Annotated in this window: 35 protein-coding genes (2 of these 35 running past the window's edge); 20 read left to right on the forward strand and 15 right to left on the reverse strand. The window is 55.5% G+C overall.

Annotated features, from left to right (window positions below; genetic code table 11):
• Window positions 1-7,276 carry the 5' end (the start) of a CARDB domain-containing protein gene (locus tag NHH03_RS15365; RefSeq protein WP_253157609.1) on the reverse strand. Its footprint begins 23,396 nt before the window's first position, so 7,276 of the gene's 30,672 nt are visible here — the first part of the coding sequence; the start codon lies at window positions 7,274-7,276; its stop codon lies beyond the left edge, outside the window.
• A gap of 256 nt (window positions 7,277-7,532) precedes the next feature.
• Between NHH03_RS15365 and NHH03_RS15370 the strand changes: the two genes are divergently transcribed.
• The 4 genes from NHH03_RS15370 to NHH03_RS15385 all read left to right on the forward strand — a co-directional run bounded on the left by NHH03_RS15370 (window position 7,533) and on the right by NHH03_RS15385 (window position 18,237).
• Window positions 7,533-8,213, forward strand: a complete 681-nt coding sequence (locus NHH03_RS15370; protein WP_253157611.1) for a MarC family protein — start codon at window positions 7,533-7,535, stop codon at window positions 8,211-8,213.
• A 551-nt stretch (window positions 8,214-8,764) separates the two neighbouring features.
• The gene (locus NHH03_RS15375) at window positions 8,765-9,715 is read left to right on the forward strand and encodes a fatty acid desaturase family protein (protein ID WP_253157613.1); all 951 of its coding nucleotides are present in this window, start codon (window positions 8,765-8,767) and stop codon (window positions 9,713-9,715) included.
• Between the two features lie 588 nt (window positions 9,716-10,303).
• Window positions 10,304-17,683: a pre-peptidase C-terminal domain-containing protein gene (locus tag NHH03_RS15380; RefSeq protein ID WP_253157615.1), complete on the forward strand. Its 7,380-nt coding sequence runs from the start codon at window positions 10,304-10,306 to the stop codon at window positions 17,681-17,683.
• A gap of 170 nt (window positions 17,684-17,853) precedes the next feature.
• Window positions 17,854-18,237, forward strand: coding sequence for a hypothetical protein (locus NHH03_RS15385; RefSeq protein ID WP_253157619.1), 384 nt, complete (start codon window positions 17,854-17,856; stop codon window positions 18,235-18,237).
• 43 nt (window positions 18,238-18,280) lie between these two features.
• On the opposite strand, the gene NHH03_RS15390 is transcribed toward NHH03_RS15385, so the two are convergent.
• Complete coding sequence (locus NHH03_RS15390; protein ID WP_253157622.1) at window positions 18,281-19,387, reverse strand: cis-3-hydroxy-L-proline dehydratase; 1,107 nt, start codon at window positions 19,385-19,387, stop codon at window positions 18,281-18,283.
• A 255-nt stretch (window positions 19,388-19,642) separates the two neighbouring features.
• On the opposite strand from NHH03_RS15390, the gene NHH03_RS15395 reads away from it, so the two are divergent.
• From NHH03_RS15395 to NHH03_RS15405, 3 genes are all read left to right on the forward strand, one after another.
• Window positions 19,643-20,680 carry a DUF1593 domain-containing protein gene (locus NHH03_RS15395; RefSeq protein ID WP_253157624.1) on the forward strand — a complete coding sequence of 346 codons (1,038 nt, stop codon included), beginning with the start codon at window positions 19,643-19,645 and terminating at the stop codon, window positions 20,678-20,680.
• A 21-nt stretch (window positions 20,681-20,701) separates the two neighbouring features.
• The gene (locus NHH03_RS15400) at window positions 20,702-21,787 is read left to right on the forward strand and encodes a Gfo/Idh/MocA family protein (RefSeq protein ID WP_253157627.1); all 1,086 of its coding nucleotides are present in this window, start codon (window positions 20,702-20,704) and stop codon (window positions 21,785-21,787) included.
• Window positions 21,788-21,896: 109 nt separating this feature from the next.
• Entirely contained in the window at window positions 21,897-23,633 is a 1,737-nt protein-coding gene (locus NHH03_RS15405; protein WP_253157630.1) for an RNA polymerase sigma factor, read from the forward strand.
• Window positions 23,634-23,658: 25 nt separating this feature from the next.
• Here the strand turns inward: NHH03_RS15405 and NHH03_RS15410 are convergent, their stop codons facing one another.
• Window positions 23,659-26,727 carry a hypothetical protein gene (locus NHH03_RS15410; RefSeq protein ID WP_253157632.1) on the reverse strand — a complete coding sequence of 1,023 codons (3,069 nt, stop codon included), beginning with the start codon at window positions 26,725-26,727 and terminating at the stop codon, window positions 23,659-23,661.
• A gap of 916 nt (window positions 26,728-27,643) precedes the next feature.
• Window positions 27,644-28,378, reverse strand: coding sequence for a CDP-alcohol phosphatidyltransferase family protein (locus NHH03_RS15415; RefSeq protein WP_253157634.1), 735 nt, complete (start codon window positions 28,376-28,378; stop codon window positions 27,644-27,646).
• A gap of 196 nt (window positions 28,379-28,574) precedes the next feature.
• Here NHH03_RS15415 and NHH03_RS15420 point away from each other — a divergent pair, with 196 nt between their 5' ends.
• The 4 genes from NHH03_RS15420 to NHH03_RS15435 all read left to right on the forward strand — a co-directional run bounded on the left by NHH03_RS15420 (window position 28,575) and on the right by NHH03_RS15435 (window position 34,263).
• Window positions 28,575-29,714: an endonuclease/exonuclease/phosphatase family protein gene (locus NHH03_RS15420; protein WP_253157636.1), complete on the forward strand. Its 1,140-nt coding sequence runs from the start codon at window positions 28,575-28,577 to the stop codon at window positions 29,712-29,714.
• Window positions 29,715-29,738: 24 nt separating this feature from the next.
• The gene (locus NHH03_RS15425) at window positions 29,739-31,157 is read left to right on the forward strand and encodes an NAD-dependent succinate-semialdehyde dehydrogenase (RefSeq protein WP_253157639.1); all 1,419 of its coding nucleotides are present in this window, start codon (window positions 29,739-29,741) and stop codon (window positions 31,155-31,157) included.
• A gap of 84 nt (window positions 31,158-31,241) precedes the next feature.
• Window positions 31,242-32,264 (forward strand): NADP-dependent oxidoreductase, encoded by a 1,023-nt coding sequence (locus NHH03_RS15430; RefSeq protein WP_253157640.1) that lies wholly within the window; start codon window positions 31,242-31,244, stop codon window positions 32,262-32,264.
• A gap of 181 nt (window positions 32,265-32,445) precedes the next feature.
• On the forward strand, window positions 32,446-34,263 hold the full coding sequence (locus NHH03_RS15435; protein ID WP_253157643.1) for an alpha-amylase family glycosyl hydrolase: 1,818 nt from the start codon (window positions 32,446-32,448) through the stop codon (window positions 34,261-34,263).
• Here NHH03_RS15435 and NHH03_RS15440 read toward each other — a convergent pair whose 3' ends face one another.
• Both NHH03_RS15440 and NHH03_RS15445 read right to left on the reverse strand, forming a co-directional pair.
• Entirely contained in the window at window positions 34,264-35,673 is a 1,410-nt protein-coding gene (locus NHH03_RS15440) for a phospholipase D-like domain-containing protein (RefSeq protein WP_253157646.1), read from the reverse strand.
• A gap of 12 nt (window positions 35,674-35,685) precedes the next feature.
• Complete coding sequence (locus tag NHH03_RS15445; RefSeq protein ID WP_253157649.1) at window positions 35,686-36,822, reverse strand: baeRF3 domain-containing protein; 1,137 nt, start codon at window positions 36,820-36,822, stop codon at window positions 35,686-35,688.
• Between the two features lie 541 nt (window positions 36,823-37,363).
• Here NHH03_RS15445 and NHH03_RS15450 point away from each other — a divergent pair.
• The 9 genes from NHH03_RS15450 to NHH03_RS15490 all read left to right on the forward strand — a co-directional run bounded on the left by NHH03_RS15450 (window position 37,364) and on the right by NHH03_RS15490 (window position 47,384).
• Complete coding sequence (locus NHH03_RS15450; protein ID WP_253157652.1) at window positions 37,364-38,419, forward strand: YheT family hydrolase; 1,056 nt, start codon at window positions 37,364-37,366, stop codon at window positions 38,417-38,419.
• A 138-nt stretch (window positions 38,420-38,557) separates the two neighbouring features.
• Window positions 38,558-38,827 (forward strand): hypothetical protein, encoded by a 270-nt coding sequence (locus NHH03_RS15455; RefSeq protein ID WP_253157654.1) that lies wholly within the window; start codon window positions 38,558-38,560, stop codon window positions 38,825-38,827.
• A gap of 583 nt (window positions 38,828-39,410) precedes the next feature.
• Window positions 39,411-40,325 (forward strand): hypothetical protein, encoded by a 915-nt coding sequence (locus NHH03_RS15460; RefSeq protein WP_253157657.1) that lies wholly within the window; start codon window positions 39,411-39,413, stop codon window positions 40,323-40,325.
• Window positions 40,326-40,602: 277 nt separating this feature from the next.
• Window positions 40,603-41,325, forward strand: coding sequence for an ABC transporter ATP-binding protein (locus NHH03_RS15465; protein WP_253157660.1), 723 nt, complete (start codon window positions 40,603-40,605; stop codon window positions 41,323-41,325).
• A 61-nt stretch (window positions 41,326-41,386) separates the two neighbouring features.
• Window positions 41,387-43,759: an ABC transporter permease gene (locus tag NHH03_RS15470; protein ID WP_253157662.1), complete on the forward strand. Its 2,373-nt coding sequence runs from the start codon at window positions 41,387-41,389 to the stop codon at window positions 43,757-43,759.
• A gap of 33 nt (window positions 43,760-43,792) precedes the next feature.
• Complete coding sequence (locus NHH03_RS15475) at window positions 43,793-44,989, forward strand: efflux RND transporter periplasmic adaptor subunit (protein WP_253157665.1); 1,197 nt, start codon at window positions 43,793-43,795, stop codon at window positions 44,987-44,989.
• Window positions 44,986-45,702, forward strand: a complete 717-nt coding sequence (locus tag NHH03_RS15480; RefSeq protein ID WP_253157668.1) for a YqjF family protein — start codon at window positions 44,986-44,988, stop codon at window positions 45,700-45,702. The genes NHH03_RS15475 and NHH03_RS15480 overlap by 4 nt, the downstream gene beginning before the upstream one ends.
• A 190-nt stretch (window positions 45,703-45,892) precedes the next feature.
• Window positions 45,893-46,063: a hypothetical protein gene (locus NHH03_RS15485; RefSeq protein ID WP_253157671.1), complete on the forward strand. Its 171-nt coding sequence runs from the start codon at window positions 45,893-45,895 to the stop codon at window positions 46,061-46,063.
• Between the two features lie 82 nt (window positions 46,064-46,145).
• Complete coding sequence (locus NHH03_RS15490) at window positions 46,146-47,384, forward strand: DUF1559 domain-containing protein (RefSeq protein ID WP_253157673.1); 1,239 nt, start codon at window positions 46,146-46,148, stop codon at window positions 47,382-47,384.
• A gap of 95 nt (window positions 47,385-47,479) precedes the next feature.
• Here NHH03_RS15490 and NHH03_RS15495 read toward each other — a convergent pair whose 3' ends face one another.
• From NHH03_RS15495 to NHH03_RS15535, 9 genes are all read right to left on the reverse strand, one after another.
• Window positions 47,480-48,919 (reverse strand): multiheme c-type cytochrome, encoded by a 1,440-nt coding sequence (locus tag NHH03_RS15495; RefSeq protein WP_253157675.1) that lies wholly within the window; start codon window positions 48,917-48,919, stop codon window positions 47,480-47,482.
• A 347-nt stretch (window positions 48,920-49,266) separates the two neighbouring features.
• A complete protein-coding gene (locus NHH03_RS15500; protein WP_253157678.1) occupies window positions 49,267-50,964 on the reverse strand; it encodes a prenyltransferase/squalene oxidase repeat-containing protein in 1,698 nt (565 codons plus the stop codon).
• 105 nt (window positions 50,965-51,069) lie between these two features.
• Window positions 51,070-51,438 (reverse strand): cytochrome C oxidase subunit IV family protein, encoded by a 369-nt coding sequence (locus NHH03_RS15505; RefSeq protein ID WP_253157702.1) that lies wholly within the window; start codon window positions 51,436-51,438, stop codon window positions 51,070-51,072.
• Window positions 51,439-51,503: 65 nt separating this feature from the next.
• Window positions 51,504-52,787 carry a cytochrome c oxidase subunit 3 gene (locus NHH03_RS15510; RefSeq protein ID WP_253157705.1) on the reverse strand — a complete coding sequence of 428 codons (1,284 nt, stop codon included), beginning with the start codon at window positions 52,785-52,787 and terminating at the stop codon, window positions 51,504-51,506.
• 166 nt (window positions 52,788-52,953) lie between these two features.
• A complete protein-coding gene (locus tag NHH03_RS15515; RefSeq protein WP_253157708.1) occupies window positions 52,954-54,723 on the reverse strand; it encodes a cytochrome c oxidase subunit I in 1,770 nt (589 codons plus the stop codon).
• Window positions 54,724-54,801: 78 nt separating this feature from the next.
• Complete coding sequence (locus NHH03_RS15520; RefSeq protein ID WP_253157710.1) at window positions 54,802-55,992, reverse strand: c-type cytochrome; 1,191 nt, start codon at window positions 55,990-55,992, stop codon at window positions 54,802-54,804.
• A 73-nt stretch (window positions 55,993-56,065) separates the two neighbouring features.
• Window positions 56,066-57,046 (reverse strand): SCO family protein, encoded by a 981-nt coding sequence (locus tag NHH03_RS15525; protein ID WP_253157712.1) that lies wholly within the window; start codon window positions 57,044-57,046, stop codon window positions 56,066-56,068.
• On the reverse strand, window positions 57,021-57,410 hold the full coding sequence (locus NHH03_RS15530; RefSeq protein ID WP_253157715.1) for a hypothetical protein: 390 nt from the start codon (window positions 57,408-57,410) through the stop codon (window positions 57,021-57,023). Before NHH03_RS15530 ends, NHH03_RS15525 begins: the two co-directional genes overlap by 26 nt.
• A 25-nt stretch (window positions 57,411-57,435) precedes the next feature.
• On the reverse strand, window positions 57,436-57,671 hold the 3' end of the coding sequence (locus tag NHH03_RS15535) for a hypothetical protein (RefSeq protein ID WP_253157717.1). The gene runs 1,042 nt beyond the window's last position; only the last 236 of its 1,278 coding nucleotides appear in the window; its start codon lies off the right edge, out of view — the gene reads right to left on this strand; it ends in the stop codon at window positions 57,436-57,438.

Consider the following 57,671-nt stretch of genomic DNA (forward strand, 5'->3'; position numbering starts at 1 on the left):
TGAGTTCGCCCAGCAAAATATCGTCTGCGGACAATTGAACATCATCTGACAAGTAGACGTGCTCAACCCAGGGAGCCGTCGCGATCGCATCACCGTCGTTCTGTGTCACCCAACTGAGTGACAGCGATTCACCGCTGGTTGGGGAAGCGTCAGGAGCAGTCGCAACGCCAAACGAGATCAAATCGGGAAGCGGCTTCTGCGCCACATTGACTTGAAAATCACTGACGGTCGCGTTGTTGTCTTCGGCGGTCGGTTCATTGACCCGATTGGTGGCATCGGTTTGAACGATGATAAAATAATCGCCGGCAGCAATCCCGACTGGAATCACAGGACTTGCCGTCGTAGTGTAGGACGCGTTGGAATCCAGATTGCCGTTGCGTGTGAAGCTGCCCAGGAAAATGTCACTGCCGCGAACGTTATCCGTGCTCAAATAAACACGATCCGTCCAACTGTCGACCAAAGTTGTCGCCGTTCCATCGTTTCGAACACGCCAGGTGACGTCATAGCTGTCGCCGAGAAATGCGGTGCCTGGGGCGGAGATCGCGTCGACGATCAGGTCGGCCGGTGGGTCCGCCAAATCGATGTTGATCGCACTGGAAAATACGTTGTTCGATTCGTCCTGTTCATACACCTTGTTCGTGTAATCAGTGCGAACCAAGACAAAGTAGTCTCCCGAGATTGAGAACGGGATCGAGGCGGTGATGGACGCCGTGTAGGATTCACTCTGACCGAGCTCCACGTTGTGAGTGACGCTTCCCAGGAATTGATCGTCCGAATTGCCGTACACATTGTCGGTTGATAGCACCACCCGATCAGTCCACGGTTTTGCCGCGGTCGCCCCTCCATTGTTTTGCACCGTCCACTCGATCGTCACCAAATCCCCGTTGCTCGCGTCACTGGGGATGACCGCGGATATAAATTCCAAGTCGGGGGATGCAAATGTGACGGTCCCTTCGAACACGTCATCAACGGGTTCGCCAAACGTTCCATCGGCGTCTTGGTCCATCGGGTTGCCAGACAGATCGGTGATATTTGGACCAATTTGGAACGTGTAGATGCCCAACGCCGTTTGCGTCCCGAACGAGACCCGGACTTTGTCAATGTCCATTGCCACGACTTGACTGATTGGAATGGGTCCGCTCGGACCGGACAACGTGATGTCCTGCGGCGTGAACGTGGACGGATTGACTGCCTCATCAAACACGACGTCAATAAAGGCGTACGGTTTAGTGACGAAATCAGGCGTGTAAGACTGGACTTGCAACCCCGACGCATCGATGTCGAACGAAGCGTTAAACACATCCTGAATGGCTTCGCCGGCGTCACCGTCGCGATCCTGGTCCATCGACAAACCGCCGAAGTCATCAATGTTGGGTCCGACGGCAATCGTGTATTGGCCACCGGAAATTTGAGGTGCGAAATTCAACAAGAACGAACGCTGACCGGACGGTTCAATGGCGGTGATGGCAATCGGACCGTTGGGTCCGATCAGCTTGAGATCGCTGGCAGAGAATGAGTTCAGTCGAATCGGTTCGCTAAATATCAGCTCCGCGGTGTCGATGCCGGGACCGATGGTGCCCGCCGGAGTGAAGAACGTGACAAATGGGCCGCCACCGGCGACTTGGATGCTGCCCACGTAGCGATCTTCGATTTCGCCAACCGTTGCATCACCGTCGCTGTCCATGGCAATACCGGCAGGGTCAGTGATGTCGGGACCGATGAAAATTTGGTAGTTGCCATCTTCAGTCGACCGATCGACTTTCACTCGATAGGTCGTCGCGTCAATCTGCTGAATGTCTGTTACCGCGACTTCACCACCGGGGCCAATGACACGAGCGTCGGTGGTCGCAAAACTGCTCGGATCGATCGGCACGTTGAACGTGACAGTGAATTCTTCCAGCGCACCGTTGATCGCGTTTGACGGTGATTGAGAAACCACCTTCAGTGGATCACGTGCGACAGTGATTCGACTGATGTAGCGGTCGTCGATCGGCTCGCCGCCCACGCCATCGTTGTCTTGATCATGTAGGTTTCCCTGAAGATCAGTGCCGGCCGGCGCGACGAACAAGCCGTATTCCCCATCAAGCGGTTGCGGCGGAAAGCTGATTCGGAACGTCGTGTTCGTTTCGTCGGTCGGTTCAACCGACAGAGTCTGTATCTTGGCCGTAGGCCGCACCGGGTTGGTGGTGACGGTTAAGCCGTCGGGCTGGCCGACCAGTGTGAACACGTTGGTGTCGAAGGTGTCCAAATCGCCTTGTGCTGCCGAGAGTTCAAACCCCAGCCCACCGGTCACGTTGAACATCACCAGACGCAGTGGATATTGGCCCGCGGAGGGAAAATCAAAAACGTGCAGGTCCGTCGCGATCCCGCGTGCGACCGAAAACTCTGCGATTTGTCCTCCGAGATCCAATCGGTATCCGTCGTCACTAGCGACGGCAAACGTCCATTTGCCCGCGGTGGGAATCGTGATCTGGGCCGTCGCATCCAGCACCAGATAATTCGTGTCACTGGCCACTACCGGAATCGTTTGATCGGCGCCAAATGAACCGGCAGACGTTCCATAGTTAATCACCGGTTCATTGACCAATGTTGTCGCCAATCGGCGAGATTCGTCGGCGATCACCAACAATGCCCCATCGAGTGAGTTGAAAGAGCTTGCCGATTTTGAGACCGCGACTGTGAACCCGTCGATGACTGTGGTGGGATCATAACGATCCAGAGCCGCCAAACTGTCAGGATCAAACAATTGAATGTCTTGGACCGTTAATGAATCCGGATCAACCGCTTCGTTGAACGTAATGTCCATCGACGTCAACACGGTGCCTGTCGTATCGCTGGGTGTTTGGCCAACGATGCGTGGGCCCCGCTTGTCAATCAGAAATGAGGTGCTGAAAATATCGTCGGGTGACTCACCGCCAACACCGTCGCCATCTTGGTCCATCAATGAACCGCCCGTTCCCCAGATGTCCGGCCCCACGGAGACAAGGTAGCTTCCGGCATTGGCCAATTGACCGGACAAGGTCACGACGGCGGAGTACGGGGAAACCATGGCTACCGAAACCGCAGACACGGTCGATGGTCCCGAGATCGTGATGTCACTAGGTCCAAGACTGGTCGCATCAATCGGGCGGTCCAGTGTGACCAGAAACCTGTCTTGGGGGTGGAAGGCTAGAGGTGCTCCTGAATCACGAAGCGAAACCACGTCGGCTCCCGTGAGTCCGTGTTCGATGATGGAAACTTCGTCTAGCCGTCCAGCAAGAAAACCAGCGTTGTTATACGTTGCGCTGCCTAAACGAATGCCACCATTGGACGGCGTGTAAGCGGGAACATTCGCAACACTGTTGCGCAACACGCCGTCGACATACAGTTCCAAGGTACCGTCGCGGAGAGTCGCTGCGACATGGGACCAGACACCGACCGACGCAGCGATACCGCTGTCAAGTGTTTGGGCATTTCCATAGATTGCGACATAATTCCCATTGATGATCGAGATCGACCAATCTCGCTGTAACGACTGACTGCCGACAAGTCCAACGGTTCCTGTCGATGGAACGATATCGGGGTTCACCCAAGCTGCGACGGTCCAATCGCCCTCCGGTGCCCAATCCCCCAAATCGACGTAGTCATCAACCCCGTCGAACGAAAACGCAGCTCCTCCAGCTCGCCCTGCCTCGTAGCCAGTGCCACCGATGGGCGTACCGTTGCGTGTCCTTGAATCGTCCCAAGCATTATTTTCCGCTTCATAGCGGTGATGCAGTGGTTCCTGGATCGGTGCCAACCGCTGCACCGAAGTCACTCTGGGCCCGAGAGCATGAGTGGGTGGAACCGTCAAAAAATTGCCGTAATCGACGTAGTCGGCCACACTCTGACCGGCCGGATTGTCGTTGATAAAGCCATCGGCGGCGGACGGGTCGTGTGGTCCTGCCGCGCTTCCCCACCAGTTGTTCTGAAAGAGTGCGGCGGCGCGGTCGGTTCCCAAATGACCGACCGCAGCGGAGTTGCCTATGAAGATTGAGTTCGAGATATTGACGGTTGCAGCGTCGGCAACAAACACTCCGACGTCGCCTGCGCCCGACGTGTTGACGATGTTCAAGTCGGTTGCGATCAACGATCCTTGTTGAACCCAGATCGCTCCGTCAGCGTGATCGGCGGTTGTGGTCGTATCAAGCGTTCCGCCGTTGTAAATGACATCACCACCGTCGGCGTGAAGTCCGCCGCCGTAGGACAACTCCAGATTCACATTCGTCAACGTGACGTCGCTAGTGGATTCAATCGCGTACTTGTACCCACCTGCAACCCCATTGCCATCGGTATCGCCTGCATAGCGAATCGTTACATGAGTGAACTCATTGTCGGGTCCATCCAAATAGACGGATTCCCAGTATCCCGGAAACGGTGCTGTTGAAAGCCCATCACCGTTTGAATCGCCACCGACCGAGTCGTCCGAGTGAGCCGTAATGAAAATCGGTTGACTCTCGGTTCCAACCGCATGGATGCTGCCCTGTCGTGACCAGAGGTATCGGCTCTGGTCCATTTTGACGACAGTTCCAGGCGTGATCGTCAGTGTCACCGGGTTTCCGTCCCCGTCGGCACCGACCACGTAGTCCCCGTTATTGAAGTGAATCGGAAGCTCGCCATAGTCCCAGGTTCGATCCTCAGTCAGTGTGCCCGGCTGTAGATAGATCGCGTCACCGTTCAGATTTCCTTTGCCGGTCAGCTCGCTGGTGATCGGCGCAGCAGCCATGGCAAAGTAAAACGGGACATTGAGAGTTCGTTCGACATGAACGTGATCGAGCGTCGGTGTGCCCCCCAAGACATTGACGCCTGTGGAGTAACCGTGTTTGATCACCACGTCGGACAATCGCACGTGCGCATCGGTCTCGGAACGCCGCACCTCGATCGATCCCGTTTGTCCGCCCGCGATTCCGTTGCCGTCTGTATCACCGGCGTAACGAATTTCGACATGTTCCAAGACGTTATCGGGTCCGTCCAGGTAAAGACTCTCCCAGTAGCCGGGATAAGGCGCTGTGAACGCTCGGTCGCCGTTGGAGTCACCGCCGACCGTGTCGTCGGTTTCCGCAGTGATGATGATCGGATGATTTGCATCACCGACGGCATTGATCGTGCCAGTGTCTGACCACAAATAATAGGACCTTGGCATTTTAATGATCGTGCCCGCTGCGATCGTCAATGTTGCCGGAACTCCATCGGTGTCTCGGACAATCACGTTGCCAGAGTTAAAATGAATTGGCAATTCACCGTAGTCCCAGGTGCGATCCTCTACGAGCGTGCCCGGTTGCAAAACGATTCGATCGCCACCGAGGTTGCCGCGACCGGTCAAACCGCTCGTGATAGGTGCCGAGTCGATCTCGAAATAGTAGGGAACGTTCAACGAGTCTTCGACATGAACGTTCTGCAGGGTCGGAGTGCCGCCGCGAACATTGATCCCCGTCGAGTAGCCGTCGGAGATTCGGACGCTGGTCAGGCGCACCGATTCGTTCGCTTCTTCTCTGCGTATTTCGACCGAACCGACTTGTCCGCCGCCGGTTCCGTTGCCATCGGTGTCACCGGCAAAACGAATTTCGACGTGTTCCAGGACGTTGCCGGGCCCGTCCAGGTAAATCGATTCCCAGTACCCTGGATACGGCGTCGTCGCGTCTAAATCTCCATTGGAATCACCACCCACGGTGTCGTCGGTTTCCGCAGTGATAACGATGGGTTCCGCTGCCGTTCCAACGGCGTTGATGGATCCTGAGTCTGAGAACAAGTAATAGGACCGCGGCATTTTCAACACCGTGCCGGGCGCAATCGTTAATGTCGCAGGAGCTCCATCGGCATCATCGACGACATAGTTCCCCGATGTCATGTGTAGCGGTAGGTCGCCATAATCCCAATCGCGATCGACTCGAAGCGTACCGGATTGCAACACGATTCGGTCACCACCGGCGTTGCCGCGTCCGGTCAAGCCGTTGACGGACGGATCAGCATCGATGTCAAAATAGAACGGGACGTTCAACGAGTCTTCGACATGAACCGTATCCAGGATCGGAGTCCCGGCAATCACATTGATGCCGGTCGAGTACCCGTCCGAGATGCGGACATTCTTCAAGCGTGTCGCTGTGCTCGGATCCATGTTTGCATGATTCAAATGAATCGAAGCGACCTGACCAGAACCGGTTCCATTGCCATCGGTGTCACCGGCGTAACGGACTTCCACGTTTTCCAAGACACTGTTCGGGCCGTCCAGATAAATCGATTCCCAGTATCCTGGATACGATGTTGTCGCATCGGCATCGCCGTTGGAATCACCGCCGATGGAATCATCTGTCGCCGCGGTGAAGACAATGGGCTGGCTGGGAGTCCCCACCGCATGCAACACCCCTTGCGGTACCAACAACGAATGGGCTTTCGGCATTTTGATGACAGTCCCGGCGGCGATCGAGAGTGTCACCGGATTCCCTTCCGAATCCGACTGAACATAGATGCTGCCGTTGGTCCAGTGCAGGGGCAGATCGCCGTAGTCCCAGGTTCGGTTTTCGACCAGGTTGCCGGTCTGCAAAACGATCCGATCTCCACCCGCATTGCCGGACGCGGTCAGATTGCTGGTGATCGGGTCGGAATCAATGTCAAAATAATACCCGTATCCCAGACCGTTGCTGACATCCACCGATTGCAGTGTTGGTGCTCCGCGAAGGACATGCACTCCGTTGGAGTAGGCATCAGTGACATTCACATTGGTCAGCCGTGTTTCGGTCGAAGGATCGGTCGCATTGTGGTCAATGCGAATTGCTTCGACTTGCCCAGAACCGGTCCCGTTGCCGTCGGTGTCTCCGGCAAAACGAACTTCGACATGCTCGAGAACACTCCCGGGGCCGCGCAGGTAGAGGGCTTCCCAGTTGCCAGGGAACGGTGCTCCATCGCTACCAGGCGTCAGGTCTTCACCGACGGTGTCATCCAGCTCACTTGTAAATACGATCGGTTGGCTGGACGTCCCCACTGCATCGATCGATCCCGTCCCAGTGAGCCAACGCCCGGCTTCAAACTTGACGACCGTGCCAGGCTCGATTGTCAGCTTCGAACCAGCGGGAACCGTCACGTCCCCCGTCACATGAACCGTTCCTGCCCAGGTGTCATCGCCGGTGAGGGTGCCCGAGACTTCGCGAGCAAGCAGACGTCTCGCTTCCAGTGACTCGAGGTGGCTGCGGTGGGCTGGCGGTTTCCTCTTCTTCCGGCTTTTGATCGAGGGGACTCCGCCACTTTTTCGCCACTGAAACATGGGGTGCTCGGCAATGGGGTTAAGGGGGCAGTGGTCGCAGCTCCAACGCGTTAGCTAATCGCCAATACCCCGACAGGATTGCGGCCTGATTGTCTCCCAGAGAATCGCGACAATCAACACTTGTCCACCAACAGAAAGGGGTTTATCGGGACAAAACCCCACTGCCCGCCTGATCGTCGCACATGAAGGAAGATGAATTCCTAGACTGCACGACAGCTATCGAGTCGAGAGTGGCGAAACCGGGCGAGAATCCATCATGAAAGAACAGCTCCAGGCCATCGTGACCATCATTTCACTCATGAATCCAGGGATTTGCGCGGCGATGTTTGCTCGGGCGATCGCCGGGCAACCTGTCGCGCAGAAGACTGCTGAAGCCACCCGCGCGGCACTGGCCGTGTTGGTGATCCTGGTGGTTTCCGCGTTGCTGGGGACACGTCTGCTGGACATTTTCGGCGTTTCGCTGAACGCCTTCATGGTGGCCGGCGGCGGGGTGCTGGCGTGGATGGGCTTCGGCATGCTCAGCCGGGATCCGGCGGCGGCGAAGGAGAAATCGGGCTCGTCACTGACACCCCTGATCCTGTTTGCGGCCAGTCCGGGAACCATCACAGGCGTGATCACGATCTCTGCCGCCCACACCCGTTTAGGATTTCCGGTCACCGCGCTGATCGCGGTGGCGGTCGCCACCACCTGTACCTGGCTGGTGATGCTAGGTGTGTCGCGTTTTGGTGGTCAATCGCGGGGCGACGGGTTTCTGCAGGACACGCTGACTCGATTCATGGGCCTAATCGTTTTGGCGATGGGGGTTCAGTTTGCCCTGACCGGTTTCCACTCCTTTACGGTTCGCCCGGTTGAACAGGTTGAGAACTCACACCATTCGCAGCCATCCACGGTGGGTTCCGAAAAACCAACGGAGTCCCTCACTCACCCTTCACGTTAAACCTATGCAACTTGCGGCCGATGGAGACCGACTGCGAATTTCGTCACGCGACATCCAACCGCCGGATTGCATGAAACAAACTTCCCAATTTTTCTGCCCCCTATTTTTCTGTCATTAATGCTTCCGTCCTATCCACTCATGGACGAACGCATCGAGACTTGCCACTGCTTTGATTCATGCGAGACGCCAGCCTGATTTGGTTGGACAGCGGGAGTGGCGTTGGGAGTTTGGAGGGTTTGGGAGGTTAGATGAAGTGAGGAATGACTGGGGACAGAGCCCCTTGGCGAGTTCCTGCGCCCGCGCCCCAGCTCCACAGAACAAAGACTTGTTGCTGCGACGGGCTTCGAATTGGGCGGTACACGGTCATGGCGGGGAATGCACAACCTGTTTCATTGCCAGCGTTTGCCACAGCGCAGCCGAATCTGCGTGAGATTCAATTAGCTGTACGCGGTTTGCCGGCTTTCTGTTACGATCCCTCTCGGATCTAGATGCCGGCGGACCATCCGATCCTGGTCTCGAAGTTGAATTCGTCTTATCTGTAAAAACGCCCGATGCCAGTTCGAAACCCAGCTGACTACCGATCCATGCTGTGGGTCGCGATTGCGATCACACTCGTTGTTGTCCAATATTGTCGTCCGGATTGGATTTGGTTTCTGTGCCCGGTCAGCTGCTATGTGGCAATCGCTTGTGGCACGATCGCTCACAATCACGCCCACCGTGCGACATTCAGCAACCAGCGCTGGAACAATGTCTTTGGGCATCTGCTGACGATCTTTTACGGCTACCCGACATTGATGTGGGTACCAACGCACAACTTAAATCACCACAAATTTGTGAATCGTCCGGGTGACGAAACGGCGACATGGCGGTATACGAACAAACACTCGTTATGGGTTGCTTTGACGTATCCGTTCGTGTCGGGATATTTCCAAAGCATCCCCATTCGCAACTACATCGATCGCGCTAAACTTCGAAAACCAAAACTGTATTCACGGATTCGGTTTCAATATGCGTTCTGGATCGGCTCCTACGCGGGGCTGGGAATATTGGCCGCGTGTTTGTACCACCGACAACAAACCGGTTTGGGATTGTATGTCTGGGGACTGTCAGTGATTCTGCCCGCGATATGCTCGTCGACCATCATCATGTTTTTCAACTTCATCCAGCACGTGCACACCGATGCCTGGTCCGAGCATGATCATTCGCGAAATTTCACCGGAAAGTGGTTTAATTTCCTGTTCTTCAACAATGGCTATCACACCGTTCATCACGACAATCCGGGGATGCATTGGAGCAAACTGCCACAAGTGCATGCGGCGGCCAGCGATTCCATTGACCCGCAACTGAACGAACGAAACCTGATTTGGTTCCTGATGCGTCAGTACGTGTTGTCACTGGTCTTTCCCAGTTTGGGGACCAGTCAAATCGGTTCCGTTCCGAGCAACACGCCTGCAGCCTCCGAAAGCATGCCCGGGTTAGAAGTTGCCGAAGCCGGTCACTAGTCGGCGCCGGATTCCTGATTGGGCTCCGGAAATCCGTGTTATCTCTTGCCTACGCCACATCCGCTGGCGCTGACCGGTCACGCCGACAATGGCGACCGAAGTCCCCTTAGCAAGACTCTTACTGTACAGAATCTTACATTTTCTTGATTTGGCACTCGTCAAATTGTTGAGATCTGTCGGGGAGGTGCGTTACCATCACCCCCACACCAGTGCAGTAACAGATCCCCATCGTAATGATGGCAGATCGGCACCTTCTGCCCTGGTCTTTTCTGGAAAACGCATCTTCAAGGTTCTCTCACCGGGCAGACGACTATGACCAGCCGTTTCAAATTTCGGTCAAAAAAGCCAAGCCGCCGACGAATCAACCAGGCCCCCAGACGTCGCCGGCAGGTCCTAGAAACACTTGAAGACCGGCGGCTGCTCGCCGTGGTCTGGGACCGGGTCGGCCCGAGTGGTGGATTGATGTTCGAAGCATCGGTGGCCGGTGAGGTCGGCGCAGCGACTCCTCTGTTCGCAGATGATTTTGAATCTGGCGGATTGGGTCCGTCCTGGTCAACGTACTCTTCAACCCCCAATGGTCGCGTTGGCGTGAGTGATTTGCTGGGCACACCGGCACAAAGCGGCGACTCTCATTTGGCGATGGACGTCTCGGTCTCTGGGCCCTTCAATTTGAACGAAGCCATTTTAACGCTGGATCTTTCCAATCACACCCAAGCAGATTTGGAGTTCTCGCACAAATCCGTGGGTGACGAAACCAATCCATTGCCAGCGGTCTTCTCAGGCAGTTTCAACGGCGACGGAGTTTCGATCAGCGACGATGGAAACACTTGGCACACTCTTGTCAGTCTCAATAGTGCGAACTCACCCAACGGTGTTTACACAACGTTCCAGTTCGATCTCGATTCGCAAGCTGCCGCCGCTGGGATTGCGCTGGGATCAAATTTTCAAATCAAGTTTCAGCAATACGATAACTTCGGTTTCAATTCAGACGGTCGAGCCTTTGATGACATCCTGGTGACAACGCCGGGACCACTGTCCGATGCCACGGCCGTCTACTTGGAATCAGACCAAACCTTGACTCTCGCTGCCCGTCCGCTTGACGACTCGGCGACGTTGACGGCGACGGTTCGCGATCCTAATAACGCGGTCATTGCCAACGTGACTGCGGCGGGTCCCGGTGAAACGCTAGAGATTCAATCGCTGGGCGTTCCAATCGAAGGTGACTATGGGGTTGAAATCACCGCCGACGTGGCAGCCGACTACGACCTAGCGCTGTATCGAAATGCATCGGTGGAGGTATTCGACAACGCCGACGGCCTGGAACAAGATGCATCGGGATCGTTCATCAATCTGGGATCGGGTCGATTCGGAATCTTGGGACAGTTTGATACCGACGAAGCGACTGGCAGAACGCCTGCTGCCGAACCCGCAACGATCGATCCCGCCGCAACCGTTGGCAGCGAATCGCCTGCATCCACACCGGACCTGTATGGCGATCCAGGTGAACCAGGCCGGTTCCCAGAGGGGACCAATGCCCCGGTCCAACAGTCGCCCAACGAATTGTTGATCAACGGCAGTTTTGAAACGGGCGATTTCACCGGTTGGTCGACTGCAACAACCGCTAGTCCTTTCCGGCCATGGGCAGTTGATACCGCTGCGACCGGCGGTGGATTTGGGATGCTTCAAACTCAACCACAGGACGGTGCCTATGTTGCTTGGAACGGGTTCGATGGCAATGGCCCGATGCAGTTTCATCTGTACCAAGATGTCACGATACCAAGCGACTCGGACGCCACGCTGCATTGGATGGATCGAGTGCAATGGAACTTCACTCTTGGCGGCACCGTCACCACGCCTCGTTTATACGATGTAGAACTCCACGACCCGGTGACGGGAACGGTATTGGAAACCCTGTATTCATTCTCGACCGGCACCCAAGCAACCGATCCGACCGGCAATACAAATTGGCAAACCCACGCCGTCGATGTCTCGGCCTACGCAGGGGACACAGTCCGAATCTTTTTCCGCGAACAGGTCCCACAGTCTGGAACAGGGCCGGCACAGATTGAGATCGACGGCGTCAGCCTGGCTGTGGATCCGGGCGGATCCGCGGAAACCTTGTATGCCGGCGTCGCCCGTGGGTCCACGCTCAATCCAGGTGGGGTCCTAATCGTTGATCAAAACACCGGTGCAGGCACGTTGCTGGCGGACCCGATCACGCCCGGCGGAATCACGGGGCTCGATTTTGACGGATCCGGTCGTTTATGGGCGTCCAAGATAGACGGCCCGCAGGGAAATCGCACCAGCGAGTTGGTGCAGTTGGATCCAGACACCGGCAGCCTGCTGTCAGCGATCCCGATCACTCGCAATGGGGTTCCGATCAGCATTGGCGATTTAGCAATCCAACCCGGCACGGATTTGGTTTTCGGGACCCATTCCAATGCCGACAGCACCTCATTCCCAAATGGCGAACTGTACACGATTGACCGTTCGACAGGCGTTGCCAGTCTGGTCGGCAACACGCAACAGAACCGCAGTGGTGGCATCGGTTTCGCGCCCGATGGAACGCTGTACTTGGCGGAGTTCAACCAGCTGCACACGCTTAGCCTTAGCACCGGTGCGCCACTGACCACCATCAGCACCAGTTTTGACGGTCACGAAGGGCTGGCGGTCCGGCCGAGTGACGGCATGCTGTTTACATCGCAAGCGCGTGCCGCCGACGGCAATCAAGCGATTTGGACCATCGATCCAGTCACCGGCATCTCGACTCTGGTCGGCCAGACGGGTGTGGGCGGCCCCAGTGACTTGGCGTTTCGCGTCCTGGATCCGACCCCCGCCGATGAAGACGAATATCGATTGGACTTGACCGGCAAATCCGGCGATTCCATCGACATCGCTATGTCCTTCGATCCATCGATTGCAGGCGAACTGTCCACAGACGACATTGTGCTGGAATTGCTGGACATTGACGGCAGCACGGTGCTGGCGAGCGGGTCCATGGGTGCAGAGAACTACGACATCGGTATCGCAGGTTTTCTGGTTCCGGCCGATGGTGTGTACACACTGCGAGTCGCGTCGGAGCTGTCCGGCCGATACGGCATCGTGATCACTGATCAATTGGTTTTTGATACCGAATCGAACCAGCCGACCAATTCATCGCTGCGGTCGCTGGATGCCTACCAAGGCGGATTGGGTTTCTTAAGTGAACGGCAACTGGGCGGTGATGTCGACCTGGGGTTGATCAACGCATTTGAATCACTGCAATTCGCCACTGACAGCGGATACATTCCGCCGGACCCGATCATCGCCGCCGGCCCAACGTCAGTGGTCACAATGGTCAATACGGACATCGCCATTCATGACAAAGTGACCGGAGCCTATCTGGCAAAGGCCGATCTGGATGGCGGCGGAGGTTTTTGGCCAACGAACGACGCGGTGTTCGACCCCTGGGTGGCCTTTGATCCCGGCAGCAACCGGTTTTATGCGATCGGAATTGACCGCATCAGGAGCGGCCCCACACGCGGGTCCAGCCGAATGTATTTGGCGGTGTCGACCGACGCGAATCCGACCAACCTGACAACCGACTGGAACAAGTACGTCCTTGACCGGACGGGAACACACCAGAACACCGGCGGACCGACCTTTCCCGACTATCCCAAACTGGGGTTTGATGGCGATGCGATCTACATCACGGGCAACGAATTTGGAATCGACGGTGGCGGACTCTCCCACGTCTCGCTGTTCGCGATTGAAAAGACACCGTTGTTATCGGGTGGACCGATCAACATTCTGTACGACGAGGTGATCAGCGGTTCGTTCGCGATCCATCCGGTCAACAATTATGATCCGGGGTCGCCGATGCGTTTTGCCGAGGCCACTGGAAATAACGCAATCCGGTTGCACACGCTGTCCGGCGTCCTGACCGGCGGCACGCGGACAACCCAATCCGTCTCGGTACCAATCTTCCTGTTTCCCACGGATGTTCCCCAACCGGGCGGCGCACCACTGGATTCGGTCAGTCAGCGGATCATGTCCGGGGTCGTGCGCGATGGATCACTATGGACAGGTCACGCAATTCAGGATCCGGCGGTGGACAACGAAACCGTGATGCGGTGGTACCAATTCGATGTCAGCGGCCCGGTCCCCAGCCTAGTCCAACATGGCAACGTCGACCCTGGTCCGGGGCTGCATACCTGGATGGGACACGTCAACGTCGATGCCGACGGCGACATGGGCATCGCGTTCTCGATGGCCGGCCCCACTCAGTTTGCCAGTATCGGTTACACCGGCCGCTTGGCGACCGACCCGCTGGGAACGACTCGACCGGTCGAAACCGCCCGCAGTGGCGAAGCAGCGTACAACCGATTCGACGGCATCGGCCGCAACCGCTGGGGCGACTACAGCGGTTTAGCCATCGACCCCGATGGCGAAACATTTTGGTTGTACAACGAGTATGCCACCGCAGGCGACAATTGGAATACGTTCGTTGGTTCGTTCCAGGTCGAAGCCGGTGTCGGAACCGACAGGGACGTGGACACCTATCAGATCACGCTTTCCTCGGGCCAACCAATTCAGCTCGCCACACGCACCCCGTATGACAGTCCGGTCGACGGCTTAAATCAATTGGATCCGTCGCTCGAAATTCTTGATCCCCATGGCAACTCGGTTGCGTTCGATTCCAACAGTGCAGCTGACGGAAAAAATGCGCGCATTGACACCTTCACCGCGGTCACCTCAGGCGTCTACCAAGTCATCGTCGCCAGTGAAACCGACGGCAATGGTGAATACGTCTTGGATGTCAACTGGGCGCCGCAGCAAGGTGCAACGTTTCTAAGTGCGAACGAAATTTTCGAGCACGAATCGATTTCACTGGTGGGCTCCTATCAAGATCGTGACCTGGATGATTCACACTCGGTGGTCATTGACTGGGACGACCCCAATGCTGCGAATTCCACGTTTGCTGTGCCAGCGATTCACTCGTTGTCGATCGGGGATACATTTGCATCATCCAGTGACGACGCCCAATTGCAAATCACTGCGTTGGATCATGCAATCGGCAGCGTTCACTACACGGTGACGGAACATCAGTATCTAGATGATGGAACGGCACCCGGCAACGCAACCACCGAAGACACCAGTACGGTCTCCGTGACAGTGACGGACCTGGGTGGACTGGTGGCGGACACGATCGACAGCCAGCTAATCGTCAACGGAGACTTTGAAACCGGTGACTTCAGTGGTTGGACGGTGACCAGCACAGGTGGCGGAAATTGGTTGATCAACGATGGTACATTGGTTCCGCCAGGGCCAGCCACTGAACTCCCACCCATCGAAGGTGCCTTTGATGCCATCTCGACCCAAAATGGGCCTGGCGTCAATATTTTATCGGAACCCATATTGGTACCGAATTCGGTGACATCGGCCACCTTAAGCTGGTCCGACCGAATTCGAAATTATGCGACTGCGGGGTTTGTCGAACCAGGTCAAGAGTGGCGGGCCCTGGTCATGGACACCTCCGGCAATCTGATCCAAGAAGTCTATTCGACTCAACCCGGTGATCCCCTTTCACAGTTGGAACCGAACAACAGATCATTTGACCTGACCTCGCTGTTGCAGACACTGACCGGCCAGACGATTCAAATCAGTTTTCAACAACAGGACAGTCTGGGTTACATGAACGTCAGCTTGGACAATGTTCAACTACACGTTTCATCGTCTCCCAGTGTTCGGATCAAGAACATTGCCCCGATGCTGCGAGTGGATCCGGCCGAGTCCATCAGTGAGAATTCAGCGGCGGTGCTCAGCGGTACGTTGACCGACCTGGGATCGCTGGATGAACATCGCCTATCGATCAACTGGGGTGATCCGAACCAGACGGATGTTGCGACGTTTTTGATTCCAGCGGCGGCCTCCTTGTCTGTTGGCGACACGCTTTCGTCGGTTTCCGAATCGGATGTCCTAAGTGTCACGGGGATCGATCTGACGACTGGCGAACTTCGTTTCGACGTCCGGCACGTTTACGCCGACGATGGCTTGGCGCCGGGAAACGGCACTCCGTGGGATGTCTACACGATCAACGCCAGTGTGACCGACGATGACAGCCCTTCGCTGCCCAGCCACTTGATCAGCTTTCGCGACCCGATCAACCTGGGTCAAGCGATCAATACCAATCTAAATGATGGCGGTCCGACACTCTCAGCGGACGGGCGACAGATGTACTTTCATGCGAATCGACCTGACGGTTCCGGAGCATTGGATTTGTACGTCGCAACGCGTGAGCAACTCACGGATCCGTTTGCTGCGCCGTCGAACCTGGGGCCTGCCATCAACAGCCCCAGTCTTGAAACCGCTCCCAGCCTTTCGCAAGATGGTTTGTCGCTCTACTTTTCGTCCAACCGGCCTGGGGGAGAAGGATTCTATGACCTGTACGTCTCCCATCGTGCTTCCATCGATGATTCATTTGGGGCTCCGATCAATCTCTCCTCAGGTGTCAATTCCGGGTTGTCCGAATTTGCTCCAGCGATCTCGGCCGATGGGTTGACGCTGTTCTTCCAACGCCGAAATGACCCGAGCGGCTTCGGCGGCGATGACCTTTGGATGGCTACTCGACCATCGACCACCGAAATGTTTGGATCAGCCGTTAATCTGGGATCGGCGATCAACACGCAAGCATTTGAAGGTGGTCCCGTTCTCACTGCAGATTCACTCGCCCTCTACTTCAGTTCGAACCGACCGGGAGGATCGGGGCAATTAGATCTGTACGTCTCCACACGCACCACCATCGATGATGCGTTTGGAACGCCCACGGTTTTGACCGTTCCCGTCAATTCGACACTCTTGGAATTCAACGCCGAACCGGGCCCCGATGGGCTGTACTTCCATTCCAATCGCCCCGGCGGCGAAGGTCAGATTGATCTTTGGTTTGCCGGCTATGCGGGACAGACAACGGTCCGAGTCAACAATCTGGCACCCGAAATTGAATCTCTCTCCGTGAGCGCGGTGGAGAGCAACAAAGCCACTGTGGCAGAAAACGTCGTTGTGTCAGCGACCTTCCGCGATGCCGGTCGATTGGATCGCCATCAGGTCGCGATCGGCTGGGATGACACATCCAACCCGTCGGTGTTTGATCTGGACGCGACAGCCGACCTCTCGGCCGGCGATACGTTTGTCGCGATCGACGGTGCCGTGTTGACGATCACCAATGTGGACGCCCTTTCAGGAAGCGTCGGATTTGAAGTCACTCACCAGTTTGCCACCGGAGGGATCTTTGAACTCTCGATGATGATCAGCGATGACGATTCGGGGACAGCCGAGGCCAATGCGCAAGCTTGGGTGACAGGACTGAGGGTCAACAACGGAGTGTTACAGATCATCGGGTCCAACACCCACGACCAGGTCTCGATCGACCAGACGGAAGATGGAATGCTAAAAGTCCATGCGAGCTTCTTGGCGTCTGGCAACTTTGAAACATTTGATGTGTCAACGGTTGAAAAAATCATCGGCTACCTTTGTGAAGGCGATGATCACTTCACGATGGCAGGCAACATTGCGATCCCAACCGTGGTGCACGGTGGCGGCGGCGATGACCACCTAAAGGGCGGTCGCGCATCGGTGCTGTTAGGGGACGACGGTGACGACACGCTAATCGGTGGCTCCGGCCAAGACCTCTTGATTGGTGGAACGGGATCGGACCGGTTGGTCGGTAGCAGCGGTAACGACGTGTTGGTCGGAGGCAGTTCCAACCTGGACGATGACGAAGACGATGCACTCTTCAATTTGCTGGCCGAATGGATATCGGATGCTTCCTATCAAGACCGTGTCCAGACCATCGATGAATTGTTGACGGTCGATGACGACAACCAGTCTGACAAACTGACAGGAAGTTCTGGGGAGGACCTGTTCTTTGATGGCCTGGGCGACCAACTGACGGATGTCAAAACCAAAAAGTCGGTGGAAGTGGTGCTTTAACGCGGCGGCGATTTAGAAAGGGCTGGTGTGGTGTGGCGACCAGAGCCGGTCGCCACAGACGCGCGCCCGCTCGCCGGCTGCCGCTGGACACCGGGTCTGGATTTGGCATAAAAATTGCCCAATCCCAAAATTGGCAATCACAACCTCTCGCCCACGGACCCCTAATGAACATGAACTTCAACGCAACACTGATTGTGGCGCCAGCACTTCTAGCTGTTTCCTTTGTTGCGGGTTGTACCGACAATTCCCAGCCGAAGACGTTGCGGGAAAAAGCCGAACAGGCTCAGCAAGACCTCGCGGAAGCGCGTGAGGACGCCGCCGAGATGATCAGCGACGCCGAAGTCGACGCGGTGGACATCGTCGCCGATGCGCGCGACGAAGCAAAGGAAGGGATTCAACGCGCCACCGAAGACGCCAACGAACTGGTTCGCGATGCCGAGCAGAAACTCGATGAAACACTCGACGCCATCGAGAACAAGAATTTGGTTCCGAAAACGACGGATACCGATCAGCCACAGGACGACCATTCAACAACCATTGAAGTCGATGAATGAGAGCCGGCGTGAGCGGGCGACGCCCGGAAACGGATCGACTGGCCTACGACACATCCAGCACGCGCTGGCCCAACACATCCAACTTGGGTGATACGCCGAGTCCCGGTTCGGTACTTGCCGCCATGAATCCTTGTTCGCGCTGTGGGGCACCGTCGGCCGTGCTGACCGTCACGTAACTATTGAAGTCAGTGCTGGTAAAACGAAACTCTTCGGGAGTGCTATGCGCCAAATGAGCAATCGCAGCCGTGGTGACGTCGCCGCCCCAACTGTCTTCCAACGTCATGGCAATCCCCATCGAAACACACAGGTCTCTGGCCTGTCGGGTCTTTGTTAACCCGCCGAGTTTGCTGATTTTCAGATTCACGACGTCCATCGCCAGATCACGCTTGGCACGCAGCAACATCTCCAAACTATCGATGTTTTCGTCCAGCACAAAGGGATGGTCGGTGTGCCGGCGTACCGCCAAGCATTCTTCATAGCTCAGGCAGGGTTGTTCAATATAGACATCCAGATCTCGCACCGCCCGGACGACGCGCATCGCTTCGTGTTGTGTCCAGCCGGTGTTGGCGTCTGCCACCAGTCGCTCATTGGGCCCCAGCACTTCACGGACCGCGTGAATGCGTTGAATGTCTGTATCGGGATCACCGCCGACCTTCAATTGAAACCGGGTGTAACCCTGGTCGCGGTAGAGTGCAACGTTGCTGGCCATTTCATCCGGAGCGACCTGCGAGATGGCACGATACAGCCGCACACTCTCGCCAAATCGCCCGCCCAACAATTGGCAAACAGGCAACCCACACGACTTACCCAGAATGTCCCAGCAAGCGATATCAATTCCCGACTTCACATACGCGTGGCCTTTGAATGCAGCATCCATCCGGTGATTCAAAACTCCCAGCTCACGTGGATCGATGCCAATCAAGTGCGGAGCAAGTTCGCGGACGCCTGCTCGCACGCCCTCGGCATAGGCCGGAAGATAAAACGGTCCCAACGGACAGACCTCGCCATAGCCGACCAGACCACACGCCGTTTCCACTCCAACGATGGTGCTATCGAACACAGAAACCGATTTCCCGCCCGACCATTTATAACTTCCCTCGTTCAATGGCAGTTCAACACGGTGTGCAAAAACACGAGCAATCTTCATCATGGCAATCTCATATTCCCGTCGTCATTCGTTGGTTTGTGGCTGGGTGGCCGATTCTATCGTGCCGAGCCGGACAGCGCTTTGCTAAAAGTCACGTCGCAATCGCCGCAGGGCGCATAAAAGTTTTCAACGACCGCTCTCCGAACCATTAAACTGGTCTGCCAAAAGCCCCCCCAATCCCCCACCACCTTCCGATAGACCGGTACGCCAACAATGTTGCCTCCACAGCGAGTTGCTTTTCTGGGGCTTGCGATCGTTATGTTCGGCACGCTGAACTCTCAATCGCAAGAATTGACGCAGCAACCACCACGACTGGTTGTCCTGACCGACATCGGAGGGGATCCAGACGATCAGCAAGCGATGGTTCGGCTGATGGTCTATGCCAATGAGTTTCAAATCGAAGGCTTGATCGCATCCGCATCCGGGACTCCCGGTGAATTAAAACAAGCGATCACTCGGCCAGATTTGATTCGTGAAATCATCCAGGCCTACGACAAAGTCCGTCCCAATCTGACGAAACATGCGAACGACTGGCCCACCGCCGAGACGTTGCTGGCCTGTGTCAAATCCGGGAACCCCCATCGAGGCCTAGCCGTCATCGGCAACGACCATGACACCGAGGGTTCAAATTGGTTGATCCGATGCGTGGATTCCGGTTCCGCCGAAAACCCGCTGAACATCACGATTTGGGGCGGCCAAACCGATCTGGCACAAGCATTGTGGCGAGTTCGCAAGCAACGAACGGCACAGCAATTCAACGAATTCGTTCAGAAATTTCGTGTCTATGACATCGCCGATCAAGACGGCATCGCGGATTGGATGCGAGAACAATTCACTGGAATGCATTACATCCTGTCGAAAGCCCCCGCGGGTTCCGACAAACGCATGGCTACCTTCCGCGGTTCCTATCTGACCGGGGACGAAAGTTTGACCAGTCGTGAATGGGTCCAGCAAAACGTTCTCTCGCGCGGACCGCTCGGTGCACTCTACCCCACACAAACCTGGACTGCACCCAACCCGCACCGCTGTATGAAAGAGGGTGACACGCCGGCGTGGCTGTTCTTTCTACCGCGCGGCGGCAATGATCCAAACGATCCGACCCAACCGGGATGGGGTGGCAGATTTGTTCGTCAGAAAGACGGCTGGTACCACGATGTTCCGGCAACCGATACGTTCGATCCTCGCACCACCGTCAGCCGTTGGCGCGGAGCATTCCAAGCGGATTTTGCGCAGCGAATGAAATGGTGTGCAGGCACGACTGTTGATTCGGTCCCAGTCATGAATCCCAATCCCTGAAATCACTCGAAAGAAATCAACATGACGAAACCTTGGCGAATTGCCGGAATCAATTTTTCGCACATGCACATGGGAGACTTGCTGCGTAACGTGCAAGATCATCCCGAGGCGGAGATCGTCGGCATCTGTGATGAACAGCCCGGTGCCATGAACGCCGCGGTCGAAGCGCTCAATCTGTCGACATCTCAGGTCTTCACCGATTATCAGCGATGCATGGAAACCACTCAGCCAGATCTGGTCATTCTCTGCCCTCCGACCGGCGAACACGCGTTGTGGACGGAGCGAATTGCACCCTTTGGTGCCCACCTGCTCGTTGAAAAACCGTTTGCCGCTTCGCTGGCCGATGCAGACCGCATGATTGCCGCGGTTGAACCCACTGGCAAACAACTGGTGATCAATTGGCCCTCTCGCTGGGATCGTAGCCACTACACCGCCTCGCGTTTGATTGCCGACGGTGTGATCGGTGATGTCTTCGAAGTCCATCACTACGGCGGTAACCGAGGCCCACTGTATCACGGCGCGGACAAAGTCGAGTATCAACCGACACTGGAGGACAAGAAACAGAGTTGGTGGTACAAGCTGGAATCCGGTGGCGGTTCGTTGCGTGACTACTTGGGATATGGTGTGACCATGGGAACCTGGTTCAATGGCGGACAAAAACCGATCGAAGTCACTGCCGTGACGACCGCCACGCCCGGTGTGGAAGTCGACGAGCACAGCGTCACGATTGCTCGCTATGCAAATGGGTTGTCAAAATTCGAAACCCGCTGGGGAACCTTTACGGATCCCTGGGTACACCAACCGCAACCCAAATGTGGCTATGTCGTCCGTGGCAGCGGCGGCACGATCTCCAGCTACGATTATGAATCGACTGTGCGTGTCCAGACCCAGGAACACCCGGAAGGGTTTGATCAGCCCGTCGATCAACTGCCGCTGGGCGAGCGAAACGGAATCGAATACACGCTCACCCGACTGCGGGAGGGCCTGCCGATCGAGGGCCCATTATCGCCCGCGATCGCTCGCATCGGCCAGCAAATCATCGAGACGGCAATCCGAAGTGCCGAGCAAAAGCGGACGCTCCCGCTGATCGAGACATCCACCGACTGAGAACCGCCGCGGCCTTGCAACCGATTGCCACAGGAAAATCTTAAAATCGTGTCACCATTTGTGCGTCCGCTGCATCTGTTCTAGAGGGCATCAACGCGGGAAAAAACAAATGGCACTGACCGATACTGGCAAAGCGGACGAATGGATGAACGAATCGACGGACGACCAATTGCTGGACGCGTGCAGCACCGGCGACCGCATCGCTTTTGAACAGCTTGTCAGGCGCTACCAAACGCTCGTCTGTTCGGTCGCCTATAGCATCGTCGGCGACCGGGCGGCCAGCGAGGATATCGGTCAAGAAACATTCCTGATCGCCTGGCATCAACTCCAGACGCTGCGAGATCGGTCGCGTTTGAAAAGCTGGTTGGCCACGATCGCTCGCAACCAGGCCAAGCAATGGCTGCGGCGATTGCCTCCCTCGATGCAAGAATTGACCACTGAAACGACAGTGACGTTTTCAAAAAACAAACTGACGCAGGCGGTCGATCAAACCGGTCGTGACGACGAAGAACTGGATCTGGTGTGGACAACGCTGGAACGATTGCCAGAATCATTTCGCGAACCATTGGTGTTGTTCTATCGCCAGGAACAATCCGTCGCGGAAGTGGCCGAAGCATTGCAATTGTCACCTGCTGCGGTCAAACAGCGTCTTTCGCGAGGCCGCCAAATGCTGCGGCAGGAGGTCAATGCAGCGATCGAGAGAGCCTTGCGTCAATCCGCACCCAAGGGAGCATTCACGGTCGCAGTGATGAGTCTGCTGGCGTCGGGAAAAACGGCAACTGCAACCGGGATCGGAACGAGTGCTTTCGCGACAACAAAGCTGAGCTCCACGGCAACAGCCATCGGCTATGGAACTGCCAGCGCGGCATCGGGGACCGCATTTGGAATCGCCGGCGGCCTGCTGGGAAGCTGGATCGGCTGGGCGACTGCGGAGTACCAAAGTCAACGTCAACTGATCGTCCGCCAGAGTCTGGTGTACGGCCTGGGGCTGTGCCTTTTTTCATTGCCATTTGCTGCCATGCAACTGGGCTGGAAGCCGTACCTAACGCTCGGAAAGAACGGCTATGGACTGGCTCTGGCCGGTTGGATGCTGTTTTTCATGACGTGCAACTGCACCTGGATCTTCTGGGTGATGCGTGCTCACCAGCGACTGCAACTTCAGGAGCGAAACGCTGAAACGCCGACCTTGCCGACTCACCAAAAAATTCAAACCGTCGCATCACGCTGGGAAGGCCGTCGTTGGTCTAGCAAGACGTTGGTGATGGGACTGCCGCTGATTGACATCGCGTTTGCCGATCCGATGCCGTCGACAAAGTCCGCTGGCATCGGCAAGACAACAGCCCATGGATGGATCGCAATCGGAGATCGAGCGCATGGTCGAATCATCGCACTTGGAAATCTTGCCATCGGACCAATTGCCATCGGCACCTTCGCAGCCGGGATTCTCTCGTTTGGTGTCTGCTCTGTCGGCGTCGTCTCGATCGGCGTGATTTCGTTGGCGGTGATCGTGGGCGGAATCATTGCAGTCGGTGGATTCAGCACCGCGGTGGTTGCCTTGGGCGTGGTTGCCGTCGGCGTGATGACCGCAGGTGCCTACGCTGCTAAGGGAGTGGTCGCAGTCGCTGGAAAATACGCCGCCGGTGAAACCGCCATCGCCCCGGAAGCCAACACCGAAGCCGCCATTAGCTTTTTTCAATCGACCGTCTCCATCACGACGGCCGAGTCATTGCTGCGATCCTCTGCCTCCATCGCACCCGGACCGCTCGCCAGCACAGCCCTGCTGCTGGTCTTGTTGCCAGTCATGTTTGCGTTGGCATTTCGGCGAAAACGAGCCGTAGTGCGGTAGCGTATTGATACCTTAGAGCGACCAGTCAGCGTTTTGCAGTCCTTGCTGCTGCAGCGTCGGAATCGTCGCGAAAGTCTTCGTAGGGCATGGGAATGAGATGCCGAATCAGTTCTCCGGCACGGTGACGCGTATTCTGGGACAGTTTGGAATTCAGTGCAATTTCAGCCAAGCACTTTGCCAACAAAGTCGCATCAGTCGATTTAAATTCGCTGCGAAACGCGGCGTATTGTTTCTCACCGATGTCGATTGGTTTCCAACGCCGATTGGACAGCCAAGGGACGATCTTCTCGATCAACACAATCTGGTGCTGTGGCTCGCAGGGATCTGCTTTCAGACATTCGTATTGCTCCAACGCTTCAGCAATTTCAGTGACCGTCATTTCGTTGTCAATCTCTGCTTTAGGCCCGGCAATGGCGCGAGCGATCCGTTTGCCAATGTGTTCTCCCAATCGTCGATAGGCTTCGACTTGGGTGGGGTCGTAGAATTGGTCCGAGGTCGATTGATGCGGAAAATCATTGTTCTTGGCGCGGTAGTGCAGAAGGTCGATGCTTTCGTCGCCGGTCAAGGATGGTTTGACAAAAACAAAGGTTGCGGGAGTTCCATCTTCGTACAGAATCCTCCCGACCTTGAAGTGCGACTGCGCGAGTGCGCCCACGGATTCGTCTTCACCGACACAGGGTCGTAGTTCTGGCAAAGCAAATGCAACCGAGTGGGTGTCGTGTTCCCGTTCGATCTCGACAAATCGAACTCCATTGTGCACTCGGACATCCGCGATCGCTCGGGCCAAGTCTGCGTACTGATGTTTGGGATCACAGCTAGCATCAACACAAATGATTAGACGACATCGACGCTTGAGCAATTGAACCAAACCCAAATTTTCATGGACACCACCGTCGGTGACGAAGTAGTAACGTCGTTTGCGCCAAGGGCGGACCAGATCGATCAAACGCCCCGCCATGTTGGGAAACGTCTTGGGGATGATTTTTGGATTCGGCATCCACTGTCCGAGTCGAAGGTTTAGGATCACCATCAGCGCGGCGATCATCGGATTGGTGACGTTACCGGGACTCACTGCTGCTCCGCTAACCGCAATCGCGTCTGCCAAATCGAACGGGGTCAACGAACCGGGCACTCGATTCTCGTAGGACTCAGTCGCGGTGAATCCGGTCAATTCTGATCCACAGTGGTGTTTCGACATCAGAAAGCTGTCTTGAGTTCGTAAACTGCTGCTCGCTTCGGCATGGGTTTCAGGCAATGCCCAATCTTTGGGTAGAGCATTTTTTTGCATCATGTGATTGCGCCACACTGTGATCGCACCGGTGATCAGATGGTAGGGTCCACCGTATTTACAGGTGTCAACGCGCGACAAGGGGATCGATGCGTCACGACCATCGCTGGTCGCGACAAACGCTTGAGCAATTCGGTTTCGGTAGTAACGATGCAAGGACACCGTATTCAAATTCACTCCGGTTCCCGCAACTAAGAACACCAACGATGCGAAGCCACAAATCGAGAGACGAACCCATTGGTCTTCCGAATGGGTGATCATGCGGCGAACTTCAGATCTTGCTAAAAAAGCATCGGGAACCAGAGTTTCGAAAGCCAACCGCGAGAGTTGCCGCCCGGCATCAATCTGCAGCGGAAGATGTTCCGTGAACTTGGACGCATCGATCACCGCACGAATTTCCGTAGGAAGTTTTACGGGGACCGTCCCGTCCGTTGCCTTGACGTTCACCAATCGCGCACACCGCCCAAGCAACTCACTTCGAAGGACCATATCGTCCAACAGCGCAGAATCGAATGATCTTGCCAAACAGTCGCCGATCCTCGTTTGGATTTGTCTGGCGTTTAGATAGCGAGACGTTTGATTTCCTTGATCCACCCCCAACCAATGCCCAACGTTGTGATACCACTGGCGAAAGGTGTTTGACAGGCCGGTGCGATGATAACGAACATCGTCTTTCAGGATTACCTGGGCTGCGTCGACCGGCGGTTGGATCAGATGCCCCGCGGTCGCGCTACAGAGGAGCGCGTGAACCAATAGCGAGTTGGCTTGCACAAGATCATTCCCCTCGAGTTGGCGATAGGAGAACGCAATCGAGTCGTATTCGTCTCGAACGGCTTGGAGTTGATCCAAATCGAGAGACGCCGCAGCGGCTAACGCGTCGGCCGCTTCCACCCGATCCAGTGGTTCGTCGGTCTGTAAGTCCTCGATCGTCGAATTATCAGCCAACAACACCCGTTGATTGATCAAATCAGCCGATACGATCGCCGGACTCAGCAACTTTCGTAAGATTTGTTGGTAGCCCGACGGATGCGTCCAAGCTGCATATGACTGCTTCGGCTGTGGTGCAACTCCTACGTCGATTGTGTCGTCGTGAGCGACTCGTCGATCCGCATCCGGCGTGGCACCGTGTAGCGTTCGGCGCATGGACTGATAGACTTTTTCACGGAGCGAATCACTCTCGAAATCTGGTAGCCCTGCGACGCCTGTTTGACCTCCGTCGTCCCGGTTGGGCTCCGAGTCGAGGAGGGTGGAACGGACGCCAGGAAAATGTTGCAGTCGATTGTTTGCCTGCTGGAAATGCTCCACCGGTGGCAATACGAGAGACGACACAATACCAATTTCCTTTAGATCACCGCCGACCATCGATCGATACGGATGGTTATTGAATCCACTGATATTCTCGCGTGAAAAGTAACCGACCATCAGCAGCGGCAACCCAACTAGCAACGCCACGCTCGCAAGCAGAAAGACATAGCGTTCCAAAGGGCTTTGCGGATTGATACCGCTTTGCAGAATTCGATGTGGACGCAACCAGGGCAGCAACGAGGCACCGATGATGCCAGTGATTGTCGCCCAAATCGACGATGGGACTTGAAATGTCTGCGCACCCGTTAGATTCTCGACCCCCGCACCGGCATTGTCGCCGTTGCCGATCACCAATGCGAATCCAATTAGCAACGCCGGTATCATCAGGTACATGATCCGCCTGGCGATTGCTCCGGTCGATTGATCATTGCGCCGCCAAATTGAAATGATCCAGGTGGTCAGCCAAAGAGTTGCCAAGATCGCTGCCGGAACAAATGGCATCAGAAGATCGCTATCCAGATTCAACAAGTTCGCGTTGCGTCGAACAAATTCGTAGTCCAGACAGCGCCACAGCCAAGCCAAAAACGATGTGATTGCAATCACGAGTGAAAAGGCCGCTGTGTTGATCAGGACAAGGCCGAACAAATATCGATTGGCAAAAAATCCCGGTCGGAAGAGGTAGTATCCGCTATGAATCAGCTGCCGAACCTGCCGTGATTGCTTCCCAAATCTCCAATCACGCTCCTCCTGTCGGGAAGTCCCTGACCCTGGTTTGTCTGCAGACTCTACTGCGCTGGCTGGCTCAGTCGCGCTCTCTGGATTTTTAGAACCGCTCGCCTCTTGGCTCGAGCTGACTGGATTTTCTGTTTCGGGACAATCCACCCGCTGTGATGCTAAGGGAAAATTCTTGCCGTCGAACGGAACCTCGTTGCGGACCAACTGGTTCGTCAGATAGCCCGCTGTGTATCCGCCCCCAGAGACGGACGAGAGATAATCGATCCGTTTCCAGAATCCCGATTGATACAGAGATTGAACGATACCAATGGAAAAGCACGCCGAACGGAGTCCACCGCCAGAAAGTGACAGTCCCACCAGACCCTGTTGATCGGAAATCTCTGGCAGACCCGCCACCTCGCGCCGAGTTTTTATCTCAGCGGCCTCTTCAGAAACGACTTCTTCGATTGATTTGATCTCGTCAGTCTTCATAGCCGTTCGCAGTCCCTGTGCTTCCATCGATCTCACCGACACCACAGAACTACTATCTAACCACCCGGCAGGTGCTAGTCAAGCATATTCCCTCAAGGGCGACCCAATATGCGACGGGATCTTCATAAGCGTGGGCAGGTGCTGCATCTCACCGGCGGTCTTCCGACCCAATGATGCGTTAAATCTGTGAACGCAGGGACAAGCCGATAGGTCATTGCTGCACGTCGCGATCGTGCCACAGGTAGAACGACAGCAGGGCATAAAACAGCGGGTACAGCAGGGAAATCCCCACCGCCCAAAGGGAGGGTCGGGGGAAATCGTACAACAGATACAACATTGATCCGGCCCAAATCAGGGCGCCGGTCAAAACGATCGGTTTCCATCTTGCGGGTGCCAGATTGGGGTACAGCACTCGAACCGGCGAGACGGTCAGGACCGTCAACACCCACAACAGGGCGGCGGTCAACCAGGGTGACAGCAGGGTTGAAAGAATCCCGGCATACAGTGCAAAGGCATTCCAGTAAGAGGGAAAACCACGAAAGAATCCATGCGTTTCGTCCTTGGCCTCGGAGTGCGCAAAACCGATCAGGCTAGCGCCCATCGCAACGATCACGGTCCACGACCAACCGGGCGGCATCCAATCCATCCGCCAAATCAGCAGCAGCGGGATAAAGGCAAACGTCAAATAGTCCAGCAAGTCGTCAATCGTCCGACCATCGATTGCAGGCGCATGGTGTTTGACATCAAACTTTCGCGCCAAGGGACCGTCAATCGCATCGATCAGCGTGGCCAAGAGCAGCCAAAGAAAAACCAAACGCGGATCACAATCGGGACTTGCGATCTGCATCACCGCCAAGGCAGCCGGCACGATCCCCGACACAGTTAGCAAATGGACCGAATACGCTAACACGCGTTTAATGGAGAATCGCTTCGGTTCGATAGCCATGAAGTCTCGATAATGAGTGGACAACCAGGGACTCAATGACCATGGATGGGGGCAAACTGCATGCCGGGAATCTACCGTGGCCACATCGGCGGGGCGCGGAGAAATGGAATGACGTTTGCCAACCCGTTGATTTCGCATCCCGAATCCCTTCTAACTCTTGCCGCCCAACATCGGTCGAGATCCTGGCGAAATTCCCATGCACGTTATTTTCCTGCTGCTGATCATCGCTCTGTTGTGCGGTTCGCTGCTGAGCCTGAGTTCAAATCCCCATTGGTTTGTCCGTGGTTGGGATTTTCCACGCGTACAGATTGTTGCCATCGCGATTGCCATCTACCTGCTGCATCGCGCCACCGATCAGTGGCTGGCGCCATCAGCAACTCCCGTTTCGTGGGCAATCGGTTTGCTAACCCTTTCATTGGTCGTTTGGCACCTGTGCCGCATCGCACCCTACACACCACTGACACCGACCCAGGCGAAAGCTTTTGATCCAACTGGTTGCCAATCGACCACGCTGGACGATTCTCACCTGCGAGTGCTGCTTTCGAACGTCAAACTGGAAAACGATCACTACGACCGTTGGTGCCAGGTGGTCCGTGCAGCTCAACCGGACATTCTGGTGGCTTTGGAAGTCGATGAAAAATGGATCCAGGCCATCGAACCACTGATTGATGAATTTCCCTACCAAGTGCTGCAACCGCAGGACAACTGGTACGGAATGATGATGCTCTCACGCCTGCCAATCGAGAGTCATCAAGTCTGTCGCGTGGTTCAAGAGGATGTGCCGTCGATTGATGCGTTGATCCGGATGAAAAACGGCCAAAAAGTTCGCTTGGTGGCGGTGCACCCACGCCCCCCCGAACCGATTCGCGACAACGACTCGACCGCCCGGGACGCAGAACTTGTGCTGTGGGGCGAAGAACTGAAACAGGATCTCGGTCCGGTGATCATTGGGGGCGATTTGAACGACGTCGCTTGGTCTCAAACCACGCGATTGTTCTTACGCACCAGTGGGTTGCTCGATCCACGGCGCGGGCGAGGGCTGTTCAGCACCTTTCATGCAGATCACTGGTGGATGCGATTCCCGCTGGACCACATCTTTCATTCTCCGCATTTCACGCTGCGTGGCCTGGAACGCTTGCCACACGTCGGATCGGACCATTTCCCAATCCTGATCGACCTGCAGTTCCAACCGGAACGCCACTACGAACACGAAGTGCTGGAGGAAAAAGAGAGTGACGCCGAGGAGGCTGAGGAGCGTCTGGAGCGGGCAGAAGAAGATGATCAAATGAAAGCGGAGCCGATCGATCACCCCCAACAACAGGCCGCGACACAGTAGCGGCGGTTCGGCACATGGATTGCGGTGAAAGGACTCTTTCCCGACGAGCGGCAAACCGAGAGAGGATTCGAGATGAGTATCGCCAGCATCAATCCAGCGACCAATGCACCGATCAAGACTTTCCGACCACTGACCAAAGATCAAACGTTGGCGGCGGTCGAGAAATCGGATCAAGCATTTCGTCAATGGCGCAAGAGCACGTTTGCGCAGCGAAAAAAAATCATGCTGGCGTTCGCCGATCAACTGCGCCATCGCGCCGATGAGTTCGCGCGATTGATCACCCTGGATATGGGGAAACGAATTTCCGAGAGTCAGTACGAAATCGAATACTGCGCCAAAATTTCGGAATTCTATGCCCAGGGCGCCGAGACGTTTTTGGCAGACGAACCGATGGACGTCGCGGGAGTCGACGCGTATCTGCAGTACACTCCATTGGGCCCTCTATTGGGAGTGATGCCATGGAATTTCCCGTTCTACCAGGTCGTTCGATTTGCCACCCCGAATCTGATGGCGGGCAATACGGTGATGGTCAAACACGCCAGCAATGTCCCACAGTGTGCGCAAGCCATCGAAGACTTGTTCGCCGAGTGTGGGTTGCCAGAGGGCGTCTACACCAACCTGTTCATCCCTTCAGAGTTTGTCGAGGCGATCATCGCCGACAAACGAGTGCAAGGCGTGTCGTTGACGGGTAGCGAAAAAGCCGGCGCCGCGGTTGCCGCATCGGCTGGCAAGCACTTGAAACGCTCCGTACTGGAACTCGGCGGAAACGATCCGTTCATCGTTCTCGAAGATGCGGATCTGGAACACACCGTCGAGTCGGCGGTCAAAGGCCGAATGGTCAATGCCGGCCAGTCCTGTGTCGCCTCGAAACGATTCATCGTGGTTTCATCCGTCGCCGACCAGTTCTTGGCGGCTTTCAAAAACCAGATGAGCCAACTGCGACCGGGCGATCCCCTCGACGAGAACACCACGCTGGCGCCACTGTCGTCCGAAGAGGCCGCTGTCAAATTGCATCATCAGGTCGAATCGGCGATCAACGCTGGCGCCAATGTGGTACTGGGCGGCGGACGCCCCGATCGCACGGGCGCCTATTTCAATCCGACCATTTTAACCGGCGTCACAGATGACATGCCGACGTTCGACCAAGAACTCTTCGGCCCCGTGGCGACGGTGCACGTTGTCAAAGATGAAGCCGAGGCAATTGAATTGGCCAACCGATCGTCCTTTGGACTCGGCGGCAGCGTCTACACCCAAGACGTCGACCGGGGCTGTCGCGTGGCCGAGCAAATTGAATCGGGGATGGTGTTCATCAATCAACCGACCAAGTCCCAGGCCGAACTGCCATTTGGCGGCATCAAAAACTCCGGCTACGGTCGCGAGCTTTCCCATTTAGGTATCTTGGAATTTGTGAACAAGAAACTGATCCACCGCGGCGCCCGATGATTGCCCCGTGATGCGTTGGTGACCGGCAGAGCATTTGTAAACGGATCTCTGACGTCTGCACCGAAAAACAAGGAAATTCAACTCATGACATCGACCGAACATAAAATCGAAAGCCGTCAAATTCAATTGGCGTCACGGCCCGACGGCGTTCCGTTGGAAAGTGATTTTGAAATGGTCACGGCGGAACTGACGCCGATCACCGATGGTGAATTCCTGGTTGAAAACCACTGGATGTCGGTCGACCCCTACATGCGTGGCCGAATGAAAGAGGGCGACAGCTACGTCCAAGCCTTCCAATTGGGTCAGCCCTTGGACGGCGGTTGTGTTGGCAAAGTCATTGAGTCCCGATCGGACAAATTTTCGGTGGACGATTTTGTTTTGGGCAACCAGGGTTGGCGTGAGTACTGGAAATCATCCGGCGAAGGTGTCACGAAACTGGACCCAGATCTGGCACCGATCCAGTCCTACCTGGGCGCACTCGGCATGACCGGGATGACCGCCTGGGTCGGACTCAAACGCATCGCCAACCTTAGCAGCAATAACACGGTGTTCGTCTCGGCGGCATCGGGCGCCGTCGGCTCGATCGTTTGCCAAATCGCCAAGGCCTATGATTGCCAAGTGATCGGCAGCGCCGGCCAGCAAGAAAAACTGGATTGGTTGCGTGACAAAGCAAAGCTCGATGGGCTGATCCATTACAAGCAAACCGAAGACCTGTCAGCGGCGCTCAAGGCGCTGGCGCCCGATGGGATCGATGTCTACTTTGACAACGTCGGCGGCGATCATTTGGAAGCCGCTTTGGATCAGCTAAATGATTTTGGCTGCGTCGTCGCCTGCGGGATGATCTCCACTTATAACGCTACCGAACCGCCGAAGGCCCCGCACAACCTGTTTCAAATCATCGCCAAACGGATCCGGATGCAGGGTTTCATCGTTCGTGATCACATGGCCGACTACGACGAATTCGTCCGCGACATGTCGGCCTGGATCAAGAGTGGAAAAGTGGTTTGGGAAGAAACCGTCACCACCGGTTTAGAGAATTCTCCCCAAGCCTTTCTCGGACTCTTCTCGGGCGACAATCTCGGGAAATCACTCGTCCGCATCCGCTGAACCGAATGAACTGAGCAACCAATCGCCGCACGACGCGCGTTTTAATGTTGCGTTCTGTATCACAACCCGGCGAGTGTAGTAAATCCACTCGCTCGCGCGTCCTGCTGGTATTGCCGCACTGGTAATCTTATCTTGCTTTGATAGATCGATTCTTTGTTTCTCTTCTTCACGAGTCCAAACGATGAGCACGGCGACTGATCCTGTCTCCACCGGCAGCACGAAACAAAATGGCATGGGGCCGATCCCCCATGGCAATGGTGTGGCGTTTCGCGTCTGGGCACCCAACGCCGATTCGGTCTGTGTGGTCGGCAGCTTTAATGATTGGCAGGCGGAGCGTGGAGTCATGGAATCGGAGCCCGGGGGATGTTGGTATCTCGATTGCCCCGACGCGAAATCCGGTGACCAATACAAGTACCGGATGACACATGGCGACCAAACGCTCGACCGAATCGACCCACGTGTTCGAGAAGTGACCAATTCGATCGGAAACGGAATCATTCATGATCCGGAATTTGATTGGCAAGGGGATGATTTTAAATCGCCCTGCTGGAACGAGTTGGTGATTTATGAAACTCACATCGGTACGTTCTTCCGCCACAAAGATGACACGGTTGGCACCTTCGATGACTACCAAGACAAGTTTGACCATCTGAAACGTCTCGGCGTCAACGCGTTGGAAATCATGCCGATCGCGGAATTTGCAGGCGACTTATCCTGGGGCTACAACCCGGCGCACCCCTATGCGATCGAAACGGCCTATGGAGGTCCACTGGAATTCAAACGCTTTGTTCGCGCCGCCCACCGCGCCGGATTTGCGGTGATCCTGGATGTCGTCTACAACCACTTCGGTCCGTCGGATTTAGACCTTTGGCAATTTGATGGATGGAGTGAAAACAACAAGGGCGGCATTTATTTTTACAACGACAACCGCAGTTCGACCCCTTGGGGTGACACCCGACCCGATTACGGACGCGGCGAAGTCCGTTCGTACATCCGCGACAACGCGATGATGTGGTTTCAGGACTATCACGTCGACGGTTTGCGCTATGACATGACCTTGTATATCCGCAGCGTCGATGGCAGCCCACAGACGGAGATTCCCGAAGGCTGGGGACTGACCCAATGGGTCAATCGAGAAATCCATGCGATGCGCCCTGATGCGATCACGATTGCAGAGGACCTACAAAACAACGACTACCTGACCAAATCCGACATCGAAGGCGGTGCTGGATTCTCGACTCAGTGGGATGCAGGATTCGTTCACCCGATCCGCGACGTGCTGACCCAGTCCAGCGATGCGGGGCGCGATATGAACAAGGTCCGTGACGCGCTGTACCACAATTACAACGGAGACGCCTTTCAACGTGTCGTCTACACGGAATCGCACGATGAAGTCGCCAACGGAAAGTCTCGTGTGCCCAGTGAAGTCGACGAACAAGATCCCGACAGTTGGTTTGCCCAAAAGCGAGCCACGCTGGGCCTGGCACTGGTCATGACCGCACCTGGAATCCCCATGCTGTTCCAAGGTCAGGAACTGTTGCAGGCCGGTTGGTTCAAAGATAGTCAACCGCTCGATTGGCGAAACGCCAAAGAACACGCGGGAATCATTCAATTGTGCAGCGATCTGATCAGCTTGCGTCGAAACCAATCAGGGGTTTCCAAAGGATTGACCGGCCAATCGGTGGATGTCTTTCATTTCAATCAGTCCGGCAAAGTGATCGGCTATCGACGCAGCGAGCGCGGCGGACCCGGTGACGACGTCGTTGTGATTGTCAATTTTGCCAACCAACTCTACGAACAATATCAATTTGGATTGCCGGCCGCCGGTACCTGGGTGCGGCGCTTTAGCAGCGACCGAACCGCGTACAGCGATGACTTTGGCGGTGCCGCGAGTGGGACAATCAACGCCAACGAATCCCCCTACGACAATCAACCGTATTGCGGCGTCGTGCATTTGCCACCGTACACCGCATTGATCTATTCACAGGATCCCCAGTGACTACATCTCTTCGGCGAAAACGCGAGCGGTGATTCCCAACAATCGCCGCCGCCAATTTTTTTCAACCGGATCATCGATGCATTGGTCGGACAGCTTGTCGTACCAGGTTGCAAGCTCGTCAATCTTTGTTTGATCAAACACCGCCAAGACCAACTCATAGTTCAAGAAAAAGCTACGCATGTCAAAGTTGGCCGAACCGATATACGCGACCTGGTCGTCAACCAACAGCATTTTTGAATGCACCATTCGATCGGGATAGCACAGGGCTTTTCCACCGGATTCGGTCAAGTCATGCAAGTAATCGCCTCGGGCGACGTCGGCCGGTGGCATGTCGGATGATTCAGGCACGATCACACGCACGTCCACACCGCGGCGTGCTGCGATTTCCAACGACCGCATCGCCGTCGGTGGAGGCACAAAGTACGGCGTTACAATCCAAATCCGATCGTTGGCTCGATTGATCGCAGCCAGCCATAGATCATCCAAGATTTCATCCGGACCGTCCGGGCCGACGGGGATCACCTGCATCATCGTTCGATCCTCGGATGCCAATTCATTTCCCTGGGCTTCCGAAACTGACGTCGTCAACTTGCTGAGAGGTGGTCTTGATTCCTGTTCAGTGGCGAAGTCCCAATCCGACAGAAACACCGCTTCGATTTGCTGCGCAGCCTGGCCATCAACTTGCAAAAGAAAGTCAACCCAGGTTTCGTTGTCAGGCGTGGGCGTCATCTCATATTCAACAAAATTGGCGCCTCCCAAAATTGCCTGTTGGCCATCGACCACCATCAGCTTGCGGTGATTTCGATAATTCAAATAAGCAAATTTCGCGATCCGCGATAACGGTTTGAAACGCGTGCAGTATCCACCGGCTTGTTCCAATGATTCCAGCAATCCGTTTGGAAAGGTAAATGAGCCAAAGCCGTCGATCATCAACCGCACTTCCACACCGCTTTTCGCTTTAGCACACAGCACGTCAATCAAACGCTGTCCAACTCGATCATCGATCAAAATGAACGAATGCACATAGATGCGTCGCTCAGCAGACTCGACGACCTCAAAGAGTGCCTTCCACATCGATTCTGGATCCAACAGCACTCGCAATCGGTTGTGATCACTCGGGGCGACCAATCCACGCGTGACTGCGATTTCGGCCAACGGATGACTCTCGCCGCCAGCGATCGATGCATGAGTGGGCAATTGGACGATCTCGCGGTTCTCATGTTCTGCGGAGATTTTCCTGCCACCCAGGAACAAGAACAATACCAGTCCGATCGGCGGCGAGAGCAAGATCAACAATAGCCAACCGAACTTGCCGACGCTGTGACGTTCGCTTTGGCGCATCGCAGTCATCGCGATCAGCGTGGTTAGCGCTCCGACAAGCATCGCCAGGTAGAGGTACAGGTAGAACAAAATGCCAATCGTTTAGTAGCGATAGATGGCAGCAATCGGATGTTTGTCTTTACCACCGGAGCCTGCCACAACGGAACCGCCAGATTGTAACGTCTCGCGCACAGCCAAATTCGCAAGGTCCGTGTGAGACTCGGAATCCAGCCTGACAGTGCCGGCATCACGATTAAATTGCCCCCACACCGGTCGGTCTTCACCCAACAGCAGTGTAGCGACCCGACCGCGACTCGCTTCGATCAGCACTTGGTCGACACTGGCGGCACCCGCATCCTGTGCTAGAGCGGTCCCTAACTGCTCGTTCAATCCCTGCTGCGATTCCTGGACGACTGCTTGAGATGCCTGCAAGATCTTTTCCGAAATCTGTTGATCGTTCAAAGCGTCCGGACTGGCATGAATCACCTGCTTGACGGGCACATCACAGCACGCCGAGAAATGCCCGGCAACTTCATCGGTCGCCAATACCAACAGGTCGTGCGCAGTGTTGTAGATTTCGTCTGCGACTGCTTTACCGACTCGAGACAGATAGTGTTCGCGGTCGGCTTTGATCTTGTCTTCCCCCTCGCCATGACCATGATACATCGCAGTTGAACCTCCACCGGCCGACGTCCCACTTTTGGAGGCATGGGTGGTGTACTGCAATTGTTCTTCGGCATCACGCTCGGGCACCAGTTCACTCATCTGAACCGGAAACGCATCACTATTGATCTCACGGGTTGAGTGCCCGTCACAGGCATACAGCTTGGCTGCCTCCCAGGAGATCGCCAACACCCGAGTGCTACCACCTCCACAGGCCGCGATGGCCAGAGGCCGTACAAGGAAATGGTCGACGACGTAGACCGCATCTTCCAGCGGATGACTGATCTTGAATTGCTGCACGCACCCATCACAAACATACAGTGCGTAGCCGGCCGACTGGTGCTGCCAAAATTCGAAGTCGTTTTCCAGTTCGGCGAGCTCCGTCAATTGCTTGGTCAACGCGGGATTGCGATCCGCCACTCTGTCGAGCGCTTCAGACATCAAGTTTTTAAAGCGAATTGCATTCTGCTTCGTCTTCGGCCCACGCTCGTGAGTGTGCATCACGATCGAGACACAAACACCCGACTCCTTATTGATCAGTTCGACAAGTTCGTTTTGAGTGGGATTTTCAATCATGGCAATTGCTCGGTGGATGGTGTAATTCGACGGACGGACCATGAACACGAGGTATCGAGCCGCGTTTTGAGTCAAAGACACCCCAAGTGGCACGCACTGGCTTTCGTTATGGTCGTCGCTGGCGACTCGCTTTAACATCGCCGCAAATCAGATGCCAGAACATCAGGTCGAACGAAACACGGGGCGTCATTGGTTCGCGACCCTTCGACCGCCGGCAGCGCGGCTTGAATGATCGCTAAGCGGCCAAGCTGGTATGCAATCCACCAATCACCAATCGGTTCAAAACGAAAGGAAAAAATTACGGCACGACGATTGCGACGTTGAACGTTCAGTTGAGCCCATTCGAGAGCCGATTCACAACAACGTAGAAACGTAAGATGCTTGTAAAAACCTTGGACTGCGAACCACCAAAGAACCGCTCCTCTCACGGGGATCGTTCGGCAGATGCGATGATCGTTCAGGATGCATCCCTGACGTTGATGGTGAGTGCTCGTGCTGCCTGGGGACGGCCGAGTACCGGGGCCTGTTGCGAACTGCGATCGTGAATCACGTGCCCGATCAAAACGCACCCGAATTTGCGATCGACCACTTCGGCTGGCTCGATCCGTTCGTCCCCAACCGATGGTGGCGCGGCGGATGGTTGCAAACCGTCTCGATCAAAACGCTGCGACCTGAATTGACACCGGACAACTGGCCCGGCGCCCAGCCTTTTAATGTCCCAGATCAAAACACACCGCCCGACGTCCTCTGCGGTTACTACTTTCCAACGCGGCAACCAACCGACCGACCAGCCACGATCCTCTTTCACGGCATGGGCGGACACGCACTCAGCGGATACATGCGCAGCATGGCGGAACACCTGCTTGACGCCGGATACCCTGTCATCCTATGGAACAATCGCGGTGCAGGGCGATCCGCCAGCAAATGCACCGGACTTCATCATCCTGGCAACGTCGATGACGTCAAACTGTTATTGCGTCACTTGACTACGGAGCATCCCCAATGGGTTCAATCGGGAATCACCGCGGTCGCCTTTTCACTCGGTGCAAACCCGCTACTTTGCTACCTGGCAGAATCGGGTGATGAGTCGCAATTTTCTGCCACAGTGAGCGTCTCCGCTCCCCTGGATATGGAACTCACATCGCGGAATTTACGGCGAGGAATGAACCGAGTCTTCGATCGCTACCTGCTACATCGCCAGCAGAAAGAACTGCTTCGCGAATCCGCAGACCTGTCGGCTCGGGAACGTTCGATCATCGACAACGTGAGTTCGGTTTGGCAGTTGGACGATCAATTCACTGCAAAACGGTATGGGTTCGAGTCAGCCGCCGACTACTATCGAGCGCACTCCGCAGTCCATGTACTCTCTCAAATCAGGACGCCAACCCTTCTGTTTCACGCCTCCGATGATCCGGTCGTCGACGACGCCCCCTTTCTGGATCGTGACTGGCAACCCGGCGGGCCACTTTATCCCGCGTTTTCCGAATCAGGCGGTCACACCGGGTTCCTGGACCGACGCGGTGGAAGGTGGCACGAAAACGCAGCCGCCAAATTCTTCGACGCGATGATCGATGGCATTAAGCGGCCAACTCAGTGAAATAGTTTTCGTCTTCAGGGATCGTTTGGCATAACGATTGCACCTCTCTCGATCCCAGTCGACCTATATGAATTACCCGAAACGATAGTCTTCGCCGTCGACGCGGAGCAGATTGAACGAACAATAGTGAGTCCAAACATGATTAAGCATTTCTTAACTCTGATGTGTGCCGGTGGGTTCTTTTTCGCTGCCGTCGGTTGCGACGTCGAACAAACCTCCGAAGGTGAACTTCCTACCGTTGATGTGGACGCCGATCCAGGCAAACTGCCTGAATTCGACGTGGATGCACCCGAGGTAGATGTTCAAATGAAAGAAAAAACGATGAAGGTTCCCGACGTGGACGTGGAGATGAAGGACACCACGGTGGAAGTTCCAGACATCGACATCGACCTGCCCGCAGATGAATAAACCGCGTCGCAGCCACGTCGTCTTGTAAAACCACTGACGGTGCAAAGCAACTAGACAGCCGAACTGCTTGGGCGAGCCGTTCGGCTTTTTCTATTTGGCGCCAACCGGTCCGCAATTCGATCGTTTTCAGGATTTTGTGGAAACGCAATTGCCATTGGAACAACGCAGTCGCTTACCTTAGTGGCTAGACCCAGCAAGGGAACATTCGTCGCCCGACCGGGAAACGTTTGGAGCTGCGATTTTCACATGCGGCATTGTTTTTTGGTGACCCAACGCGTCAGTTTTGAAGCCAGCGCTTTTGCGTGGGGCATTGGTTTTTAGCAACCCGAAGCGTGAGCGAGGGATCTCCTCAACCGGCTTAATCCCTCGCTGACGCATCGGATTGTGATAAAATCGCAATCTCGAAAGGGGCCATCCGAACACAGCTCGGTTGCCCGCTGCCCAGCTGCCGCACGAAACCGGCGCTGCAATGGTATCTGATTCATTAACACCTCTGTCGATCTCTACCAACTGTTTCCCCAAGGCCACTTCAATGAACACGATCAGAATCCGATCTGCATTGCTCTACGTGACGGTCATTGCAATGTTCCCAATCTCCGCGAATGCGATCCAGCCACCTGAAACCCCCGCGGCCAAGCCAGCCGAAAGCATCAGCGATTGGGCGCTTGCGGGCATCGTCTGGAGCGACGCGAACCTCACCCGAAAAATTGCGACCGATGCGATCAAGTACAGCAAAGATCGACAGTCTGCCGAGCAATTGAAGAACGTGGTCACACAATCAACGGACCTAATCGACTCGCTCGAAAAATTTGGATGGAAACAGGTCCGCATTGCGCGTCAAACGAGCAGTCCGGAGACGGAAACGGCAGCAACCAGTGAAACGTCACCTGCAATCGCGAGTGACACGTCTGACGTAGAGCGGGAGCTGCGCGTCGACTTAGACGAAAACCGCAGCGTCGACAACTACATCGACAATACAGGAAAGGACGGCAGCACGTTGGCAGAAGCAAGACAGGACGGCCTCAACGCTGCCATTGCAGCAGCCGACCCGGATGTGATTGCGGGACCTGTGACGGATCACATCACCGCTCGTGACGTCATGACACAATCTCGCACGATGCCATTCTCCAAAGATTCGATCTATGAATGGGGCGACAAGTCTGAACCGATCGGCCGACCGGACAACGCAAATGTTGCAAAAAACCTGTTGCGTGAAACAGCACGCGAGGTCGCCCCGGCGGACAAACTATCCATCCATCGATACACCGACCAAGCCGCGCGCAATCATCAAGATGCAAAGTGGGTACAACTCCACCTCACTGCCAATCAAATGAAATACGCGCACATCAAAGATCACGGTGACTTGATCGCGCAAGCTCAATTGGCCGTCAGGCAGCTCAAATCAACGGCATTGGTCGCTGGACAAGCTTCACAAAATTCGCAATTGCGAACCCTGTTGCAACCCATCTTGGCACTGAATGTTTCAAACGATCAGTGATCGTCTGCGGTCGATTCCCACCGGCGCAACCCAGCACGCGCAACCCGGCACGCGAGTTTTGAAGTGGCGCGTTTGCGATTCACTCGCCCGCCCCGCGGGAGAGTGAAGAGATCGAAGTGGCAATTTGCCGAGTCATTTGAGTTGCAACGGCTGTTTAGCGCTGGCTTCAAAAAGCGTCAGCGAGGGATCCCGATAACACCCTAAATCCCTCGCTGACGCGTCGGGTTACCATAAGCCGAGAATTGTGCGACGCATCACCTGGTTGATTACTTGAACCATGTCAGCGACCACTACTCCGACCGCCGTCTTTCGCGCCGCCGACATCACCAAGATTTACCAGATGGGTGAGGTCCAGGTGCATGCGTTGCGTGGGGTCAGCATGCAGCTGTTCGAGAACGAATTCGTCGTGTTACTCGGCGCATCCGGCAGCGGCAAATCCACGTTGCTGAACATTTTAGGTGGCTTGGATTCGCCGACATCCGGTAGCGTGCACTATCTGGATCACGATTTGACCGCCAGCGACGACGCCCAATTGACGCGGTACCGTCGCAAAAATGTGGGGTTTGTGTTCCAGTTCTACAATTTGATCCCCAGCCTAACCGCTCGTGAAAATGTGGAACTGATTACGGAAATCGCCGATTCGCCGATGCAGGCACTCGATGCACTTGAGATCGTTGGACTGGGCGAACGCGCCAACCATTTCCCCGCCCAATTGTCCGGTGGTGAACAACAGCGAGTTGCCATCGCGCGGGCGATTGCCAAGAACCCCAAGGTGCTCCTTTGTGACGAACCGACCGGGGCGCTCGACGTGCACACCGGGATCATCGTGTTACAAGCGATTGCGAGAATCAATCGCGAATTGGGAACCACCACTGCGGTGATTACACACAACGCCGAAATCGCCAAAATGGCAGATCGAGTCATTTCGTTGTCCGACGGTCAGATCTCCGGTGTTCAATGCAACGATGATCGATGGGAAGCGTCGCAACTAAAATGGTGAACGAGCGCTAGGTCTCAATCCATTTCGACAGTGACCACCTGCGGCCTTCCACACGCTCTTCATGTTCCCTATGCTCAAACTGGATCGCAAACTTCTCCGTGACCTCTACCAACTGCGTGGCCAAGCGATCGCAATCGGTTTGGTGATTGCAGCCGGCGTTGCGGTGTTCGTGATGTCAATGTGTTCCTACCGATCACTGGAATCCAGTAAGAATCAGTTCTACGAGCAGTTTCTGTTTGCCGACGTGTTTTCTAGCAGCGGCCGCAGCCCCAATGCGTTGCGGGCACGTCTGCAAGAGATCCCCGGCGTTGCCGCGGTTGAAACGCGTTTGGTCTACGACGTTTTACTGGACGTCCCAGGCATGACCGAACCGGCGACCGCACGGTTGATCAGCATCCCCGACACAGGACAAAGCCGACTGAACCAGGTCTACATCGCCCGCGGCCGGATGATCGATCCGTTGCGAACCGGTGAAGTGGTCGTCTCGGAAGTCTTTGCCGATGCCCATGGATTTGTTCCTGGCGACCAAGTTCGTGCGATCATTAATGGCAGAAGCCAAGCCTTGTCAATTGTTGGGATCGCATTGTCACCGGAGTACGTGATCCAGGTACAACCCGGCAGCATCATGCCCGATGACAAACGATTCGGAATCATATGGATCAGCGAGAATGATCTGGAAGCCGCATTTGACATGGCCGGTGCCTTTAATAGTGTTGCCATCCGTTTGGCCTATGGAAATCAAGTCGACGAAACCATCACTGCACTCGACCGATTGTTGAAACCGTTCGGCAGTGTCGGTGCCTACACCCGTGACGAACAACTTTCACACCAGTTTCTAAGTGATGAATTGGCACAACTACGCGGGATGGCTGTGATGGCACCGGTGATTTTCCTAGGGGTGGCGGCATTTCTGCTGAACATTGCGATTTCACGTATCATCGGTCAACAGCGCGAACAGATCGCCACGCTCAAAGCCTTCGGCTACAGCAACTTTGAAATCGGCGCGCACTACCTGAATCTGGTGCTGGTCATTTCCGTGACAGGCACTCTGATCGGGATGCTGCTGGGGTTTTGGATGGGCGCGAACATGATGGGCATGTATGCGGAGTTTTATAAGTTTCCGTCGTTGGATTTCCGCCCCGATTGGATGGCGGTGGCCCTCAGTTTTGTGATGACGTCCACGGTAAGTTTGCTGGGCACGCTATTTTCGGTTCGCAGCGCCGTACGACTGCCGCCGGCCGAAGCGATGCGACCGGAACCACCACCTAGCTACCGTCCGTCGTGGATCGAACGATTGCTACCGCAGCGATCGCTCACGCCGGAGATCCGCATGGTGCTGCGAAACATCACTCGCAAACCCTTTAAAGCTTTGTTGTCAGTGACCGGAATTTCGATGGCAGTCGCCGTCATGATTCTGGGAAACTTCTCGCTCGACGCGATGGACTACATGATGGATTTCCAGTTCCGGTTGGCCCAGCGCCAGGATCTGTCGGTCAGCTTTGTTGAACCGGCAACCGAATCCGTCATACATGAAGTCCAACAGTTGCACGGCGTGCTCGAAAGCGAAACCATCCGCAGCATCGCGACGCGTATCCGCTATCAAAATCGTTCGCGCCGAATCGGCATCATGGGATTGCAACCGGATGCCCAACTGTATCGATTGCTGGATGCGAATGAAAATGTCATCCGTGTCCCCGAATTTGGGATCATGCTCAACAGCAAACTGGCCAAACTACTCGGTGCAACCATCGGTGACTTGGTCGTCGTCGAAGTGTTGGAAGACAAGCGTCCGACATTGATGCTAGAGGTATCGGGGATCGTCGAGGAGTATACCGGGGTCAACGCCTACATGAACAAAGGCCAGCTACACAAAGCGTTGTTGGAATCAAATGTTGCGACGGGCGCTTTCTTGAAAGTAGATCCCAATCGAATTGAATCTGTCTTTTCCGAATTGGAACAGCGCCCCGGTGTGGGCAGCGTCACCATCAAAGACGCCGCGATGAAAACGTTTCAGAAAACGGTGGCCGAAAACCTGATGGTGATGCGATCATTCATCGTCCTGTTCGCCGGCGTGATCGCGGTCGGCGTCGTCTATAACACCGCCCGAATCACACTGTCCGAGCGTAGTCGTGATTTCGCGACGATGCGAGTGATGGGATTCAGCTATGGTGAGGTCTCAATCGTCTTGCTGGGTGAAATCATCCTGTTCACAATCGCTGCAATTCCGGTGGGATGGTTAATCGGATACGGTTTGGCAGGAGCACTGACGTCCAGTTTAGATACCGAAAACTATCGCATCCCACTGGTCATCAACCGTGGCACCTTTGTAATGGCCGCGTTGGTCGTCGTTTCGGCAACGATCCTGTCAGCTGGAATTGTCCAGCGACGCGTGGGAGAACTGGATTTAATCGGTGTTTTGAAAACGAGAGAATAGCTGGTATCAATCGGCCCCGCGGCGACAACAATCATGAGATTCTCAATCAAAACTCTGCTCTGGTCAGCGTTGGCGATCGCCTTGGTGATCGCTGCGATCTTGGCGATGTTTCCCAAACCCGTCATCGTGCAAGCCGCCGTGGTTCAATTCGGGCCGCTGCGAGAGACTGTTCAAGAAGACGGCAAGACGCGGATCCGCGAAAAATACACCGTCTCCGCTCCGGTGTCCGGACGATTGTCACGCATCGAGCTTAACCCGGGTGACTTCATCACAGAACAGACACTGTTGGCGGTGATCTTGCCCAGCGATCCGGCGATCCTGGACCAACGCGCCCGGGCCGAAGCAACCGCCCGCGTGCAGGCAGCTGAATCGGCATTGCTGCGGGCGGAGTCAAGAATCCGCCAAGCCAAGATCAATGCCGAACTGAGCCAAACCAAATTCGAACGCGCCAAAAAGCTGCTGCCCAGACAAGCCCTCTCGCAAGATGAATACGAGATCGCCAAAGCGGAACACCTGCTGTCGGCTCAGACCATTGAGACCGCCGAATTCGATACCGAAATCGCCAAGTTCGAGCTAAAGATGGCGAAGGCAGCCGTGCATCAATACATCGGCAACGCTGACGAAGAACAACTGACACCGTTCGATATCTATTCGCCGATCGCCGGTCGGGTGCTGCGATTGTTCCAAGAGAGTTCAACCGTCGTCACCGTCGGTACAGAATTGATCGAAGTCGGCGACCCCCGTAATTTGGAAATCGAGATTGATGTGCTTTCGACCGATGCGGTTCGCATCGAGACCGGCGCCGAGCTGACGATCGAACACTGGGGCGGTCGGTCGCCCTTGAAAGGGCATGTTCGTGTCGTCGAACCCGGCGCATTCACGAAGGTCTCCTCGTTGGGTGTGGAGGAACAACGGGTGAATATCATCGCGGATTTTGACGAACCGCCCGAACGCCTGGCGACTCTCGGCGATAGCTATCGCGTCGAAGCTCGCATCACCGTGAACCAACTGGACAACGCACTTTTGGTCCCCAACAGCGCGCTCTTTCGACACGAGCGGAAGTGGCATGTGCTGGCCATCGTTGACGGCCAAGCAATGCTCTCGCCAGTTGAGATCGGGTTGCAAAACGAATCGGAGACCCAAATCCTAAACGGCCTGCAAGCGGGAGAGCGCGTGATCGAATACCCGAGCGACCAACTCTCGCCCGGCACCCGTGTGCAAGTTCAATGATCGACCGCCTGGCTCCACGCCAAAGACCATCCGGGCCGAATGATGGCACCCAGCGATGGGAATCGCTGCTGTTTTGCCACTGGGAAATCCCGGTCGACAAACTGCGTCATCTGGTGCCGGCGGAATTGCAACTCGACACGTTCGCCGGCAAAGCCTATGTCGGGCTCGTGCCGTTTCGGATGCGACAGATTCGCCCCAAATGGCTGCCACGCTCGCTGGCACTCAATTTTCTGGAGACCAATGTACGGACCTATGTGATCTATCGCGGTCGACCCGGTGTGTACTTCTTTTCATTGGATGCCAATTCACGACTCGCCGTCACAGCGGCCCGCCTGGGCTGGGCACTCCCCTATTACCAGGCGACGATGAGTTTCAGTGACACTGATCAACAACGGTCCTACCTCAGTTATCGCCGGGGCGGGCTGGCACGGCACCAGGTGACCTACCAGTTGGGCAGCCCGCTTGGTGTGGCTGCGGAACAGACGCTCGAATTCTTTCTGCTCGAGCGCTATCTGTTGTATGTCCGGCGCCGCGGACGGATCCACTGCGGTCAAGTCCATCACTCGCCCTACCAGATTTCAACAGCCACTGTCTCGGCGATCGATCCCCCGCTGGTGACTGCTGCTGGCCTGCCCGACGTTGCCGGTATCGCCCCGTTGGCACACTTCTGCCCAGGGGTTGATGTCGAAGTGTTTGGAATTCAGCCGGTCTGAATAGCGGGAAACTCAAAATCCGGGTTCGCCGAGCGGCTTGCACAAACGTTCGTGCCCACGGGTTATCTCCCGCAAACTCACATTTCATGCGAAATCTGTAGACTTTTCACTGAATTTTCTTGCATCCCCCATTGGGGAGCGTCAGGCTGAAGTCTGACCCGCTTAACCCCACTGCTCGTAGGTTGTTTCGATGATTCGCCTGTTTCTTGGATTTTTTGTCATCTTTTCTCTGTCCATTTTCTCCGTCGGCTGTAGCAGTAACGAACCCACTACTCGGGTGGAAACGCGAACTCCGGAAGAGATCGCTGCGGCAGACGAAGATTACGAGAGCCAGATGGATTTGCCCGACGAAGGCGAATGAGGCATGTGGCGAGCGGGCCCAATCAGACTGACCGGCGCTCTGCGGGACAGTCCATTCTTTTCTCTTTTTTCTGGGAATTCGCATGCAACGAACTCATTCCACACGACAGGGTTTCACCCTTGTCGAGCTATTGGTTGTGATCGCAATCATTGGCATTTTAGTCGGCCTGCTATTGCCGGCTGTCCAGGCGGCTCGTGAAGCCGCACGCCGAATGTCTTGTAGCAACAACTTCAAACAAGTTGGCTTGGGCATTCAAAACTATCACAGCGCGTTCAAACAGTTGCCCACCACAATGACGGGCACCGCACGAACGTTCAGTGCAAACAACACGAACAACAGCAATCGACTGTACCTGAGTTATCTGGTACCGATTCTGCCGTTCATCGAGCAACAAGGACTTTGGAATTCGATCAGCAACCCCAGTACCGATGACTCCTGCGGCGCCATCCCCGGCAACGTCGTCAACGGGACTTGGCCGGCGATGGGACCATGCCCATGGCGGACACAGTACTGCCCCTGGTCGACCGAGATCCCGACCTTTCGCTGTCCTAGCGATCCAGCTGTGCCGGTGACCTTGGGTCGATCTAACTATGCCGCCTGTATTGGCGACTCGTTCGATTATGCCTGGAACGGTGGCATGAACGAAAATGGCTACTGGAATAATGGCAGTGGAGCAGGTGACCAATTCGACGAGAATTGGATGGTCACTCGCTCGCTGGCATCCCAGCGCGGATTCTTTTGGCCGCGCCGCGGCAGCAAGTTTCGTGACTGTTTAGATGGGCTTTCCAACACCGTCGCCGGTGGTGAAATTGCAACGTCGATTGGTCAACGTGAGGTCAATGCGGATTACATCCGTGGACACGCTGCCATGACGCCAACCAACGCCCACTTTGCGACCCCGTCACTGTGTGCCGCCGGTCCCCACATCGACCCGGAACGCCCCAAGTTTTTTGCGCCCTCGGCCAATATCAACGGGGGTATCAACAATGGTCGTGGTGCACGCTGGGCTGACGGACGCCCCATTTACACCGCCGTGCAAACCATCTTGCCGCCCAACAGCGCCAATTGTGTTCGCAACAACAATGACAACTCCTACATGATCTCCAGTGTCGGCAGTCGTCACCAAGGAGGTGCCCATATATTGATGGGCGACGGAGCGGTGATCTTCATTTCCGACAGTATCGAATCCGGGGACCAAACCGCCGACACGGTGGTTCGTGACGGCGGAAACAATCTATCCGGTGTTCAAAGCCCCTACGGTCTGTGGGGGGCCCTTGGCACACGGGCCAACGGAGAAACGATCGAAGAACAGTTCAATTAACCGCCCCGGCGGTTTGAGACTGATTCACATGCGACCTCGCCTGCACCCGCTGCCGGCGAGGTTTTTTGATTGCCCAGCACCATCGATCGGCCCGATCACTGTTCCGCATCGGCCCCGTCGGAATTCAATCGCTGCAGAAAGGCGTCTGTCGCTTGTTGATCGACTCGCACGTGATGATCACGCAGCGGCGGGAACACTTTGCCTTCGTTCGTCTTCAGCCAAAATTTGTCGCTGCCCCGTTTGGGCATGTGACAATCCACACAATTGTCGCTGATCCGCGGCCCCACCGTGTCGGCCATTCCGCAGTGCGATGTTTCATGACATTTCAAACAGCGCTGGGAAAACAAGTCGACTCGGTCGCGCTCGTTTTGATGGGGATTGTGACAGTCGGTGCATGTCATTTCCGTCGCTTGAAAACAGCGACTGGCTGAAAGGCGTGATTGCTGGTTGCTGGTATGCACACCACCAGCGAGCTTTTCATCGATCGGATGATAGTGATCGGAGATCTGATCGCCGGGACGAAATGAATAGGGATTGCCTTTCAATCGAGAAACCCCCGAATGACATTGGCCGCAAATATCTAATCGCTGCTCGCGTGTCAGGGTTTGTGGGTTGCTAATGTGCTGCCCCATTCGCTCCTGAGGATGCTGCTGGTGAAAATCAACGTGATCGCGTCCCGGTCCGTGACAGCGCTCACAGGAAATCCCCAGGATCAACGACTGTGGTGTGAAATGATTCTGCGGCTCGCGTACATCGGCGTATGTCGTATGACACTCCAGACAACGTCGACCGATCGGCCGCGCGTAGATCGCATCGCCATCGACATACCCGGGACTGTTCACCCACCCGCCTTCCTCCGCACCGCCGGACAGGTACGAAACATTCATTTGATACAGCCCATCACCATGCCAATACAGATACGATTGCCCCATCTTGGATGACCCGGTGACCAGATCAAACGGCACTTCAAACTTCCAATCAAAGAATGACACGCGTTGAAAAAAACGTCCATCGCGTTCGAGCATTTCGAACGAAACATCATCACTGCGCGTGCTGACTTGGTTCTCGCCCGGTTGGAACGATCCTGAAATCGTCTCACGTTTTGCCGGCGTACTGGTCAGGTGATGCGCGGTATGCACAAATGAATCGTGGCGTTCCTGGTGACATTGTTGGCAAGCGGCGGCCCCCAAAAATCCCGGGTTTTCACCGATCGGCGGTTCATCCGGCCCCTGACGAGGCTGATGCCCAGGCGCAAATGGAATTTGCACGCCCACATCATGATCCGGTTTCCCGACAAACCAGAACCCTTCCGGATCCGGGTTGACGAACAAGTCCTCGGGCACAAGCTGCGTTTTCCCAGCCGCCACCAATGCATCAAATGCTGCGTCGGCCTGAGCATCTGCGTCGCCCTCGGAAGCCTGTCGCAAGGTGGCCCGCTCTCGAGCGGACTGCCGACGCGCCAATTCACTTGCCGCCTGCTGATCATCCGGCGGCGACAAGCTCCAATACATCGCCCAACCAATCAGCAGTGCCATGCACGCAACGATAAGGGCCTTCGTTTTATTCACAATTCGTTCCAACCGAAATCCGCTTTGATCAATCGTCCATGCGCCATTCTAACCGTTTGAGAGTTTGGCTACGTATGTTGTCGATTGACGTTGCGTTTTTGCGTGGGGCATTGGTTATTGGTAACCCGACGCGTCAGCGAGGGATCCCGTTTACACCCTAAAATCCTCGCTCACCGTCGGGTTGTAATCAAATCGCAACCAAGGGACGCAGCTGATTCACTCGCCTGCGTTTCGTTGTGGTGCAAGCCCGACAGATACGCGTTTTCACGATCGGCCGCGTCTTCCTGACAAAACGACGGTCGGCGCAGGCCGATTCACAATGGGAAATCCGAAGGCTTTTCGTAGAGCGGCAAAAACCGATAGTAGACCTCCAAGATCAACGTGCACATCGCCGTGGTGTAAACACGGCCACCGATGTCACCCCAGGGGTCTTTGAAATGCCAACTGCCGGCTTCATGCCCCTGGGTGGCTTGCGTCTGAACCAGGTGGTCGCGCAAGGCCGTGTTCCATTTCTCCCAACCGGGATGCCGCCAATGATGCAGTGCCATCGTGGCATAATAGTCGTGGTACACGTCAGTCCGCTTCGGGCCAGCGGACGCCAGTTGATCGACGGCTTCGTCGAACAATGTGTTTCCCGGTGTTTGCCCCAGGTACATCATCAACGTCAGCGCGATCGCCGTTGTCGTCCGCCTGGGCTCGGGAGTGTTGTAGCCGAACTGGTAAGTGGGTTCTTCACGCACGCTCATCAAAAACGCTTTAGTTTTCGGAAACGTTGTGCTCGGCAATGGAATCCCCGCCTTGCGAGCCCCCACCAGCGACAGCAATTGCCAGCCGGTGACCGTGGTGTCACCCGGGCTGGCCGGCGTGTATCCCCACGAACCATTGGGATGCTGAGCAATGGTCGTGAACAGCGCCCCGCGTTCGACAAAATGCAGTAGATCGGAATCGTAGCGATCGTTTAGTTGCGTCATCCCCAATGCTTCCGAGAGCGCCATCATCGCAATCCCGTGACCGTACATGCTGCCACTCTGTTGCCAGTCGTATCCGCTCTCGCTTTCGGTCGCCGCCGACTTTAAGTAATAGAACCCTCGCGTCACCGTTTCTTGGTAAGGACCGACATCGGACGTGTAGCCCGCTCCCATGAACGCCAGCAATGCCAAACCGGTCGCTGCCGTCGCCGGCGTCGGTGTGTCGTCGTCAACCTTCCTGCTGTTTCCGCATTGTCCGTCGCATGGATCCAGGCTCAAATCGAATGACCAGGACCCATTGCTGCGCTGATGCGCCGCAAGCCATCGCAACGCATTTTCCACCGCAGTCTCGCTAGCGGCCGTCGCTCCATACAGGTCACCATATTTCTTCCTGCCCTCGGGCGTTCGCGCCGACATTCCGCCGCCGCCCAGAAAGGTTTGCATGGCTGTATTGGCAGGGGACGATCCCGATTTCAAATCAGCTGTCGCCAAATCATTCACCTGGTAAGCTTGATCGGGCGCGGTGATCGAAGTCACTGCGATGGAAGTCGCTGCGTCAGAGGTGCTCGTCTCGACCAGCGGAACGTTCACCGGTTGGTCGAATGATGGCGCATCAGACGATGCCTGCTGAGCTTCCGTTTGAATCGTTTCGAATTCGACATCTGCCCCCGGACTGGAGACAGAACCGTCGATCGAAATCCCTCGTTCGTTCCCGCCCAATCGATAGGTCAACACTGCCAATACAATCAGCAGGCAGAGGTGAATTGCGGCGCTCGTCAGCCAAGACGACGTCCGCACCGAACCCAATCCAGTCAACAACCCACCCGTACCAACCGGGGTGTCATCCGGATCGACAACCACCGCCGGGCAAGTTGTTTCCGCCGTGCGATCACTCGCTGGAGAAACCGGTTGCTGCGGAACGATCGGTGGCGCTCCCACCGGTGGTGGTTGTAATTGGCCAGGAGCCCCCTCCGACGAGGTGACAGGATCCCCACGTCCCCGCCAACGTCGGTTTGAATCGGTCGGGGCGGATTTAGGGTTCACGACAGGCCCAGACAAGCTTGATGAATCGGCCGCGGCGAAACACCTGCGGCTCCGTACCAGTATAGCTCGTCGCTAGAAAGCATTTTCTAGACGCAAAGTCGGCAATCAGGCCCCTTCGGGTGCAGCCACTACCACCGCATCGTCCAATACCGGGATATCGTCCATATTGGTCGCGTGATTGTCGAACAAGGTGAACGAGATAAACAGCGCGACGAAGACAAACGAGGCAACGAAGCACAGAATGTTGAACGGTTTGTCGAAAGCCAAGTGCATGAAAAACGCACCAACCAACAATGCTTTGATGGTAGCAATCACCATCACGATCAAAATATCGTAGCTGCCAAAATCAAAACTTGCTTGAGCGACCGTGATCACCGTCAGCACTGTCAACGCCACGAATACACCGAACAGAAGCGGCAACGGCAGCGGGTGAGCAAAGTCGTAGCCTTCGCGAGAACTTTCGTGAGCCGACATGGTGATCAAATACGGTTGAATAAGGTTTGCTTGAAGTTCAGTTAAATAAGCCGAAAGGCGGATCGCTACCGGATCAAGTACATCAGCGGGAACAGATAGATCCAGATCAAGTCGACCAGGTGCCAATACAATCCGATGTAATCCACCGGACCAAAATAGTTGCGATTGAAATCGTTTCGCATCGTTCGTACCAGCAACCAAATCAGCACCCCGATCCCGGCCAAAATGTGAATGGCGTGAACACCGGTCATGCAGTAGTAGATGCTGAAGAACACGCCCGCACGGCTGGGGCGAAGCACGTTGTCTTTGGACGCGGCAATCGTGGCACTGGAGTCATCGCTATCGTCATAGGTGATCGCACCGCCTGACATTTTGTCTTGGGCCTCAAGCGCCTTCAGCTCGCCTTGCAATCCGGTATTGGTTGCGTCGGATGCCAGACGTTTTAAAACCGCCAAATCATTGGAATCATCAACCATGGCGCCAGCAGCGGGCAGGGTGGCCACGGCGGGCTCGGCGTGAGCCGGCGTGTGCTCCGCCGAATGTTCACCATCGTGCTGCTCACCGCCATGCTGCTCACCGCCATGCTGATGATCGCCATGCTGATGATCATCGTGCTGGGCAACGTGAACCGATCCGTGCTCACTGTCATCGCCACCACTTTCCAAAATCGTCCCCAGGCCGACACCCCCAAAAAAGCTAAGGCAGACGACCAACAAGGGCTTCGCGACTGCGAACTGGAACTTGGCGCCACGCAAGTAGCTGATGATCAACCAAATCAAAACCCCAACCGTCGCCGCCGCAAACGGGGCACAAATATAGGCCAGGTAATTCGGTCCACCGACCGGATGTGGATTGGCCGGGTCATAGCTGTACAAACCAGCTGGCAACAGCCCCATCGTCCACTTGTGCGAATACTCGATGGCTTTCACGCCCAAGAACACCATCGCGCAGGACAAGGTGGTCGCAATTAGACAAGCACACTGTTTGTGCTGCTCCAATTGGGCACAACGGACTGCCCACGCCATTGTCAGCGAACTGAACAACAGCACGCCGGTGTTAATCGCGCCCAGCTTGGTATTCAGAAACTGGCTACAGCCTTCGAAGACTTCCGGCCGCCAGGCACGAAAGATTGCGTAGGCACAGAACATCCCGCTGAAGAACAGGATTTCGGTCACCAGGAACAGCCACATGCCCAATTTGCCGCTATCAAATTGTTGCTCTGGCGTGTCAAAGTGGTGGGCGAGGTACGACGGATGGTCATGGTCGTGATCCCCATGCCCATCATGCCCGTGGGCAGAATCTGAATGCCCGTGCGCGTCGGTCGGGTGCCCAGCGTCGGTGGTTGCCATTGATAGGGTCAATCAAGCGAGGTAAATGAGTTCAGGATTCGGGATGAGAATAACAAGCGTCACTTATTATCGTCATCCTGATGCGACGATTCGAGCCACTTTTTAACCGCGGTGTGGCTCCCTATGCGGCTCGGGCTTTCACGCCCGACGATCAATGATTGGTCGACTACTCGCCGGCATGAGCCGGTTTTTCAGCAGGTGTTTCACTGGGAACCACCTTTCGTTTCGGTTCGACTTTGACATACCGATCGGACTCGGCATCCCATTCGATGTTACCGAATTCGTAGGGGTCTCCCACAACCGGTGGACGATCAAAGTTGTAGTAAGGCGGTGGGGAGGTACAGGCCCATTCCAGTGTCGCACCACCCCACGGGTTGGCCGGAGCTTTTCTGCCGTTGATCAAGGAATACAGCAGCACTCCAAGCGCGATGAACAATCCGATCCCCAGGGTCAGTGCACCGTAGGTGCTCATGATATGCAACGCTTGAAATTCCGGGTCATAGGTCGCGTATCGACGCGGCATCCCACGACTACCGAGCACAAACTGGGGCAGGAACGTCAGGTTGAATCCGATGAACACCAGTGCGGCGGAAATTTTCCCGCCGATTTCGTTGTACATCCTGCCGACCATTTTTGGCCACCAGTGAAACACGCCGCCCAAAAACGCCACCAGCGTTCCGCCGACCATCACATAGTGAAAGTGGGCGACCACAAAGTAGGTGTCGTGCAGGTGCAAGTCGGTTGCCAAGGTTCCCAAGTGCAATCCGGTTAACCCGCCGATCGTGAACAAGAAGATGAACGAGATCGCGTAGACCATCGGAGTGGTCAAGCTGATCGATCCCTTGTACATCGTCGCCAGCCAGTTGAAGACTTTGATCGCTGAGGGCACCGAAACCGTAAACGTCAATGCACTGAAGATGATGGTTGTCATCGGGCTCATTCCGCTGGTGAACATGTGGTGTCCCCAAACCAGAAAGCCCAGCAGTGCAATTGCGATCGAAGAGTAGGCGATGAATCGATAGCCAAAAATGCGTTTGTGGCTATGGACACTGATCAATTCACTGATGATTCCGAATGCCGGCAGAATCATGATGTAAACAGCCGGGTGGCTGTAGAACCAGAAAAAGTGCTGGAACGTGACCGGGTCACCGTTGTACTCGGGATCAAAAATCCCGATGTGCATGGTGCGTTCGGCGATCAACAACAGCAATGTGATCCCCAATACCGGAGTCGCCAACACTTGGATGATGCTGGTCGAGTAGGTCGCCCACAGGAACAGCGGCATACGGAACCAAGTCATCCCTGGCGGCCGCATGGTGTTGATCGTGACGATGAAATTCAGACCGGTAAAAATCGAGCTGAATCCCAGGATGAAGGCACCCGTGGTTGCCAAAATCACCGACGAATCCGTGGTGGTACTGTAAGGCGTGTAGAACGTCCATCCGGTGTCCAGGCCGCTGGCCATCAACGCCATCACAAAGAAAATCGCTCCGGCAACCCACAGATAAAAACTGCTCAGGTTTAGCCTCGGAAAGGCGACGTCCTTTGCACCCAACATGACCGGCACCAAAAAGTTGCCGAGTGCCGCGGGCACGCTGGGAATGATGAACAGGAACACCATGATGGCCCCGTGCAACGTGAACACCTGGTTGTAGATGTCATTGGGCTGCTTCTCCGGCGCCAACCATTTGAAAAACCCGGTGTTAAACAAGGCTCCGTCGGGTGACAACAGGTGCAACCGAATCCCCAGCGCCAGCAAGCCAGCGACCAGGAAGGCAACCGAAACACCGATCAAATACATCAAACCGATGCGTTTATGATCCAGCGTGAACATCCAACTCAAAACACCTTTTGAGTTGGTCAGGTAATTCTCTTGTGGAGTCGGGTAGCCAGGGTCATTGACTTCGTAACCCGACCGTAAGGATCCTGCGGACATCTGTCACCTCGATGGAAACTACACTCGCGGCGATCAGCATTGTGCCGGCGAGTGATCGTATCTTGATTCGATTGTTGTTTAGTTTTGGGGAGTGGTTTCGGTCGCGTCGCCAGCGGCCGTTTCGGCGGCCGACGCTTCGTCGCCCGTTTCGGCAGCAGCACTGCCGGTGTCATTGTTTTCTTCGCCGCCGGCGGCCGACGGGTCACCGAGGCTTTTGATGAACTGGACCAAACTATTAACGTCGTCGTCGCTCAACTGGCCTTTGTAGCTTGGCATCACCGGTTGGTACCCGGCAGCCACTTTCGCTTTGGGGTACAAAATCGACTCGCGGACGTAGTTCTCGTCGACCTTCACCGGACTACCACCGGTCAGTTGACGCATCGTCCCGAAACTACCTTCGTAGGACGGTCCGACCAATTTAGTTCCGTCGGTCGAGTGACAGCTCTTGCATCCACGGCGCTCATACAGGGTTGCGCCATAGGCAGCGGGCGTCACGCCGTCTGGCCGAGCACTGTATTTCTTGATCCACGCCTTTAACTCGGCTTCGGTTTCATGCACCACCACGACGGTCTGCATTTCCGAGTGATTTGTTCCACAGTATTCGGCACAGTACAGATCATAGAAACGGTAGCCATCGGGCGTGAATTGATGATCGTCATAGCTCCACGATTCACCGGTTTCCTTATTCTTCTTAGCCACTCGATCGAGTTCTGCTTGCTGCTCGGCGGTCGCTTTTTCGCTGGCCTTGGTCGCTTTAAACCACAGATAGTTGTAACGCCCGGGCACGATGTCTTTTTTGACACGGAACGCAGGAATGTACAGACTGTGGATCACGTCTTGGCTGGTCATCGTCAACTTGGTCGACTCGTTGACCACCACGTGCAGTTCGGGGTGATACACGCCGCTGCCGTAGTTCATCGTCCATCCCCACATCTTGGCATCGACACCAATTTCGTAGGCGCCTTCGGGGACCGTGCGGTGATTCAAGTAACCTTGGGCACCGAAGTAGAACATGATGATCAGTAGAAACGACGGCCCGATCGACCAAACCAGTTCGATCGTTGTGTTGTGATCGATCTGGCTATCCGCCGGCTCACCGTTCGCCTTGTGATACTTCCAGGCCGATCCAAACAGCGCAATGCAGATCGGCACAAAAAAGATCACACAGACGACCGTGATGAAATAGAAGATCCAATCCGAGTCGCTCGAGAAACTCGATGCCGAATCGGGAAAGAATGCACTGTGGTTCAAGTCGCCTAACAGAGACATCGTAGCGGGTGCCATTTGTGTCACGAAATATGAAAGTTGTATTGTTCGGGATCAGCCGTCTGGCGTCGGCCGATCAGGATTCGGTGGAGCTGGGTGGTTCGCTGCCGGCAAAGCTAGGCGCCGATTCGTCTTCCCGTCGAGACGCTGGTGTGCCTTTGCGACCGACCCAATAGGGGACCAATGTCACAAACATCAAACCGATGAACCCCAGCCCACAGAGCCGCATGATTTTCCAAGCGTGAGGCGTGTAGGAATTGGAATCCGGGTCGTAGCTGTAACACCACAAAATAAATTGATCGACGGCACTTCCCACCTGGCCTTGGCCGGCATCCAGCAAAGCCAGCTTCAATTGTTCGGGAGGGAAATCGATCGACAGCGAATACCGTGTGATCACGCCGGTCGGCGAGACAAACGCGAGCATCGCGGGATGGTTGTATTGTTTGTTGGCCGCGTCATAGCGGTATTTGAAACCCAGCACACTGGCCAGTTTGGTAATGATCGGTTGTTTCGCAGTGGCAAACGTCCAACCCTCTTCGGCGCCCGGTTGGTTGGGCAGATCGAGCAAATACTTGGCCTTGGTCTCGGCCGCCCGGGCGGTGGTCTCACTCGGGTCAATACTGACGGTCAAGATCTGAAAATCACGCCCCAACTGCATGTCCATCTTGTTCAGCGAACTGGTCAGTTTGTTCAGCTGGACGCTGCACAACATCGGACAGTTGCTGTAGTTCAACGTCACGATCGTGGGCAGTTTGCCGTTGATGATGTAACCCGTTTTGATCGGCCGGCCCTTGGAATCGGTCAGCGGCAGATTGGTCGGAATTGATTTGCCAAGGTTCTGCTCGACGGTGATCCCCTGCGCTTCCGGTGGCAACCCGTTGTTCAAACTGACATCCGGACCAAGACGTGCCTGATCTTGAGCCGCAGCGGGAGCGACCAACATCGCGACCGCGCACAACCACACGCCCATCGCCGCCAGGGCGATCGTCGTTGATCGAGTTCCGATTGCCGCGATGGCTGGAATTCGCAATTCAGGTTGCGTCGTTGTCTGTTGCATGATCTGCGTGATTGTCGGAATCTGCCTGGCTTTCCTTGGCGACTAATTCCATTGCTTGTTCGATTGGAATCGTGACGTAGCCGGTCGTCGGGTCGGCTCCATACTTCGAAATTTCAGCGGATTGGGCGTTCAAAATTGCATTTTGGCGAGCGTAACTGCTTTCTGCCTGAAACTGTGCCTCATGCCCGGCCACCAGCAGGAAGTACACGTACTGAACTGCCAAAATGGTGACTGCTGTAATCACGACCGAGCTGATTCCGATCGTGAAAATCTGCTTTGTATCCAGATCGTCGTATTTTGCCATTTGTCTATCTATCAAGTTTATCGGGCGGAGAGCTTCCTGTGAGCGAAAAACCACTGCCATGCGACGTGGTGTCCCGCTGAGGTCGCTAAATGTTCTCAAACGCGATGGATTCCAACAGTCGGGGATCACGGACCGGCACGATTCGGTTTCCGCCAGCCACTCGCAACAACAATCCGGTCACCAGGGCGATCATCCCAACCGTACACAGCAAACTGGCAAGGATCCCCAACGGCCCACCCATTGTTGGGATCACGCCATATTCCAGGTGCCGCGCCTCGGGCATCACAATCCAATAAATATCGACGAAGTGCATCACCAGGA

Source organism: Stieleria tagensis (assembly GCF_024129865.1).
GTDB lineage: Bacteria > Planctomycetota > Planctomycetia > Pirellulales > Pirellulaceae > Stieleria > Stieleria tagensis.

Bases quoted from the DNA above. Each gene is read 5' to 3' on its own strand.
- NHH03_RS15390 (WP_253157622.1), bottom strand. From the start codon at position 19,387: ATGATGAAGATTGCTCGTGTTTTTGCACACCGTGTTGAACTGCCATTG.
- NHH03_RS15430 (WP_253157640.1), top strand. From the start codon at position 31,242: ATGACATCGACCGAACATAAAATCGAAAGCCGTCAAATTCAATTGGCG.
- NHH03_RS15435 (WP_253157643.1), top strand. From the start codon at position 32,446: ATGAGCACGGCGACTGATCCTGTCTCCACCGGCAGCACGAAACAAAAT.
- NHH03_RS15520 (WP_253157710.1), bottom strand. From the start codon at position 55,992: ATGTCTCTGTTAGGCGACTTGAACCACAGTGCATTCTTTCCCGATTCG.
- NHH03_RS15475 (WP_253157665.1), top strand. From the start codon at position 43,793: ATGAGATTCTCAATCAAAACTCTGCTCTGGTCAGCGTTGGCGATCGCC.
- NHH03_RS15460 (WP_253157657.1), top strand. From the start codon at position 39,411: ATGTTCCCAATCTCCGCGAATGCGATCCAGCCACCTGAAACCCCCGCG.
- NHH03_RS15415 (WP_253157634.1), bottom strand. From the start codon at position 28,378: ATGGCTATCGAACCGAAGCGATTCTCCATTAAACGCGTGTTAGCGTAT.
- NHH03_RS15445 (WP_253157649.1), bottom strand. From the start codon at position 36,822: ATGATTGAAAATCCCACTCAAAACGAACTTGTCGAACTGATCAATAAG.
- NHH03_RS15405 (WP_253157630.1), top strand. From the start codon at position 21,897: ATGGCACTGACCGATACTGGCAAAGCGGACGAATGGATGAACGAATCG.
- NHH03_RS15470 (WP_253157662.1), top strand. From the start codon at position 41,387: ATGTTCCCTATGCTCAAACTGGATCGCAAACTTCTCCGTGACCTCTAC.
- NHH03_RS15410 (WP_253157632.1), bottom strand. From the start codon at position 26,727: ATGCCATTTGTTCCGGCAGCGATCTTGGCAACTCTTTGGCTGACCACC.
- NHH03_RS15505 (WP_253157702.1), bottom strand. From the start codon at position 51,438: ATGTCGGCTCACGAAAGTTCTCGCGAAGGCTACGACTTTGCTCACCCG.
- NHH03_RS15395 (WP_253157624.1), top strand. From the start codon at position 19,643: ATGTTCGGCACGCTGAACTCTCAATCGCAAGAATTGACGCAGCAACCA.
- NHH03_RS15455 (WP_253157654.1), top strand. From the start codon at position 38,558: ATGATTAAGCATTTCTTAACTCTGATGTGTGCCGGTGGGTTCTTTTTC.
- NHH03_RS15485 (WP_253157671.1), top strand. From the start codon at position 45,893: ATGATTCGCCTGTTTCTTGGATTTTTTGTCATCTTTTCTCTGTCCATT.
- NHH03_RS15515 (WP_253157708.1), bottom strand. From the start codon at position 54,723: ATGTCCGCAGGATCCTTACGGTCGGGTTACGAAGTCAATGACCCTGGC.
- NHH03_RS15370 (WP_253157611.1), top strand. From the start codon at position 7,533: ATGAAAGAACAGCTCCAGGCCATCGTGACCATCATTTCACTCATGAAT.
- NHH03_RS15385 (WP_253157619.1), top strand. From the start codon at position 17,854: ATGAACTTCAACGCAACACTGATTGTGGCGCCAGCACTTCTAGCTGTT.
- NHH03_RS15400 (WP_253157627.1), top strand. From the start codon at position 20,702: ATGACGAAACCTTGGCGAATTGCCGGAATCAATTTTTCGCACATGCAC.
- NHH03_RS15480 (WP_253157668.1), top strand. From the start codon at position 44,986: ATGATCGACCGCCTGGCTCCACGCCAAAGACCATCCGGGCCGAATGAT.
- NHH03_RS15375 (WP_253157613.1), top strand. From the start codon at position 8,765: ATGCCAGTTCGAAACCCAGCTGACTACCGATCCATGCTGTGGGTCGCG.
- NHH03_RS15465 (WP_253157660.1), top strand. From the start codon at position 40,603: ATGTCAGCGACCACTACTCCGACCGCCGTCTTTCGCGCCGCCGACATC.
- NHH03_RS15490 (WP_253157673.1), top strand. From the start codon at position 46,146: ATGCAACGAACTCATTCCACACGACAGGGTTTCACCCTTGTCGAGCTA.
- NHH03_RS15525 (WP_253157712.1), bottom strand. From the start codon at position 57,046: ATGCAACAGACAACGACGCAACCTGAATTGCGAATTCCAGCCATCGCG.
- NHH03_RS15510 (WP_253157705.1), bottom strand. From the start codon at position 52,787: ATGGCAACCACCGACGCTGGGCACCCGACCGACGCGCACGGGCATTCA.
- NHH03_RS15495 (WP_253157675.1), bottom strand. From the start codon at position 48,919: ATGGCACTGCTGATTGGTTGGGCGATGTATTGGAGCTTGTCGCCGCCG.
- NHH03_RS15530 (WP_253157715.1), bottom strand. From the start codon at position 57,410: ATGGCAGTGGTTTTTCGCTCACAGGAAGCTCTCCGCCCGATAAACTTG.
- NHH03_RS15420 (WP_253157636.1), top strand. From the start codon at position 28,575: ATGCACGTTATTTTCCTGCTGCTGATCATCGCTCTGTTGTGCGGTTCG.